36 protein-coding genes and 1 riboswitch are annotated in these 44364 nt (G+C 70.2%); of the genes, 22 read left to right on the plus strand and 14 right to left on the minus strand.

Features of this window, described 5'->3' with window-relative positions; translation table 11 throughout:
• The 3 genes from AB0B90_RS36405 to mgrA form a co-directional block, all read left to right on the plus strand.
• The coding region (locus tag AB0B90_RS36405; protein WP_362926525.1) for a hypothetical protein at positions 1-404 on the plus strand (404 nt) is incomplete at its 5' end.
• Between the two features lie 164 nt (positions 405-568).
• Entirely contained in the window at positions 569-2629 is a 2061-nt protein-coding gene (locus AB0B90_RS36410; protein WP_362926526.1) for a S9 family peptidase, read from the plus strand.
• On the plus strand, positions 2626-3654 hold the full coding sequence (gene mgrA / locus AB0B90_RS36415; RefSeq protein WP_350950169.1) for an L-glyceraldehyde 3-phosphate reductase: 1029 nt from the start codon (positions 2626-2628) through the stop codon (positions 3652-3654). The genes AB0B90_RS36410 and mgrA overlap by 4 nt, the downstream gene beginning before the upstream one ends.
• A gap of 111 nt (positions 3655-3765) precedes the next feature.
• Here mgrA and AB0B90_RS36420 read toward each other — a convergent pair whose 3' ends face one another.
• Positions 3766-6192, minus strand: a complete 2427-nt coding sequence (locus AB0B90_RS36420) for a lysylphosphatidylglycerol synthase transmembrane domain-containing protein (protein ID WP_350950168.1) — start codon at positions 6190-6192, stop codon at positions 3766-3768.
• Between the two features lie 73 nt (positions 6193-6265).
• Here AB0B90_RS36420 and AB0B90_RS36425 point away from each other — a divergent pair, with 73 nt between their 5' ends.
• From AB0B90_RS36425 to AB0B90_RS36435, 3 genes are all read left to right on the plus strand, one after another.
• Positions 6266-6703, plus strand: a complete 438-nt coding sequence (locus AB0B90_RS36425; protein ID WP_350950167.1) for an RpiB/LacA/LacB family sugar-phosphate isomerase — start codon at positions 6266-6268, stop codon at positions 6701-6703.
• A gap of 136 nt (positions 6704-6839) precedes the next feature.
• A complete protein-coding gene (locus tag AB0B90_RS36430) occupies positions 6840-8711 on the plus strand; it encodes a M20/M25/M40 family metallo-hydrolase (protein ID WP_362926527.1) in 1872 nt (623 codons plus the stop codon).
• Between the two features lie 171 nt (positions 8712-8882).
• On the plus strand, positions 8883-10901 hold the full coding sequence (locus tag AB0B90_RS36435; RefSeq protein WP_362926528.1) for a molybdopterin oxidoreductase family protein: 2019 nt from the start codon (positions 8883-8885) through the stop codon (positions 10899-10901).
• Between the two features lie 83 nt (positions 10902-10984).
• On the opposite strand, the gene AB0B90_RS36440 is transcribed toward AB0B90_RS36435, so the two are convergent.
• A complete protein-coding gene (locus AB0B90_RS36440; RefSeq protein ID WP_350950163.1) occupies positions 10985-11434 on the minus strand; it encodes a GNAT family N-acetyltransferase in 450 nt (149 codons plus the stop codon).
• Positions 11435-11577: 143 nt separating this feature from the next.
• Between AB0B90_RS36440 and AB0B90_RS36445 the strand changes: the two genes are divergently transcribed.
• Positions 11578-12045 carry a hypothetical protein gene (locus AB0B90_RS36445; RefSeq protein WP_350950162.1) on the plus strand — a complete coding sequence of 156 codons (468 nt, stop codon included), beginning with the start codon at positions 11578-11580 and terminating at the stop codon, positions 12043-12045.
• 210 nt (positions 12046-12255) lie between these two features.
• Here AB0B90_RS36445 and AB0B90_RS36450 read toward each other — a convergent pair whose 3' ends face one another.
• From AB0B90_RS36450 to AB0B90_RS36460, 3 genes are all read right to left on the minus strand, one after another.
• Positions 12256-12627, minus strand: a complete 372-nt coding sequence (locus AB0B90_RS36450; protein ID WP_350950161.1) for a VOC family protein — start codon at positions 12625-12627, stop codon at positions 12256-12258.
• A gap of 280 nt (positions 12628-12907) precedes the next feature.
• Positions 12908-13231 carry a multidrug efflux SMR transporter gene (locus AB0B90_RS36455; protein WP_350950160.1) on the minus strand — a complete coding sequence of 108 codons (324 nt, stop codon included), beginning with the start codon at positions 13229-13231 and terminating at the stop codon, positions 12908-12910.
• 19 nt (positions 13232-13250) lie between these two features.
• A riboswitch (guanidine-III (ykkC-III) riboswitch) is annotated at positions 13251-13316 on the minus strand.
• A gap of 21 nt (positions 13317-13337) precedes the next feature.
• Positions 13338-14123, minus strand: coding sequence for a class I SAM-dependent methyltransferase (locus tag AB0B90_RS36460; protein WP_350950159.1), 786 nt, complete (start codon positions 14121-14123; stop codon positions 13338-13340).
• 191 nt (positions 14124-14314) lie between these two features.
• Here AB0B90_RS36460 and AB0B90_RS36465 point away from each other — a divergent pair, with 191 nt between their 5' ends.
• The 6 genes from AB0B90_RS36465 (at position 14315) to AB0B90_RS36490 (ending at position 21019) form a co-directional block, all read left to right on the plus strand.
• Positions 14315-16144, plus strand: a complete 1830-nt coding sequence (locus tag AB0B90_RS36465) for an acyl-CoA dehydrogenase (protein ID WP_350950158.1) — start codon at positions 14315-14317, stop codon at positions 16142-16144.
• 221 nt (positions 16145-16365) lie between these two features.
• Positions 16366-17118: an NUDIX domain-containing protein gene (locus tag AB0B90_RS36470; protein ID WP_350950157.1), complete on the plus strand. Its 753-nt coding sequence runs from the start codon at positions 16366-16368 to the stop codon at positions 17116-17118.
• Positions 17115-18092, plus strand: a complete 978-nt coding sequence (locus AB0B90_RS36475) for a lipopolysaccharide kinase InaA family protein (RefSeq protein ID WP_362926529.1) — start codon at positions 17115-17117, stop codon at positions 18090-18092. The genes AB0B90_RS36470 and AB0B90_RS36475 overlap by 4 nt, the downstream gene beginning before the upstream one ends.
• Before the next feature lie 139 nt (positions 18093-18231).
• A complete protein-coding gene (locus AB0B90_RS36480; RefSeq protein ID WP_350950155.1) occupies positions 18232-19188 on the plus strand; it encodes a hypothetical protein in 957 nt (318 codons plus the stop codon).
• A gap of 326 nt (positions 19189-19514) precedes the next feature.
• Complete coding sequence (locus tag AB0B90_RS36485; RefSeq protein WP_350950154.1) at positions 19515-20741, plus strand: adenylosuccinate synthetase; 1227 nt, start codon at positions 19515-19517, stop codon at positions 20739-20741.
• Between the two features lie 53 nt (positions 20742-20794).
• Positions 20795-21019 carry a DUF6458 family protein gene (locus AB0B90_RS36490; protein ID WP_350950153.1) on the plus strand — a complete coding sequence of 75 codons (225 nt, stop codon included), beginning with the start codon at positions 20795-20797 and terminating at the stop codon, positions 21017-21019.
• Positions 21020-21060: 41 nt separating this feature from the next.
• Here the strand turns inward: AB0B90_RS36490 and AB0B90_RS36495 are convergent, their stop codons facing one another.
• The 5 genes from AB0B90_RS36495 to pdhA all read right to left on the minus strand — a co-directional run bounded on the left by AB0B90_RS36495 (position 21061) and on the right by pdhA (position 27731).
• Positions 21061-21354 (minus strand): Dabb family protein, encoded by a 294-nt coding sequence (locus AB0B90_RS36495; RefSeq protein ID WP_350950152.1) that lies wholly within the window; start codon positions 21352-21354, stop codon positions 21061-21063.
• Between the two features lie 103 nt (positions 21355-21457).
• Positions 21458-23188, minus strand: a complete 1731-nt coding sequence (locus AB0B90_RS36500; protein WP_362926530.1) for an ABC transporter ATP-binding protein — start codon at positions 23186-23188, stop codon at positions 21458-21460.
• A gap of 894 nt (positions 23189-24082) precedes the next feature.
• Positions 24083-25651 carry a dihydrolipoamide acetyltransferase family protein gene (locus AB0B90_RS36505; protein WP_362926531.1) on the minus strand — a complete coding sequence of 523 codons (1569 nt, stop codon included), beginning with the start codon at positions 25649-25651 and terminating at the stop codon, positions 24083-24085.
• Positions 25652-25665: 14 nt separating this feature from the next.
• Positions 25666-26643, minus strand: a complete 978-nt coding sequence (locus AB0B90_RS36510; protein ID WP_362926532.1) for an alpha-ketoacid dehydrogenase subunit beta — start codon at positions 26641-26643, stop codon at positions 25666-25668.
• The gene (gene pdhA / locus AB0B90_RS36515; RefSeq protein ID WP_350950148.1) at positions 26640-27731 is read right to left on the minus strand and encodes a pyruvate dehydrogenase (acetyl-transferring) E1 component subunit alpha; all 1092 of its coding nucleotides are present in this window, start codon (positions 27729-27731) and stop codon (positions 26640-26642) included. Before pdhA ends, AB0B90_RS36510 begins: the two co-directional genes overlap by 4 nt.
• Before the next feature lie 410 nt (positions 27732-28141).
• On the opposite strand from pdhA, the gene purS reads away from it, so the two are divergent.
• From purS to purL, 4 genes are all read left to right on the plus strand, one after another.
• Positions 28142-28387: a phosphoribosylformylglycinamidine synthase subunit PurS gene (gene purS, locus AB0B90_RS36520; RefSeq protein WP_350950147.1), complete on the plus strand. Its 246-nt coding sequence runs from the start codon at positions 28142-28144 to the stop codon at positions 28385-28387.
• 175 nt (positions 28388-28562) lie between these two features.
• Positions 28563-28997 (plus strand): ATP-binding protein, encoded by a 435-nt coding sequence (locus AB0B90_RS36525; RefSeq protein WP_362926533.1) that lies wholly within the window; start codon positions 28563-28565, stop codon positions 28995-28997.
• Between the two features lie 261 nt (positions 28998-29258).
• Positions 29259-29942: a phosphoribosylformylglycinamidine synthase subunit PurQ gene (gene purQ, locus AB0B90_RS36530; protein WP_350950145.1), complete on the plus strand. Its 684-nt coding sequence runs from the start codon at positions 29259-29261 to the stop codon at positions 29940-29942.
• A complete protein-coding gene (gene purL, locus AB0B90_RS36535; protein ID WP_350950144.1) occupies positions 29939-32194 on the plus strand; it encodes a phosphoribosylformylglycinamidine synthase subunit PurL in 2256 nt (751 codons plus the stop codon). Before purQ ends, purL begins: the two co-directional genes overlap by 4 nt.
• 399 nt (positions 32195-32593) lie before the next feature.
• On the opposite strand, the gene AB0B90_RS36540 is transcribed toward purL, so the two are convergent.
• Positions 32594-33661, minus strand: a complete 1068-nt coding sequence (locus tag AB0B90_RS36540; RefSeq protein ID WP_362926534.1) for a hypothetical protein — start codon at positions 33659-33661, stop codon at positions 32594-32596.
• 243 nt (positions 33662-33904) lie between these two features.
• Between AB0B90_RS36540 and AB0B90_RS36545 the strand changes: the two genes are divergently transcribed.
• From AB0B90_RS36545 to AB0B90_RS36555, 3 genes are read left to right on the plus strand one after another with little or no spacing between them, the layout of a single operon-like run.
• Positions 33905-35962, plus strand: coding sequence for an adenylate/guanylate cyclase domain-containing protein (locus AB0B90_RS36545; RefSeq protein ID WP_362926535.1), 2058 nt, complete (start codon positions 33905-33907; stop codon positions 35960-35962).
• A 57-nt stretch (positions 35963-36019) separates the two neighbouring features.
• Entirely contained in the window at positions 36020-36688 is a 669-nt protein-coding gene (locus AB0B90_RS36550; protein WP_350950141.1) for a Crp/Fnr family transcriptional regulator, read from the plus strand.
• Between the two features lie 42 nt (positions 36689-36730).
• Positions 36731-38215, plus strand: a complete 1485-nt coding sequence (locus tag AB0B90_RS36555) for an MFS transporter (RefSeq protein ID WP_362926536.1) — start codon at positions 36731-36733, stop codon at positions 38213-38215.
• Here the strand turns inward: AB0B90_RS36555 and AB0B90_RS36560 are convergent.
• On the minus strand, positions 38201-38866 hold the full coding sequence (locus AB0B90_RS36560; protein WP_350950172.1) for a TetR family transcriptional regulator: 666 nt from the start codon (positions 38864-38866) through the stop codon (positions 38201-38203). The genes AB0B90_RS36555 and AB0B90_RS36560 overlap by 15 nt on opposite strands.
• An 82-nt stretch (positions 38867-38948) precedes the next feature.
• Between AB0B90_RS36560 and AB0B90_RS36565 the strand changes: the two genes are divergently transcribed.
• Positions 38949-40385, plus strand: coding sequence for an MFS transporter (locus AB0B90_RS36565; protein ID WP_362926537.1), 1437 nt, complete (start codon positions 38949-38951; stop codon positions 40383-40385).
• 82 nt (positions 40386-40467) lie between these two features.
• Here AB0B90_RS36565 and AB0B90_RS36570 read toward each other — a convergent pair whose 3' ends face one another.
• Positions 40468-42567 carry a PhoX family phosphatase gene (locus AB0B90_RS36570; RefSeq protein WP_362926538.1) on the minus strand — a complete coding sequence of 700 codons (2100 nt, stop codon included), beginning with the start codon at positions 42565-42567 and terminating at the stop codon, positions 40468-40470.
• 240 nt (positions 42568-42807) lie between these two features.
• Here AB0B90_RS36570 and AB0B90_RS36575 point away from each other — a divergent pair, with 240 nt between their 5' ends.
• Complete coding sequence (locus tag AB0B90_RS36575) at positions 42808-43254, plus strand: sterol carrier family protein (RefSeq protein WP_362521879.1); 447 nt, start codon at positions 42808-42810, stop codon at positions 43252-43254.
• 52 nt (positions 43255-43306) lie between these two features.
• On the opposite strand, the gene AB0B90_RS36580 is transcribed toward AB0B90_RS36575, so the two are convergent.
• On the minus strand, positions 43307-44200 hold the full coding sequence (locus tag AB0B90_RS36580; RefSeq protein WP_362926539.1) for a hypothetical protein: 894 nt from the start codon (positions 44198-44200) through the stop codon (positions 43307-43309).
• Positions 44201-44364 lie beyond the last annotated feature (164 nt).

A 44364-nucleotide genomic window follows, 5' to 3' on the forward strand; every position in this document is an offset into this window, starting at 1 on the left:
GACCAACCGGTCCGGCAGAACTCCGGGGCGTTCGTTTTATTCTGTTCTTTCGTTGTGCCTTTATTCTTTCAGGCCCGCTTTTTCGTGTCAAACCGGCTCGTTTTAATCCGGTTGATTCGATCTGGCAGATCCTGATGGAATTCAGGCGGCTCCGTTTCCAGAGCAACCCCTCAAACTTACCAGCCTCTGAGCAGCTCTGCGAACCGAGCTCCGAGGCCGTTGGCTTCAAAGGGATTATCGGCGAACACGACGCAAGCCATACGGAAGTCACCGGAGTGATCAAAGTGGTTTGCGCCGGACCTCGCCGACATCGAAAGATTAGCAGCCCTCGCGGACCGCTCAGGACACAACGACGAACCTCGCGGCCGTATTCCCCGGACTCCCGCCGGCGAGCCGAGGGCTGAGAGCTCAAGTCCCCGAGGGCCTCGGCCGAGCGTGCCCGCGCGGAGGGACAGACCAAGCGCGACAGGCAGCGCCAAGGGGGACCCGGCGAAACCGGATGGGACGAAGCGCGACGACCGAGCGGGTACACCCGAACAGGCACCGGCGGAAACATAGACTCGGCCGAGTGAGCAGCCAGACGCCGCCGACGGCGAAGAAGGTTCCCAGCGAGCGCGTGCACCACGGGGACACCGTGGTCGATGACTACGCGTGGCTGACGGTCAAGGACGACCCGGAGGTGGTCGCCTACCTGGAGGCGGAGAACGCCTACACGCAGGAGGCGACCGCCCACCTCAAGCCCCTGCGGGAGACGCTCTTCCAGGAGATCAAGGCACGCACCCTGGAGACCGATCTCTCGGTTCCCACCCGCAAGGGCGGCTGGTGGTACTACTCGCGGACGGAGGAGGGCAAGCAGTACGGCATCCAGTGCCGGGTGGCCGCGGACGGCGAGACACCGCCCGAGCTGAAGGCCGGGGAGTCGCTTCCCGGCGAGGAGGTCATGCTCGACGGCAACGAGCTCGCCGGAGACTCCGACTTCTTCTCGATCGGCACCAGCTCGGTCAGCCCCGACGGCACCCTGCTGGCCTACTCGACCAACTTCACCGGTGACGAGCGCTTCACCCTGAAGGTGAAGAACCTCGCCACCGGCGAGACCCTCCCCGACGAGATTCCCGGCATCTTCTACGGCGGCGCCTGGTCCGCCGACGGCACGACGTTCTTCTACACGACGGTCGACGACGCGTGGCGCCCCAACCAGGTCCACCGGCACACGATCGGAAGCCCTGCCGAGGACGACGTGCTCGTCCACGAGGAGTCCGACGAGCGGTTCTGGGTCGGCATCGGGCTCAGCCGCAGCGAGCGCTACCTGGTCCTCTCCGCCGGAAGCAAGATCACCAGCGAGGTGCGCATCCTGGAGGCCGACAACCCCTCCGGTGAGTTCCGCGTCGTCAGGCCCCGGGAGACCGGTGTCGAGTACGGCGTCGACCACGCGGGCGACCACTTCCTGGTCCTGCACAACCGGAACGCGGAGAACTTCGAGCTGGCCACCGCGCCCCTCGACGCCCCCGGCGACTGGACGCCGCTCATCGAGCACCGCGCCGACACCCGGCTGCTCGACGTCGACGCCTTCGAGGGCCACACCGTCGTGCACTTCCGCAGGGACGGCCTCACCGGCATCCGCATCCTGCCCCGCGGCGGGGAGGCGTACGAGATCCCCTTCCCCGAGCCGATCTACGACGTCGCCCCTTCCGGCAACCCGGAGTTCGTCACGGGACGGCTGCGGCTCGGCTACACCAGCATGATCACCCCGCCGTCGGTCTACGACTACGACCTGGGCGCGGGCGAGCTGGTCCTGCTCAAGCAGAAGGTGGTGCTGGGCGGTTACGACCCGGCCGACTACGAGCAGTTCCGCGAGTGGGCGACCGCCTCGGACGGCACCCGCGTGCCGATCTCGATCGTGGTCAAAAAGGGTACGGAGCGGCCCGCTCCCACCGTGCTGTACGGCTACGGAAGCTACGAGATCTCGATCGACCCCTCGTTCTCCGTCGCGAGGCTCAGCCTGCTCGACCGGGGCTTCGTCTTCGCCGTCGCGCACGTGAGGGGCGGCGGTGAGATGGGCCGCCACTGGTACGAGAACGGTAAGTTCCAGCAGAAGAAGAACACGTTCACCGACTTCGTCGCCGCCGCCGAGCACCTCTCCGCCTCCGGCTGGTCGAGCGCGATCATCGCGAGGGGTGGCTCCGCGGGTGGGCTGCTGATGGGCGCGGTCGCCAACCTCGCACCGGAGACCTTCGCGGGCGTGGTGGCGGAGGTGCCGTTCGTGGACGCGCTGAACACGATTCTCGACCCGTCGCTGCCGCTGACCGTGATCGAGTGGGACGAGTGGGGCGACCCGCTGCACGACCCCGAGGTGTACGCGTACATGAAGTCGTACACGCCCTACGAGAACGTGGACGGCCGGGTGTATCCGCCGATCCTTGCGATCACCAGCCTCAACGACACCCGGGTCTTCTACCACGAGCCCGCCAAGTGGGTCGCGAGGCTCCGCGAGGTGGCGCGTGGCGGGCCGTTCCTGCTCAAGACGGAGATGGGCGCCGGACACGGCGGCCGCAGCGGCAGGTACGACTCCTGGCGCGAGGAGGCCTTCACCCTCTCCTGGATCCTCGACACGGCAAAGGTGGCCCAGTGACGTACATCGCGGCGAACGACAGGTACGACGACCGTCAGCCGTACAACAGGGTCGGCAAGAGCGGGCTCAAGCTGCCCGCCGTCTCCCTGGGGCTCTGGCACAACTTCGGCGACGACAAGTCCTTCGAGGTCCAGCGGGACATCCTCAGGAGGGCCTTCGACCTGGGGGTGACCCACTTCGATCTTGCCAACAACTACGGCCCGCCGCCCGGGAGCGCGGAGACCAACTTCGGGCGGCACTTCCGCGAGGACTTCGCCCCGTACCGGGACGAGCTGGTCATCTCCACCAAGGCGGGCTACGACATGTGGCCGGGCCCGTACGGCGAGTGGGGTTCGCGCAAGTATCTGCTGTCCAGCCTGGACCGGTCGCTGGAGCGGATGGGGATCGACTACGTCGACATCTTCTACAGCCACCGGTTCGACCCGGACACCCCGCTCGAGGAGACGATGGGCGCGCTGGACCACGCGGTCCGGTCGGGCAAGGCGCTGTACGCGGGCATCTCGTCCTACTCGCCCGAGCACACCAAGGAGGCGGCACGGATCCTGCGGGAGATGGGCACGCCGCTACTGATCCACCAGCCCTCGTACTCGATGTTGAACCGGTGGATCGAGGGCGGGCTGCTCGACGTCCTGGAGGAGGAGGGCGTGGGCTGCATCGCGTTCTCGCCGCTGGCGCAGGGCATGCTGACCGACCGCTACCTGAACGGGATCCCCGAGGGGTCGCGGGCCTCGCAGGGGCGCTTCCTCACCCCGGAGATGCTCACCGACGAGACGATGCGGCACATCCGCATCCTGAACGAGATCGCGAACCGGCGCGGTCAGTCGCTGGCGCAGATGGCGTTGGCGTGGGCGCTGCGCGACAGGCGCGTCACCTCGGTGCTGATCGGCGCGAGCAGCGTCGAGCAGCTGGAGAACAGCCTCTCCGCGGTGGAGAACCTGTCGTTCGACGACAGGGAGCTGGAGACGATCGACAAGGACGCGGTCGACGCGGGCATCAACATCTGGGCCAGGTCCAGCGAGGTCTGACCCGTCCCGCCCGTCCGCGCGTTTCCGAGGAGGCCGCCGGCCCAGGTGACCGGCGGCCTCCGCCTGTCGGAACCGTTCTCGAAAGCGGAAAGCCCAGGACGAACGCCGAGGTCAGAGCGCCTCGTTTCGCTGCAGGTACGTGAACGAGGCCCAGCCGGGCAGGACCGGCAGCCAGAAGGTGAGCAACCGGAACAGCAGCACGGCCGGGGCCGCCACCTCGCGCGGCACACCCGCCAGGGTGAGGCCGGCCGTGAGGGAGAACTCGACGGCTCCGAGCCCGCCGGGAGTCGGGGCGGCCGAGCCGATGGCGTTGCCCGCGAGGAAGACGATGGCGACGGCGGCGAAGTTGATGGAACCCCCGAAGGCGCGGACACAGGCGTCCAGGCACATCACGAAGGACAGGGTGAGCATCAGGGTGCCGCCGAAGCCCTCGATGATCTTCTGAGGTGACTGGAGGATGTCGAGCAGACGCGGGACGACGCCGGAGAACAGTGAGCGGAGCCGTGCGGTGATCAGGCGGCGCAGGCGCGGGACGCTCAACACGACCAGGGTCAGTACGGCCACGGCGAGCAGCGTGATCACGAGCGTGCGCGACGGGGTGAACGACGAGGCGGTGTTGGAACCGGTGACGTAGGCGAAAAGCAGCAGCAGGCCGACGTGGAAGGCGAGCCCGATGAGCTGGGAGGCCCCTACGCTGGCCACCGCCTGCCCCGGAGGGATACCCCGTTTTTGCAGGTAGCGGGTGTTGACCGCGACCCCGCTCACCGCGGCGGGCGCGACGAGCTTGACGAACGACCCGGCGAACTGGGCGAGAACGGTACGGCCGAGGGGCAGCTTCTCCGGGACGAACCCCCTCAGCATGAGGGCGGCGGCGACGTAGCTCAGCATCGCCGCGGCGAGCGCCACTCCGGTCCAGCTCCACTTCGCCGACGTGATCATGTTGAGGTTGATCTGGGTCAGGTAGTAGACCAGGAAGTACGCGGCGAACGCGGTGCCGATGATGGTGATCAGGGTCCGGGGACGGAAGCGCTCCAGGCGCACCTCCTCGGCCTCGACCTTCGGCTTGAGCTCGACGATCCGGTCGCGGATCTCGGTGAGCAGCTCCTTGTTCCTGGTGAGCGCGGCCCTGGTCTCGCGGGTCAGCGCGATCCGCTGGAGCAGGGGGAGCGCGTCGGCGAGCACGCCGGACCCGGCCACGGCCGCGGCGGCGGCGACCGCCCGCTGGGCGCCGACGCGCAGGCTGAGGTAGGTGAGCAGCTGGGCGACGTCGAGACGGAGCAGCAGGTCACCGGCGGCGATCTCGCCGCTTCGGGCGTCCATCAGGACGACCCGGCCGTCGCCGTCGACGTGGATGCTGTCGCCGGTCAGTCGCCGGTGGGCGAGCCGCTGGACCTGCAGCAGCAGGACCTGCTCCCAGATCTGGGCGAGCAGGTTGTCGTCGATCTCGTTGTCGGGGATGTCGTCGAGCGCGCGGGTGGGAACGTGCTCGTAGGCGAGCAGTGCGGCCTCGCTGCCGATCTCGCTGGTGGCGACGAGCCTGGGGGTGCTCGCTCCGGCCGCCTGCGCGGCGTACGCCATGAGGGCCTCGCGCTCCAGCTCGGCGCGGAGCGAGCGGATGGCCTTGCGGCGGGTCTCGGTGTTGAGGCGCATGCGCCGCCAGAGGCGGTAGAGCACACCGGCGACCTGGCGGTCACGGTCGAGGACGGTGACGTCGAGACGGCTGCCGTCCCTGAGGTCGACGGCGTAGCGGCGGCTGCTCTGGTGGTCGTCGTCGAGCCTGCGGGCCTTGACGGGGACGAAACCCAGCTTGCGGAGCGCCGCGACGACCGTGCTGCCCGGGGGGCGGGTGTTGGGGCTGCCCACGCCGTACAGGGTGGCGTAGCCGACGGCCAGCCCGATCAGGATGGAGACGACGATGCCGAGGATCGTCGCGGCGAGCCCCGCGAACAGGGCGACGGCGTTGAGCGCGACCGCGCTCCACAGGGCCGCCCGCCAGGTGGGGCGGCGGGATATCCGCACCGCGGTGACGTAGGCGATGATCGGGGTGAGCAGGGTGTTGATCGGCTCGACCCCGGCCCGCCCGCCGGTCAGCAGGACCCGCAGGTCCTCGGGACCGGCCTTGAGGATCCACTCGCCGAGCGCGAAGGAGAACACCATCGCGGCGATCGCCGCGAAGAGCCCCTCGGCCACCCTGAGTCCGTCGCGGTGCAGCACTCTCTCGATGGCGAAGGCGACGGGCACGCCGAGCATCGCCGACGCGCTCAGCACCCCGGCCAGACCGCTGAGCAGGAACGGTGCCCGGCTGGTGCCGTCGGCGACGTCGCCCTCCAGGCCGTTCAGGGTCTTCTTGGCGACGAGGGCGAGCAGGACCACGGCCGTGAGCACGAGCAGGGTCGCCAGGAACCGCAGCAGGTCGGAGGGACGGCGGATCCGCTGCGGGAGCAGCGGCTCGACGACGTGCACGGCGAGATCGTCGTCTGCCGGCGGCCGTGTACCGTCGACGGACGCCGTTTCGTCCAGTTCCTTGATTTCCGTCACCGCCTGCGATTCTGCATGTTCCGCATTACAGGTGCGTCACCGATCTTCTCGTTGAGTGTTCACAATCAGAGTCATGCGCATCTCGGTCGCCTCTGACAGTCTTGATGGTGTGGCCTCCATCTTGGTCTCCGAAATCGAAAAACGAGGCCACATGGTGATACCTCACGGCGCCCTGGCCGACGAGCGGGCCGACTGGGCGTGGTGCTGCGCGCGTGCCGCCGCAGATGTGGCCTCGGGGGTGGCCGATCAGGCGATCGTGTGCTGCTGGACCGGGACGGGCGCGTCGATCGCGGCGAACAAGGTGCCCGGCGTACGGGCCGCGCTGTGCGCGGACGCGGCCACGGCGGACGGGGCACGTCGCTGGAACGACGCCAACGTGCTGGCGATCAGCCTCCGGTTGATCTCCGCCCCGCTGCTCGGGGAGATCCTGGACGCCTGGTTCGCGGGGAGTCCCAGCCTCGACGAGAAGGACCGGGCGAACACAGCGTACCTGTCGCAGATGGAGAATTGACCGTTCTACCTGCGAGAACAATCAATTCGATGGGTGAAGGGCTGGAAGGCTGAACACCATGTTCCGTCACCCGCTCGCGTCCCGCCGAGTCGCGTCCGAGGGGCGGGAAGCCCCTTCCGTCGTCCCCAGGAAGTTGATGACCGCGATCACCGCGGTCTCGGTCCTGTCCCTGGCCACCGTGTCCGCCGAGGTGTCGGCCGCGACCCCCGCCCCGGCCGACGCGGCACCCGTCGCGGGAGGCCCGGGACCCGTCACATCCGCAGCCGTCACGGGAGGCTCGGGACCCGTCGTGGCCGACGCGGCATCCCTCGCGGGAGACGTGACACCCGTCACGAAGGGCTCCGCACCCCTCGCGGGAGGCGACGACTCCGAGAGGGCCGCCGGGGCCGTCATCCCGGCCGGCGCGGCACCTGTTTCCGGGGGCGGCGACTCCGCGCCGCCGGCCGGGAGCCCTCTGCCGCCGGAGGCGAAGGCGTTCGGGGCGTCGATCAAACTCGCCGCCCTCAGGGGGCACCTGGAGAGGCTCCAGAGCATCGCCGACGCCAACGGCGGCAACCGGGCGGCGGCCACACCCGGCTACGCCGCCTCGCTCGCCTACGTCGCGGACAGGCTCCGCGAGGCCGGATACAAGCTCACCTCGCAGGAGTTCAAGATCTCCTTCTTCCGCGAGGTCGCGACACCCGTGCTCAAGCGGACACGGCCCCTGGCCAAGAGGTACGTGCCCGGGACCGACTTCAGGACCATGACGTACTCCGGTTCGGGGGAGGTGACGGCCCCGGTTCAGGCGGTCGACCTGGTCCTGCCGCCGAAGAAGGGGCATGAATCCACCTCGGGGTGCGAGGCGAGCGACTTCTCCAGATTCGTCCGGGGCAACATCGCGCTGATCCAGCGCGGCACCTGCAGCTTCCAGGCCAAGGCGGAGCGGGCCGAGGCCGCCGGCGCGTCCGGCGTGATCATCTTCAACGACGGCCGGGCCGAGGGAGCCGACACCCACAAGGGCCTGTTCGGCGGCTCGATCAACACCTCCACCGTGCGCATCCCGGTCGTCAGCGCCGACTTCGCGACCGGTGAGCAACTGGCCGCCCGGGGAACGACGGCGGCGCTCGTCGTGCGGACCGAGATCGCCCCCGACCGCAGGACACGCAACCTCATCGCCGAGAGCACCTGGGGTGACCCCGACAGGGTCGTCATGCTCGGCGCCCACCTGGACAGCGTCATGATGGGCCCCGGCATCAACGACAACGGCTCGGGCACCGCCGGCGTCCTGGAGACGGCGCTGGCGGCGAAGTCGCTGCGGACGAAGAACAGGCTGCGCTTCGCCTTCTGGGGCGCCGAGGAACTGGGCCTGCTCGGGTCGAAGTACTACGTGTCCGCCCTGCCCCCCGCGGAGCGGGCGAAGGTCAAGCTCTACCTGAACTTCGACATGATCGCCTCACCGAACCACGTTTTCGGGATCTACGACGGCGACTCGTCGGGCAACGTGATCAGCGCGACCCCTCCTCCCGGCTCCGGCCAGATCGAGAAGCTCCTCCAGGCGTACTTCGAGGCGGTGGGCGAGCCGTACCAGGACGCCGACTTCAGCGGCCGATCCGACTACGGCCCCTTCATCGGGATCGGCATCCCCGCCGGCGGGCTGTTCACCGGCGCGGAGGGCCTCAAGAGCACCGAGGAGGCCAAGAAGTTCGGCGGCACCGCCGGGGTCGCGTACGACAAGTGCTACCACCAGGCGTGCGACACCATCGCCAACATCAACGACAGGGCCCTGTTGGTGAACAGCGGCGCGATCGCGGCGGCGGCGTTCACCTACGGGTACGCCGACGACCTCCCCCACGCTCCCAACAGCCCGCCGAACGCCGGTGATTCCCCGGGTTCCAGGGGTTCCAAGGGCTCCGGAGTGCCCGGGGTGCCCGGCAAGGGGGCCGTCGTCCCCGGCAGGCCGGGCACCGGCGCGGGCGGCCTGGAATCCGGCCACGACCACGACCACGACCACGGCGGCCTCCTCAGGTAGCACGGGGGCCGCGTGGCGTACGGCCACGAGGGTGCGGGGTGCCGGACACGGGAAACGACGGGATATGGAGGGCCGGGCGGACCGCGGAACTCGGGACGCGGGGAGCGGGGAGCGGGGAGCGGAGGGGAACGCGCGTGCACCCCGCGCGGAGAGCGCGGCTACAGTCGGGACATGTCGTCAGGCGAATTGCGAGTGCTGGGGGCGTGCCCGCTGGACTGCCCGGACACCTGTTCCTGGGTGGTGACCGTCCAGGACGGCAGTGCCGTCAAGATGCGCGGCAACCCGGACCATCCCTACACCCGTGGCGCGCTCTGTGTGAAGGTGAACCGCTACCTGGAGCACACCGGGGCGGCCGACCGCATCCTGCACCCGATGCGGCGGGTCGGCCCCAAGGGGTCCGGCCGATTCCAGCGGATCAGCTGGGACGAGGCCCTGGAGGAGATCTCCGTACGGCTGCGCGGCATCGTCGACGAGCACGGCGGCGAGGCGATCTGGCCCTATGTGGGCACCGGAACGCTGGGATACGTCCAGGGTTCTGAGGGGATCGCCGGGAGGCGGTTCTGGAACGTCCTCGGCGCGTCGAGGCACTTCCTGAACATCTGCGCCTCGGCCGGAAACCACGGGCTGCAGCAGGTCTACGGCACGCCGGGCGGCATGGATCCGGAGACGTTCGCGCTGTCCAGGCTCATCCTGCTGTGGGGGACGAACACGCTGACGACCGGGCACCACCTGTGGAAGTTCATCCAGGACGCCCGCGCGGCCGGGGCGCACGTGGTGGCGATCGACCCGATCCGCACCCGCACCGCCGAGCAGGCCGACGAGCACCTGCCGATCCGGCCCGGCACCGACGCCGCCCTCGCCCTGGGGCTGATGAACGTCGTCCTCGCCGAGGGTGCCGAGGATCGCGACTACCTGGAGAACCACACGAACGGCTGGGAGAACCTCCGCGAGGAGATCCTGCGCCACCCTCCGGCGCGTGTGGCGGAGATCACCGGGCTGCCCGAGGCCGACATCCGGGCTTTGGGGACGCGTCTGGCGCGTACGCGGCCCACCGGCATCCGGGCCACCATGGGCATGCAGCGGCACGCGGGCGGCGGCACCGCGATGCGTACGATCGCCTCCATCCCCGGTGTGACGGGCGACTGGCGCCACCCGGGCGGCGGGATCGTGTACTCCACCAGCGGGCACGTCCACCTGAACATCGACACCCGCGACGACCTGCTCCCCGGGCCTGTCCGAACGCTCACGATGACGCGGCTCGCCGACGAGCTGGACGAGTCGGTCAAGTGCCTGTGGGTGTACGCGGCCAACCCGATGGGCTCCACCTCCGGCCAGAACCGGATCCGCGAGCGGCTGCTGCGCGAGGACCTGTTCACCGTCGTGATGGAGCAGTTCCCGACCGACACCGTCGACTACGCCGACATCGTCCTTCCCGCCACCATGCAGATCGAGCACGCCGACCTGCACGCGGGGTACGGGCACATGTACCTGATGTGGAACGAACCCGCCGTCGAGCCGCCCGGCGAGTGCCTGTCCACCACCGAGACGTTCCGCCGCCTGGCACGGCACATGGGGCTCACCGAGCCGTCCCTGTACGACTCCGACCTGGAGCTGGCCGAGGAGCTGCTCACCTCGGGGCACCCGTCCTTGGATGGGATCACCCTCGACCGGCTGCGCAAGGAGGGCTGGGTCCGCCTCAACGTCCCCCAGCCGTTCGTGCCGTTCACCGACGGTTTCCCGACGCCCTCCGGCCGGATGGAGTTCGGCTCGGGACCGGCCTACGTCCCCCCGCACACGGCCTCGGCCGCGTCGGGGCCGTACCCGCTCGCGCTCATCACGCCCGCCTCCCACACCTTCCTCAACACCACCTTCGGCAACAACCCCGAGCTGCTGAGGCGCTCGAAGGGCCCGCGCGTCCTGGTCAACCCCGAGGACGCCTCGCGGAGAGGGCTGAGCGAGGGGCAGCGGGCGCGGGTGTTCAACGACGAGGGCGAGTTCGAGGCCGTGGTCGAGATCACCGAGAGGGTACGTCCCGGCGTGGTCGCGTCCACCAAGGGCCACTGGCGCAAGCTCAGCCCTGGGGGCGCGACGGCGAACGCCGTGGTGGCCGCCCGCGACGCCGACATGGGCCGGGGCGCCGTCTACCACGACAACCTGGTCGAACTCGCCCCCTGCACCACCACGGAATGACCGGCGGCCCTGCACTCGTGGCCGATCGTCACGAACACCTCGACGGCCAGGTCAGCGTCATCCTGTGGCGATCCACCGGCTGATCAGGTCAGCGCGATCTTGTACCCCTCGTGGGACGCGACGAAGCCGAGGGAGTCATAGAAGCGGTGAGCGTCCTTGCGGGACTTGTCCGTGGTCAGCTGGACCATGGCGCATCCCCTGGTCCTGGCTCGGTCGAGTGCCCACTCCATCATCGTGCGTCCCAGCCCTCGCCCTCGCAGGCCGGAGGCGATCCGCACCGCCTCGATCTGCATCCGGAGCGCGCCACGACGGGAGATGCCGGGAATGTAGGTGAGCTGCATGGTGCCCACCACCTCGCCGTCCAGTTCCGCGACGATCAGCTCGTTGCCGGGGTCGGCGTCGATGGCCTCGAAGGCGGCGCGGTGCTCGTCGCCGAAGGCTCCCTGGCGCGCGGCCGCGACGGCGTCGTCGGCGAGCATGGCCACGATGAGCGGGACGTCCTCGGCACGGGCGATACGGAATTCCACCGGCATGACGGCCAACCTACCCGGAACCGTTGACCTCCCACGCTCTCCCACCAGCGGTGCGGACGGCCTCCTCCGATGCGTCGTCTCGGGGGACAATTCAGGGTTGCTCCCCGATGTGAGCAAGGGGAGGCGAGGGGCACCCTGGAGGCATGAACGACGAACTGACTCAACGTGACGAGATGTCCCTCGCCGGAGCGGCGCTGCGCGGTGCTCCCTGGAAGGCCGCGGCGGTGACCGGCGGTGCGGTGGCGGCGGCCAGCCTGGGGATGGACCTGCTCTTCGCCGGGGATCTGGATCTTACGTGGGCGATGGTGGTCGGTATCGGCCTGTTCTCGCTCATCGCGGCCATCGGCTCGGTCAGCAAGCCCGACGTCGGCGACCGGGTCACCCGGCAGGCCCGGCTCTGGGCGTTGCGCCATCCCTGGAAGTTCTCCCTCTATCCCGCACTCGGCTCCGCGATCCTGATGTATCCGGTGCAACTCGTCTTCGACGGCGAGGGCGTGTTCGGGGCGGCGCTGGACGCGCTCCAGGGTGGTGTCGTGGTCTATCTGATCACGGCGATCGTCGCCCTCACGCTCAAGGGACGCGGCCAGACCTCGCTCCCCGGTGGCCGCTGAACCCCACGACCCGGCTGTCCGGCTCCCGGGTGACCGTCCGGCTCCCGGGCGGGCGTTCAAGGTCCCGACGAGTGCTCAAGATCTCCGGTGGACGTTCAGGCTCCGATGGGTGTTCAGGGGCCACGGCGAGCGGCCGGGGCGTGCGTGTCGCCCGGTCTCGCGGCCCGGCCGGGCCTTCCCGCGTGACCGGGCCAAGGGCGTCCGGGGACGCTAGACCCTCTCGTGCTCGGCGCGGCAGACGCAGAACTCGTTGCCCTCGGGGTCGAGCATCGTGACCCAGCCGCCGCCTTCGGGGTCGCGGTGGTCCTCGGAGACCGTGGCGCCGAGTCCGGCCAGGCGCTCGACCTCCTCGTCACGGGTGGTGCCCGCGGAGCCGGTGAGGTCCAGGTGGACGCGGTTCTTGACCGCCTTGTCCTCGGGGACCTTGATGAACAGCAGGTCGATCTTGCCTCCCTGGAGAAGGACCTCGTCGTCGTTCTTCTCCGTATCCGGGTGAAGCTTTCCACCGGTGGCGTCGCGCCAGAAGGTCGCCAGCTCGTACGGCTGGGCGCAGTCGAAGGTCACGCAGTGAACGTCAATCATCGCTCCACCCAACCCGACACCACCAAAGCCGTCAAGCAGGTTTCCGGATAGCCCGGTTCGGTTCCGGCGGGTCACGCCGTCGAACCCACGCGTTTCGGTTCTCGCCGGTCACGTCGCCGGGTGCACGGGTCACGTCACCGGATGTACGCCTCTCGGTTCTCGCCGGTCGAATGACCGGACGTACCGGTCCGGTCGCCGAGCGCGCGGATCGGGTTGCCGAACGTGCGGATCGTGACGCCGGATGTACGCGTACAGCCCGCCGGGACGTCCGGGTGCGCGGTCAGTGGCCGCCGGCGGCGAGGTTGAGCCCGACGACGCCCGCGACGATGAGCAGGACCGAGGCGATTTTGAGGGCCGACGCGTCCTCGCCGAGGGCGACGATGCCGAGTGTGGCGGTGCCGACGGCTCCGATGCCCGTCCAGACGGCGTAGGCCGTACCGACCTCCAGGGTCTTCAGGCCCAGGGCGAGCAGACCGAAGCTGAACGCGCCGAAGACCAGGAAGCCGATGCTCGGCAGTGGCACGGAGAATCCGTTGCTCAACTTGAGTGAGTACGCCATCGCGACTTCGAAGAGACCGGCGACCACGATGAAGATCCAGGCCATGACAACTCCCCCTTGATCAGGAGCGTCGTCTTTGCCTACCGGGTACGGCGCGTCTCGTCCGGAAACGCTCCTTTTGAGCGTTGTGACAGTGGAACGTAGCAGAGCCTCACTTTGATTCCCACCAGATTGTGAACCACTGGTCGCGGGGCACCGGCCACATGTCCAGCTCGACCACCGCCGCGATGACCTCGTCCGCCCGCTCCCGTCCGAGGCAGAGCCTGCGGCAGGCGCTCTCGGCGAGGTCTTCCAGGCGGGTGAAGCGGGGCAGCGGGGCCACGCGCCGCTCGTGGCGAACCTCGTGGCCGAGGCCCTCCGCGATGGCGATCACGTCGTGGGCCGTGGGCCCGCTGGGGCGGGTGATGCCGTGGAAGTGCTGCCAGAGGGGGTTGAGCCAGCTCATCGGGTGCCGGCCGGTGAGCTCCAGGACGACCCGGGCGCGGGCGTGGCGAGTGAGTTCTGCAAGGAATCCCGCCAGTCCGGGCACGTTGTAGACGACGTGGGCACAGACCGCGACGTCCGCCACCGGTGTCCGCGCCGCCACGTCGGGCCAGCGGCCGTTGACGACGAGGGTGGGAACGCCGAGCGCCTCGGCCCTGACGGCCAGCTCGGCGAGCATCGCCTCCGAGGTGTCGACAGCGATCAGCCGCCCGAGGTCCCGGCCCAGCGGCAGGGAGGCGGCCCCGGTCCCCGCGCCGACGTCCAGCACGCTCCCGCCGGGTGGGAGCGCCTCGGCGATCCGCGCCAGGGTGGGTCCCTCGGGGGCCGCGAGGGCGAGGTCGGTGCGTTCGGCGAACCTCGCGGGAGAGTGGCCCCAGGGATCGGCCGGCGCCCTCGCCGCGATCTCCGCGGGAATGCCCCACATCCCGAGGTCGGCCCGCCACTGCTCGTCCATGGGAAGAGCCTAGAAGAGCCCTCCCCTCCCCGTCGATCGGCGTCACCCGGGCACCGTTCCAGCAGTACGGAGGCGTGATGAACGTCCCAGTCAGGGGTGTTTTCTAGGGGTTACCCGCGGGTAGCATTACCGGTAACGTTACTGACGAGTATGGAAAGTTCCGGATCCCCCGGTTTCAAGGAGCAGACCCCATGGGCCACTACAAGAGCAATGTCCGTGACCTGGAGTTCAACCTCTTCGAGGTCTTCGGACGCCGGGACATCCTGGGCAGCGGTCTTTACGCCGATCTGGACGAGGATGTCGTGCGGAGCCTGCTCGACGAGGTCAACCGCCTCGCCACGGGCGTGCTCGCCGACTCCTTCGAGGAGGGCGACCGCACCCCGCCGGTGTTCGACCCCGCCACCGGGACGGTGACGATGCCGGAGGGCTTCAAGAAGTCCTTCGCCGCCTACCGTGACGCCGGCTGGACCAACCTCAGTCTCCCCGCCGAGCTCGGCGGCCCCGGTCTGCCCAGCAGCGTGAGCTGGGCGCTGGCCGAGATGGTCCTCGGCTCCAACCCGGCCATCTGGATGTACTCCAGCGGCCCGGCCTTCGCCCACGTGCTCCACGTGATCGGCACCGAGGAGCAGAAGCGCTACGCCGAGCTCGCCATCGAGAAGCAGTGGGGCGCCACCATGGTCCTCACCGAGCCGGACGCCGGCTCCGACGTGGGCGCCGGCCGCGCGAAGGCCGTGCGTCAGGACGACGGCACCTGGCACATCGAGGGCGTGAAGCGCTTCATCACCAGCGCCGAGCACGACCTGTCCGACAACATCTTCCACCTCGTGCTCGCCCGTCCCGAGGGGCACGGCGTCGGCACCAAGGGCCTGTCGATGTTCCTGGTCTCGAAGTACCACGTGGACCTGGAGACCGGCGAGCTCGGCGAGCGCAACGGCGTGTACGTCACCAACGTCGAGAAGAAGATGGGCCTCAAGGTCTCCACGACCTGCGAGCTCACCTTCGGCGGCGAGCACCCGGCCGTGGGCACGCTCATCGGCGAGGTACACGAGGGCATCAAGCAGATGTTCATGATCATCGAGCACGCCCGGATGATGGTCGGCTCGAAGGCGATCGCCACGCTCTCCACCGGCTACCTCAACGCCCTCGAATACGCCAGGCAGCGGGTGCAGGGCGCCGACCTCACCCAGATGGCCGACAAGTCGGCCCCCCGCGTGACGATCACCCATCACCCGGACGTACGCCGGGAGCTGATGCTCCAGAAGTCGTACGCCGAGGGCATGCGCGCCCTGGTCATGTTCACCGCCACCTACCAGGACGACGTGCTGCTCGCCGAGCACGAGGGCCGCAGGAACGAGCACGCCGAGGCGATGAACGACCTGCTGCTCCCGCTGGTCAAGGGCGTCGGCTCCGAGCGCTCGTACGAGCTGCTCGCCCGCTCGCTGCAGACCCTGGGCGGGTCCGGCTACCTGCAGGACTACCCGATCGAGCAGTACATCAGGGACGCGAAGATCGACTCCCTCTACGAGGGCACCACCGCGATCCAGGGCCTGGACCTGTTCTTCCGCAAGGTCCTGCGCAACCAGGGGGCCGCCCTCGGCTCGCTGTACGCCGACGTGAAGGCCTTCGCCGCCTCCGAGGCGGGCAACGGGCGGCTGAAGGAGGGGCGCAAGCTCCTGGACGAGGCCGCCGACGAGGTCAAGGCGATGGCCGACACGATGGCGGGCTGGGCGATCGGCTCGCTGGAGACCCCGCAGGAGGTCTACAAGGTCGGTCTCAACACCACCCGGTTCCTGCTCGCCCTGGGCGACCTGGTGATCGGCTGGCTGCTGCTGCGCCAGGCCGAGGTGGCCCTGGCCGCGCTCGGCTCGACCGCCGAGAGGAGCGACCACGCCTTCTACAGCGGCAAGGTCTCCGCGGCCTCGTTCTTCGCGCAGACCGTCCTGCCCCGCATCGCCGCCGAGCGCCGCACGCTCGACGCCACGGACCAGGACCTGATGGAACTGCCGGAAGAGGCCTTCTGACCCGCCTCATCCCGGCCTGACACCGGCCTGATCCCCGTCGGTTCAGGCCGCATGATCACCTGCTCCCGCGGCAGGCACGACGAGGGACCGGCCCCGCTCTCCCGGGGCCGGTCCCTCGTCCGTTTTCCGCTTCTCCGCCAGGACGGATCACCGCGAAGTTCTTGACAGCGGCCCTCTGTTATTCTCATACTGAGTTTGTCTCAACTTGAGAAGGACATGGGATGGATGAATCGGAGTTCCTCGCCGGCTATGACCCTCGGGCATACCCGGCGGTCGCGGTGACGGTCGACGTGGTGGCGCTCACCATTCGCGGGGGCGGGTTGCGCGTTCTGCTGATCAGGCGGGCCGAGCAACCCCATGCGGGGCTGTGGGCGCTGCCCGGGGGGTTCATCCGGCCGGGAGAGGACCTGCCACAGGCCGCGGCGCGGGAGCTGGCCGAGGAGACGGGGCTGTCCGACCGGTCTGGGCCGTTGGGCCGAATCCACATCGAGCAGCTCGCCAGCTACGGGGCTCCCGAGCGTGACCCGCGGATGAGGGTCGTGTCGATCTCCTACCTCGCCTTCGCCCCCGACCTGCCCGATCCCCGGGCGGGCTCGGACGCGGCCGACGCCTCCTGGCACCCGGTCGACAAGCTTCCTGAGCTCGCGTTCGACCACGACCGCATCCTGGCGCACGGGCTGGAGCGGGCCCGCGGCAAGCTGGAGTACACCCCGCTCGCCACCGCGTTCGCCGGTGAGAGGTTCACGATCTCCGAGCTGCGCGGCGTCTACGAGACGGTCTGGGGGGTGCAGCTGCACGCGGGCAACTTCCACCGCAAGATCCTGTCGGTTCCCGGCTTCGTGGAGAGCACGGGCGAGACCACCGAGAGCGGCGGGGCCAGGGGCGGGCCGCGCGCCAAGCTCTATCGGGCCGGTGACGCCCGGCTCCTGCACCCCGCCCTGTTGCGACCGGCCAGGGAGGAGCAGATCCGATGACCACGGCCGAGGCGATCGCGCTGGTGACCGCCGCTCACACGCCCGAGGACCTGTTCGGCGGGGACTCCCCCCACCGGGCGTACCGGAGGCTCGCGAGGCTGCTCCACCCCGACCTCGCGCCGGGAGCGGAGGCCGCCGTGGCGTTCACCCGGCTGGCGGAGCTGTGGGCGGCCCGCGAGGGAGCCTCGGAGCGGGCTTCTGAGCGAGCCAAGGAGGTGGTGATCACCACCAGGCGGGGCACCTACCGGATCGGGGGCGTCTTCCGGCGGGGCGCGTCGGCCGTGCTCTACGAGAGCGGCACCGACACGCTGCTCAAGCTCCCGCGCAGCCACGCGGACAACGACCTCATACGCCGTGAGGCGGAGTCGCTGAGGACGATCGCGCACGACGGCGACCCGTTGCTCCTGCCGTACGTGCCTCGTCTGGTGGAGTCGTTCCGGCACCGTTCCGACGGGGTCGAGCGGCAGGCCAACGTGATCAGCCGGGTGCCGGACGGGTTCCTGAGCCTGGAGGAGGTCCGGCGGCGCCGGCCGGTGCTGGACGTGCGGGACGCGGCGTGGATCTGGCGGCGGCTGCTGGTGGCCGTCGGCGCGGCTCACCGGGCGGGGGTCGTGCACGGGGCGGTGTTCGGGCACCACGTCCTCGTCCACCCGCTCGACCACGGCCTGGTGCTCGTCGACTGGAGCCAGTCGGTCCCGCTCGGCACCCCGATCACCGCCCTGGTGGCCAGACACCGCGACGACTATCCGCCCTGGGTCCTGGACAGGAAGCCCGCGACCCCGGCCACCGACATCCACCTCGCCACCCGCTGTGTGGCCGCCCTCATGGGCGACCACGTCCCCACCCCGGTCAGGCACTTCGTCCGGGGCAGCCTGCTCAGCCCGCCGAACGACGCCTGGCGGCTCCTGGGAGAGCTCGACGAGCTGCTCGACGACCTGTACGGGCCGAGGAAATACCGGCCGCTCCATCTCTGACCCTCGAAATCTCCGCCTCTCGAAACCCTCGCCCCTTCGACCCTCGAAACCCTCGACTCCCAGAACGACCTTCGAAACGACCTTGACGACCTCAGGAACGACCTCATAGAACGTTCCACCTGATCCGAGGAGATCCCCCGTGGGAAGCGGAATCTGGTCCACCGACGTCTACTCCGCCGCCGCGAGCTACCGCGCGGCCAAGGGTTCGAGCGCCTTCGCCTACAGCGACAGCGGCGCCCGCTCCGCTCACCCCGACCTCGACCCGCACAAGGTCGCGCTCCGCGAGAGCCGCGACTCCGCCGAGCACCCCAACTCCCTCGCCGTGGCCGTCCTGTTCGACGTGACCGGCTCGATGCGCGGGGTGCCCCGCACCCTCCAGACCAAGCTGCCCGACCTGCTCGGACTGCTGCTCCGCAAGGGGTACGCCACCGACCCGCAGATCCTCTTCGGCGCGATCGGCGACGCCACCTGCGACCGCGCTCCCCTTCAGGTGGGCCAGTTCGAGTCCGACAACCGGATGGACGAGCACCTGGGCAAGATCCTGCTCGAAGGCGGGGGCGGCGGCCAGATGTCCGAGTCGTACGAGCTGGCGATGTACTTCATGGCCAGGCACACCTCGATCGACTGTTTCGAGAAGCGTGGCCGCCGGGGTTACCTGTTCATCATCGGCGACGAGCTGCCCTATCCGCAGGTCAAGCGGCGCGAGGTCGAGAAGGTGGTCGGCGAGCGGCTCCAGCGCGACATCCCGACCAAGGACCTCGTCGCCGAGCTGACCAGGATCTACGACGTCTACTACATCCTCCCCGCCGGATCGAGTTACGCCGGGGACGGCCGGGTGCTCGCCGCCTGGCGCGAACTGCTCGGCCAGAACGTGCTGGAGCTGGACGACCTGGACGCGGTCTGCGAGACCATCGCGCTCACCGTCGGCCTCGGCGAGGACGCCATCGACCTGCGAGAAGGGCTGGACGACCTCGACGAGATCGGCTCGAACGCCGGAAGCGCCGTGGGCAAGGCCCTCGCCAAGCTCGACCGGGGCGCCCTCGTGGTGTCCGACGGGCTCGACCTGGGCGGCGACAGCGGCGTGATGCGGCTCTGAGAACCTCCCCGCCGTGCGGCGGCCACCGCGAAAGCGGCGGGGAGTGCCACCACGAAGGGAGACGGTTCCTCCCCGGCGGGACGAAACCCGCCGGGGAGGGGCCTCGACAGGCCTCGACGGAGGAGACCGTCCTGGCGCCCCCCGCCGACGCGAACCTTCGAGGTCCCTCCGGCGAAAGATACCGACGGCTCCGACAGAGGGACCGGCAGGGGCTTCCGGCTGAAGAGACCGGCCGGAGAACGGCTCGTCCGGGAGAGAAATCCGGAAGAGAACCGGAAGAGAAACAGAGGAAGAGGAAGAGGAGACGAGGGTGAACGGGTGGCCGTATGCGTGAGCACGTGATCGTGACCGACCTCGGGTACGGCGACGCGGGGAAGGGCACCGTCGTCGACTGGCTCTGCGCCCGCGAGCCCGTCCAGGCGGTCGTCAGGTTCAACGGGGGCGCGCAGGCGGGGCACAACGTCGTCCTGCCCGACGGGAGACACCACACGTTCGCGCAGTTCGGGTCGGGCACGTTCAGAGGAGTGCCGACCCACCTGTCCAGGTTCATGGTCGTGGATCCGCTCTCGCTGGCCGGGGAGGCGGCCCATCTGGAGGCGCTGGGCGTTCCCGACCCGTTCCGCCTGCTCACCGTGGACCGGGACGCCCTGCTCGCCACGCCGTACCACGTGGCGGCGGGGCGGGCCAGGGAGCTGGCGCGCGGTGAGGACCGGCACGGGTCGTGCGGGATGGGCGTCGGGGAGACGATGGCCTACGCCCTGGAGCACCCCGATCTCGCGCCGGTCGCGGGCGACTGCGAGGAACCTGTCCGGCTCACCCGCAAGCTGCGCGCGCTCCGCGACGCCCTCGGCGGGAGCGGGCCGCCCGTGGCGGACTGCGTGGACGCCTACCGGGCGTTCGCCGAGCGGGTGATCCTGGTCGGCTCCTCGTTCACGGCGGCGCTGCTGCGCAGGCGGCCCGTGGTCTTCGAGGGGGCGCAGGGTGTGCTGCTCGACGAGTGGCACGGCTTCCATCCGTACACCACCTGGAGCACGACGACCTTCGCCAACGCGCTGGAACTGCTCGACGGGGTGCCCGCCACGCGGCTGGGCGTGCTGCGGACCTACACCCCGCGGCACGGCCCGGGACCGCTCGTCACCGAGGACGCGGACCTCGCGCTGCCCGAGGCCCACAACGGGACCGGCCCCTGGCAGGGCCCCTTCCGCGCCGGCCACTTCGACGCGGTGGCCCACCGCTACGCGCTCGCGGTCTGCGGCGGGGCAGACGCCCTCGCGCTCACCCACCTGGACGCGCCGGTGTCGCGGATGTGCGTCTCGTACGACATCGGCGAGCTTCCCGTGGGCGTGACGGGCGACCTCGACGGGCAGGCCCGGCTGACGGAACGGCTTCTGGAACCGCTGACGGGGGCCGGGCCGCGCTACGCCGACGGGATCGACGACTGGCCCGCGGCGGTGGCCGAGGCCCTCGGGGTGCCGGTGTGGCTGGGCTCGTCGGGACCCACCGCCGCAGACAAGGTCCTTCTCGGTGGTGTGATCACACCGGAAAGGGTATGACCAATCCCGGACTCTCTCTTTGCCTGGCGTACAGCCTTTACCCGGAGGAACTCATGGGTGTCGGGGTCAGTATCTTCTTTCTCACGCTCGGCGCCATCCTCCGCTTCGCCATCGATCCCGACGTCCTCGGCGAGGCGGTGCACATCGACGTGATCGGCCTGATCTTCATGATCGTCGGGGCTGTCGGGATCGTGCTGAGCATCGTGATGTCCCCCAAGCGCGGGCACACGTCCGAGGACCGCCTGATGCACCGCGAGAACCACCCGCCGGAGGTCTAGGACCTCCGGGGGCCTTTTTCGGCCGTGCCGGCCGTGTCGTTCTAGACCTCGAACTGCACCGCCGCCCGCGAGGCCACGATCGGCTTGATGTGCTCGACGACCACGGCCTGGTGCAGCGGGTGGTCGCGGTAGACGAGGAAGTCGTCGGCGCTGTCGAAGTCCGCGACGACGGCGAACTCGTGGTTGCCGGGGTTCACGCCCGCGTCGGAGCCGATGGTGTAGGAGCGGATCTCGGTGATGGCTCCGGGCAGCTTGGCGAGCTCCGTGGCGACCCTGGCCCTCTGCTCCTCGGTGGCCTCTTCCGTCCAGGTGAACAGCACGACATGCCGGAACATGATCTTCCCTTCCCTCGGGTATCCCAGGTGCCCTGAGCGCCCGGCCAGCGTACGGCCAGACGCGCCGGGACGCGGCGGCGCCCCCACGGCACGGGAGCCGATATCACGCGGGACGCGATGTGGACCCTCGACGGCGTCCGGCGGACTTGATCCTTATCCGGCCGGAGCGTCTCGGCACGGCTTCGAGCACGATCTTGTGGGCCGCCTCGGGGATGAACCTGAGGTCGTGGGTGATCAGGATGGTCGTGCGCCCGGCCATGAGCCTCTTGAGCGGTTCCATGATCCGCGCCGCCGTGGGCGCGTCGAGGCCCGTCATCGGCTCGTCGAGGACGAGGACGGGAGCGTCGCGCAGGATCGCCCTCGCGATGGCGATCCGCTGGCGCTGCCCGCCCGACACCAACCGGCCGCGCTGCCCGATCGGAGTGTCGTACCCGAGGGGGAGCGTGGTGACGAAGTCGTGGACGTCCGCCAGCACGGCGGCCCGCACGACGGCGTCCAGGTCGGCGCCGGGACTTCCGTAGGCGATGTTCTCGCGTACGGTCCCCGAGAAGAGCAGGCTCTCCTGCTGCAGGATGGTGATGTTGTCACGCAGCGACTCGCGCGACAGGTCCCGGAGGTCCACCCCGTCGAGGAGGACGCGTCCCGCGGTGGGGTCGTGGAAGCGCAGCAGCAGCTTCGCGAGCGTGGACTTGCCCACGCCGCTCGGCCCGGTGCACACGACCAGTTCTCCGGGTTCGACGGTGAAGGACAGGTCCCGCAGCGTGGGTCTTCTCCTGTTCGGATAGGTGAAGCCGACTTCCTGGAACTCGATGCGGCCCCGTCCGCGCCCCAGGTGAACGGCGTCGTCGCGATCGACGACGGTCGGCCGGGTCGCCAGGATCTCGATGACACGGTCGGAGCCCGCCGCCGCCTCGGAGACGGTGAGGGCGATCTGCCCCAGGCTCTGCACCGCCGGGTAGAGGTAGGCGAGGTAGGCGGCGAAGGCCAGGAGGCCACCGATGGTGAGGCGCTCCGAGGAGATCTCCCAGGCGCCGAACCCGAGGATGATGACGAGGCAGGCGGTCTCGATGACCTGGACGACGGGTCCGTACAGGGAGGAGAGCCACGCCTGCGCCACGTTCGCCCGCATCCAGGTGTGTCCCTCGGAGTGCAGCCGCTCGGCCTCGGCGCCCTGGCGGTTGTACGCCTGGACGAGCGACTGGTTGGACAGGCCCTCCTCGATGACGCTGTTCATGATCCCGTTGCTGAGCCGCTCGCGCGCCGACACGATCCTGAACCTGCTCGCGAAACCCTTGGCGACCAGCAGGAAGGCCGGGACCAGCAGGAACGTCAGCAGCGCCAGGTCCCACCTGATGTAGAAGGCGGCACCGGCGAAGAAGACGACGCTGACGAGCGTGGTGAAGAGTTTGACCAGGCCGGAGCCGACGAGCTCCTCGATCGCCTCGATGTCGTCGGTGAGCCTCGCCATCAGGTCCCCCAGGCGGCGGTTGTCGAAGAAGTCGGGCGTGAGCGTCTGGATGTGCTCGAACACCCTGTCGCGCAACCTCAGCAGGAAGCGTTCGCCGCCCAGGGCGGTGAGGTAGGCCCCCAGGAAGGAGACCAGACCCGCGACGGCCGCGAGGCCGAGCCAGGCGGCGGCGGGGAGCCAGAAGGCCCCCAGGTTCTGTCTGCTGAGCACCTCGTCCGTGATGTACCCGAACAGGCCGATCGCGGCGACCTCGCAGACGGCCGCGACGACGGCGAGTACGCCACCGGCTACGAGCAGATGACGGAGGCCGCGGGTGTACGGCCAGAACTCCCGGAAGGTCCTGCGGATGGAGACCGTGGGTGCCACCGGAGGACGGCGTACGGTGGCCCTCGCTCCGTGGGGCGAGAGCGACTCTGAGAATGAGAGCCGACGGTTGACCCGCCGGCTCTCATTTGTTTCCGCTAGCACCGGATCCGGCTCACCACCACCATCCGCCACCGCACCCTCCGCCGCAGCGGCATCCACAGCGGCGGCGGCGACGGCAGCACCCCCAGCCGCCTCCCCAGTCCAGATAACGGCCGGCCGGGAAGAGCTGCTTGAAAGACATGGCTTCCCCCTTCGCATTGAGCTTGTCGCGCTTACCAATCACGACACTAACTCTCATACCCGGACAAACCGTCACATTTATCACGCATTCAAGATGTTTCGCCAAGCGATTCGTAAAGGCCGCAAACGGATCGCGAGTAAAGACCGCCTCGGCTTCCCGGCATCGCTCCGCCGCCCCGCCGGAGCCGGGGACGCGCACCTTAAAGATCGATCCGCAGGAGAAAAAAGGGGTTTCCCATTACCGGCCGGGTGACGGCTCGTACCGCGTCCCGGCTGTTCGGTACGGACCCTCCCGAGGCGCCCCCTCGTTTTCCCACCGAGGTAATCGACTTGTGAAGCCGGGAAAGGGAAGGCGAGCACCGGGGGTATATCGCCCCTCTCTCCCACCCCACTTTCCCGACGGGCACGAAGGGAAAGGCGCCCTCACGGACATATGGGAAGGACCCCATCCCTCCTGACAGGCGGGAAAGAACCCTTACCCGCGCGGGGAAGAGACGCTCGCGGCCGCGGGAAATCCGCGCTCTCGGGCGCGGGAGGGAGTTCTCACCGCGGCGGGAGAGGACGCGCACGTGGTCTCCCCCTCCGTGGGAGGAGGGGGAGACCACGTCACGGGGTCACGACGTCGCCGAGTCACGACGTCACGGGGTCACGGGGTCAGGCCCAGGCGAGCATGCGGAGAGGGTCCTCAAGCATGGCGCCGACGTCGCGCAGGAAGAGCGAGCCGAGTTGCCCGTCCACCACCCGGTGGTCGAACGAGAGGGCGAGCGTGCAGACCCTGCGCGGCACGACCTGCCCGTCCACCACCCACGGCATCTCCCTCACCTGCCCGAAGGCCAGGATCGCCGACTCCCCCGGGTTGAGGATCGGGGTGCCCGCGTCCACCCCGAAGACACCCACGTTCGTGATCGTGATCGTCCCCCCCGCCATGTCGGCGGGCTGGGTACGGCCCGCCCTCGCGGTCTCGGCGAGGGCTCCGAGGGCGGCGGCCAGGTCGGGCAGCGACAGGCGGTGGGCGTCCTTGACGTTGGGAACGAGCAGGCCGCGCGGGGTGGCCGCGGCGATGCCCAGGTTGACGCGGTGCTTGACCACGATCTCCTGGCGGTCCTCGTCCCAGGCAGAGTTGATCATCGGGTGACGACGGGCGGCGACGAGCACCGCCTTCGCGACCATGAGCAGCGGGGAGACCTTGACCTCGGCGAAGTCGGGCAGCCCGCGAAGGCGCCGGACCGCGTCCATGGTCGCCGTCATGTCCACCTGGAGGAACTCCGTCACGTGTGGCGCGGTGAACGCGGAGGACACCATCGCCTGCGCGGTCGCCTTCCGCACCCCCTTGATCGGGATTCGCTCCTCGTCCTCGCCCTCCCAGGTCGCGGCCGGTACTCGTGCCCTGACGTCGTTCCCGGGAGGGAGCCCGGTCTCGACGGCGTCCCCGGAGGTGGGGGCGGCGTCGAGGGCGGCCTGGACGTCACCCCTGGTGATCGAGCCGTGCGGGCCCGTCCCCACCAGGGAGGCCAGGTCGACCCCCAGGTCCCTGGCGAGCTTCCGCACCGGGGGTTTCGCCAGAACCGCGATCTTCCCCGGTGACGAGGCCGGACCCGCGCCGGGACCGGCCACCCCGGGACCGGCCGGACCAGGACCGTTCACACCGGACGAGGCAGGACCGTTCACACCGGGACGAGCCGGACCGTTCACACCGGACGGCGCCGGCTCGGCGGCCCTCGTCGTGGACGCCGTCCCCGTGGACGCACCCGCCGTACCCTCACCGGGCCGCGTCGCCCCCACCGCGGGGGACGTGCCGGGCGAGACCGGTTTGCGGGGACGACGCTTGGCCGCGCCCGGCTTCACGCCGTACCCCACCAGCACCGGCTGCCGGACCTCGGCCGGCGGGGTCGGCACCATGTCGTCGGCGAGGGCCTCCGTCCGCACCGCCGCCCCGTCAGGGGCCGTGGCCTGAGCGGGGGCCTGGGCGGGGGCCGGAGAGGCGCCCGTACCGTCGTCCACCGAGATGATCGGCCTGCCGACGTCCACCACCTCGCCCTCGTCCGCCATCAGCGCGGCCACCACGCCCTCGAACGGGCAGGGAAGCTCGACGACGGCCTTGGCGGTCTCGATCTCCACGATGATCTGGTTGACCTTGACCGGTTCCCCGGCCTTCACGTGCCAGCGGACGATCTCCGCCTCGGTGAGGCCCTCCCCCACGTCGGGGAGCTTGAACTCCTTCATCTCTCCGCCCCTCCTCAGAACGCGAACGCGCGGTCGACGGCGTGCAGGACCCGGTCCAGGTCGGGCAGGTAGTGGTCCTCGAGCCGCGAGGGCGGGTAGGGGGTGGAGGGTCCGCCGACCCTCAGGACCGGCGCCTCCAGGTGGTAGAAGCACTCCTCGGTGACGCGGGCGGCGACCTCGGCGCCGAAGCCGTTGAAGACGGGCGCCTCGTGCACCACGACGCAGCGCCCGGTCGCGCGCACCGACTCGGTGACCTTCGCGATGTCGAGCGGGTTGAGCGAGCGCAGGTCGACGACCTCCAGGGAGCGGCCGTCCTCCTCGGCCGCCTTCGCGGCCTCCAGACAGGTCTTCACCATCGGCCCGTACGCGAGCAGGGTGAGGTCCGTCCCCGGCCGCGCCACCCTGGCCTCGTCGAAGGGCGGCCAGCCGGAGGAGTCGACGTCCACCTCGGCCTTCTCCCAGTAGCGCCGCTTGGGCTCGAAGAAGATCACCGGATCGTCGCAGCGGATCGCCTGCTGGATCATGGTGTAGGCGTCGGCCGGGTTGGAGCAGGCCACGACGCGCAGGCCCGCGGTGTGGGTGAAGTATGCCTCGGGCGACTCGCTGTGGTGCTCCACCGCGCCGATGCCCCCGCCGCACGGAATCCGTACGACGACCGGCAGCCTCAGCTTGCCCAGCGAGCGCAGCGGCATCTTGGCGAGCTGCGTGATGATCTGGTCGGCCGCGGGGAAGACGAACCCGTCGAACTGGATCTCGCAGACCGGGCGGTAGCCGCGCAGCGCCAGGCCGATGGCCGTCCCGACGATGCCCGACTCGGCCAGGGGGGTGTCGATGACCCGCTGCTCGCCGAAGTCCTTCTGCAGGCCGTCCGTCACCCGGAACACCCCGCCGAGCTTGCCCACGTCCTCCCCCATCACGAGGACCTTGTGGTCGTCCTCCATGGCCTTGCGCATCCCCTCGTTGAGCGCCTTGGCCATCGTGAGAATGCTCATGCCTCGAACCCCTCCAGGTAGGTGGCGAACTCGGCACGCTCGGCGTCGATCAGGGAGTGCCGCTCGGCGTAGACGTGGTCGAAGATGGCCGACGGTTCCGGGTCGGGCAGTTCGAGACAGCGTTTGCGGACGTCACGTCCCAGCTCGTCGGCCTCGGCGTCGACCGCGTCGAAGAACTCCTGGTCGGCGAGCTGGTTCTTGAACATGTAGGCCCTGACCCGCTCGATCGGGTCCTTGAGCTTCCACGCCTCCAGTTCGGCGGCCACCCGGTAGCGGGTCGGGTCGTCGGAGGTGGTGTGGGCGCCCATCCGGTAGGTGAAGGCCTCGATGAGCATGGGCCCCTGCCCGGACCTGGCGTCGGCGAGCGCCTTGCGGGTGACGGCGAGGCAGGCGAGGACGTCGTTGCCGTCGACACGGACGCCGGGGAACCCGAACCCGCTCGCCCTGCGGTACAGGGGGATGCGCGACTGCTTCTCCAGCGGTTCCGAGATCGCCCACTGGTTGTTCTGGCAGAAGAACACCACCGGCGCGTTGAACACCGACGCCCAGATGAACGACTCGTTCACGTCCCCCTGGGAGGTGGCGCCGTCGCCGAAGTAGACGATGCTCGCGGCCTCGGCGCCGTCGCGCTGGATGCCCATCGCGTAGCCGACCGCGTGCAGGGTCTGGCTGCCGATCACGATGGTGTAGAGGTGGAAGTTGTGCTCGGCGGGGTCCCAGCCTCCGTGGTTGACGCCGCGGAACAGGCCGAGCAGGTTGACCGGGTCGACCCCCCTGCACCAGGCCACCCCGTGCTCGCGGTAGGTCGGGAAGGCCATGTCGGCCTCGGTCAGCGCCCGGCCGGAGCCGATCTGCGCGGCCTCCTGCCCGAGCAACGAGGCCCAGAGCCCCAGCTCGCCCTGGCGTTGCAGTGCGACGGCCTCCAGGTCGACGCGGCGGACCAGGACCAGGTCCCGGTAGAGCCCGCGGATCTCCTCGGGTGTCAGATCTATGTCGTAGTCGGGATGCTCGACCCGTTCTCCCTCGGGGGTCAGCAGCTGGATGAGCTCCGGAGGTGCTTCCGCACCACGAGAGGCGTCGGCTGTCACGTGCCACTCCTGTGTGCTCGGGGCCGTCTGGATGGGTTCTCCACCGTCGTCCGGCCGATTCGCGACGCGTTCGACCCTTCTGGTGGTGGTTCGTCCGCGCTTGTGGCCATCGTGGCAGAGGTCACATACCTGTGCGCAAGACCTGCCTCGACGTCCATATGCTCCCCGTTCCCCGCGCGTCCCCTTTCACCCACCCGTACCTCCACGCGAGATCCGGCGTATCGCCTGCCACGTCGGGGATCCAGGGGTGTCACCCGCCGCCGGGTCCCTTCATCCGCGAGATCCGCGACCGTTCACCGTCCGTGACCTCTCGCGCGGGATCCCTGGGTCCGGCCCCCGCACCGGAGCGCGGCCGGAGCCCGTTACTCTTGAGGCGCCGGACCGTCCCCGTCTCAACCAGGAGGAACACCGTGGCGCGCGTCATCGTCGACGTCATGCTGAAGCCCGAGATTCTCGACGCGCAGGGGCAGGCGATCGCCCGTGCACTGCCGCGGCTCGGCTTCGCGGGTGTCTCAGCGGTACGGCAGGGCAAGCGATTCGAGGTGGAGCTCGAAGGGCCCGCCGACGAGGCGGCAATTGCGGACGTCCGAAAAATGGCCGAGACCCTCCTCGCCAACACGGTGATCGAGGACTACACCGTCACCGTCGAGTCCTAGGCCGTCACTCCACGCAGATCGACTGCACAAATCCGGTTATATCCGGCTTTAGGGGCTGAGCAATCCCACGGCTTGACCACCAGTCAATAACATTACGGTTATTTTGCGGTTAGCCCGGATTCTGCAGGGAAGCCTTCACAAGGTGACGTCTGACCCCGGGAGGAAACCGGTGGACATGGAGTTCTCGCTGGCTCTGCCACGACAGGCCGTCGGTATACCGATGGTCCGCAGGGCGCTCGGTGACTCCCTGCGCTCGCTCGGCGTCACCGAAGACTGCGTCTCCGACATCCTGCTGGCGGTGACCGAGGCGTGCGCCAACGCCGTGAGACACGGAGGTCCGGCCACCCGCTACGAGGTCGAGACCACCATCGGCCACGGCCGCTGCGACGTCCGCATCATCGACCGGGGCCAGGGCCTCGTCCGGGTGCCCGAGCACTACCCGCCGACCGACGCCGAGAACGGCAGGGGCCTGCTGATCATGCAGGCTGTGGTCGACGAGATCTCCTTCGACATCACTCCCGGCCGCGGGACCGTCGTGCACCTGTGCAAGCACCTCGACTGGGACCACGACGCCGCCTACCTCCGCGACCGGATGCTCGCCGCCGTCTGAAGGCCCGCCCGGCCGCGCACCCGAGGCCGTACAAGATCGTAGAAGGCCGTACGAACCCGGCCACCGCCCGCTGAGCTGTGCGATCGGACACTCCGCGGCTGAGCGCCCACCGGGAGCGGATAACCTGGGAGCACCGCCGCGGACCGACGTCCGAGTGTGTGAGACGCCGGCGCGGTGCTCGTTTGTGGAGGGGAACGCTGTCTTGACTTCTTCCCCCACGGCTGAAGCCGAAGGCAGGGTCTCCGCGCTGAAAGGAACACGATGAGTGCTGCCCGCGTGGGCGTGGTCACTTTTCCCGGAACTCTCGACGATCAGGACGCGGCTCGCGCCGTGCGCCACGCGGGCGGTGAGGCCGTCCCGCTGTGGCACGCCGACCCCGACCTCAAGGGAGTCGACGCGGTCTTCCTGCCCGGCGGATTCTCCTACGGAGACTACCTGCGCTGCGGGGCCATCTCCAGGTTCGCGCCGCTGATGGAGGAGCTGATCCCCGCCGCCAGGGCCGGGCTGCCGGTGCTCGGCACCTGCAACGGCTTCCAGATCCTCTGCGAGGCCCACCTGCTGCCCGGGGCGCTGATGCGCAACGCCGGGCTGCACTACGTCTGCCGCGACCAGGGCATCCGGGTCGAGAACACCGCCACCCCCTGGACCTCCGACTTCACCGAGGGTCAGGAGATCGTGCTGCCGATCAAGCACGGCGAGGGCCGCTACGTCGCCGACGAGGCGACCCTGAGCGCCTTGGAGGCGGGCGGACAGGTCGTCTTCAGGTACGCGGGCGGCAACCCCAACGGCTCCCTGAACGACATCGCGGGCATCCGCAACGAGGCCGGAAACATCGTCGGGCTCATGCCGCACCCCGAGCACGCCGTCGAGGACCTCACCGGCGCCCCGAGCGTCGACGGCCGCGGCTTCTTCTCCTCGATCCTGAAGAATCTGGTGAACGCATGAGTCTCGACACCGTCAAGCGGGCCGAGGACACCCCGGACGAGCGCCAGCCGTACGCCGAGCTGGGCATGAAGCTCGACGAGTACGAGCGGGTCCGCCAGATCCTCGGCCGCCGGCCCACCGGCTCCGAGCTCGCCATCTACAGCGTCATGTGGAGCGAGCACTGCTCCTACAAGTCGTCCAAGGTGCACCTGCGCCAGTTCGGCACCAAGGCTCCCAAATCGGAGGCGCTGCTCGTCGGGATGGGGGAGAACGCCGGGGTCGTGGACATCGGCGACGGCTGGGCCGCCACCTTCAAGATCGAGTCGCACAACCACCCGTCCTATGTCGAGCCTCACCAGGGCGCGGCGACCGGCGTCGGCGGCATCGTCCGCGACATCATGTCGATGGGCGCCCGGCCGATCGCGGTGATGGACGCGCTCCGTTTCGGCGCGGCCGACGCCCACGACACCCGCCGGGTGCTGCCCGGCGTGGTCGAGGGCATCAGCCACTACGGCAACTGCCTGGGCCTGCCCAACATCGGCGGCGAGGTCGTCTTCGACCCCTGCTACATCGGCAACCCGCTGGTCAACGCCCTGTGCGTCGGCCTGCTGCGCAAGGACCAGATCAAGCTCGCGGTGGCACCGGGGCCCGGCAACAAGGTCGTCCTGTTCGGCGCCCTCACCGGCCCCGACGGCATCGGCGGCGCGTCCGTGCTCGCCTCGGCCACGTTCGAGGACGAGTCGCAGGCCAAGCGTCCCAGCGTCCAGGTCGGCGACCCCTTCATGGAGAAGCTGCTGATCGAGTGCTGCCTGGAGCTGTACCAGGCGGACGTGGTCGTCGGCATCCAGGACCTCGGCGCCGCAGGCGTCTCCTGCGCGACCACCGAGCTCGCGGCCAAGGGCACCGGCGGCATGGACGTCAGGCTCGACCTCGTACCGCTGCGCGATCCCTCGCTGCGGCCCGAGGAGATCCTGATGAGCGAGTCGCAGGAGCGCATGATGGCGGTCGTCACCCCCGACGACATCGATGCCTTCATGGCGATCTGCGCGAAGTGGGACATCCCCGCGACCGTGATCGGCGAGGTCACCGACTCCAGCCGCCTCGTGATGACCTGGCACGGCGAGACCATCGTCGACATCCCGCCGGGCACCGCGGCCGACGAGGGCCCGGTCTACGAGCGGCCGTTCCACGAGCCCGCCGGCCAGGTCGCGCTGAACGGCGACGTCCCCGGCCGTCTCGCCCGCCCTGCCGACCTGCGCGCGGCGCTGCTCGAACTCCTCGGCTCGCCGAACCTCGCGTCCAAGGAGTGGGTCACCTCCCAGTACGACCGGTACGTCCGCGGCAACACCGTGCTGGCCCAGCCCGCCGACGCGGGCGTGTTGCGCATCAGCGAGGCGATGCCCGGCGCCGAGGAGACGACCAGGGGCATCGCGCTCGCCACCGACGGCAACGGCCGCTACACCCGCCTCGACCCGTACGCGGGTGCACAGCTCGCCCTCTCCGAGGCGTACCGGAACGTGGCCGTGACCGGCGCGACGCCGCTCGCGGTGACGAACTGCCTCAACTTCGGCTCCCCCGAGGACCCCGAGGTCATGTGGCAGTTCTCCGAGGCCGTGCGCGGTCTCGCCGACGCCTGCAAGACCCTCGGCGTCCCGGTGACCGGCGGCAACGTCTCGTTCTACAACCAGACGGGATCCGTGCCGATCCACCCGACGCCGGTCGTCGGCGTGCTGGGCGTCATCGACGACGTGGCCTCGCGGGTTCGCAGCGGCTTCACCGGCGACGGCGACAGGATCGTCCTGCTCGGCGAGACCGAGGAGGAGTTCGGCGGCTCGGAGTGGGCGCACGTGGCCCACGGCCACCTCGGCGGCCTGCCGCCCGTGGCGCGGCTGGAGTCGGAGCGCGACCTCGCCCTCGTCCTGACGGAGGCCGCCTCACAGGGGTTGCTCACCGGTTCTCACGACCTGTCGGACGGCGGGCTCGCCATCGCCCTCGCCGAGGCGTGCATCGCCCAGGGCGTGGGCTGCGAGGTCTCCTTGACGGGCGACGACGCGTTCGTCGACCTGTTCAGCGAGTCGTCGGCCCGCGCGCTGGTGACCGTCGCGCCGGAGTCGTTCGACGCCTTCGCGCAGCTGTGCGCGGCCCGCGACGTGCCCTGCTACGGCCTGGGCACCACCGGTGGCGACGCGCTGAAGGTGGAGGGCGTCCTGGAGATCCCGGTCGCCGAGCTCAGGGAGACCCACACGTCCACCCTGCCGGGCATCTTCGGCTGATCCTCGTACGAGATCCCTGGGATCCCTGGGATCTCGGAGGTTTTTGGGAGGTCGGGCCCCTCACCGTCGTGTGACGGTGAGGGGCCCGACCGATCTATATGGATCACACGGTCGGCGCGGGGAGACGGCGTGATGAGGACGGTGAGTCCGCATCGCGCCGCCCGCCCTTCGCGTTCCCGCGAAAACAGGTCGGACGGATCACGTGGGTCGCGCTCCCGTGAAAACGGGTCCGGCGACCGGACGGATCACGAGGACGGCGCCCGGGCACGAGGATTCCCCTCCCGTGACCGCCACCGGTGGCGTCACACGGTGGATCGCGCGGCCGTCCGCGTTCCACGGCAGGTGAGAGGCCCTGACAGCCGTCCGGGATCTCTCACTGCCGTGGAGTGCCGCCGGAGATCAGGAGGCGCTCATGCAGAGCGCGTAGGCGGTGCCGCTGGTGTTCTTGCCCGCCACGGTCCAGCCGCCGCCGCTGGGCAGGCTCGCGTAGATCTGACCCGAACCGCTGCCGCTGCTGTTGAAGCCGCCACCCGTGACGACCTTGCCGGAACCGCAGCTCACGGTCTTGCTTCCGCCCTGACCGCCGAAGCTGAAGGAGTCGGTGACGGTGGTGATGGTCGGGACGGCGCCCTTGCCGTCCTTACCGTCCTTGCCGTCCGCGCCGTCCTTACCCGCGGGACCGGCAGGACCGGCGGGACCCGCGGGACCGGCCGGACCCTGAGCGCCCTTGGCACCGTCCTTGCCGTCGGCACCGTCCTTGCCGGGAAGACCAGGCTTACCGTCCGCACCGTCCTTGCCGGGAAGACCAGGCTTACCGTCGGCACCGTCCTTGCCGGGAAGACCAGGCTTACCGTCCGCACCGGGCTTGCCGGGGAGACCGTCCTTACCGTCCTTGCCGTTGTAGCCGTTCCGGCCGTCCTTGCCGTCCTTGCCGGGGAGACCGGGCTTACCGTCCACACCGTTCTTGCCCGGAAGGCCGTCCTTGCCGTCGGCGCCCTTCGGGCCCTGGGCCCCGGCGTCGCCCTTCGGGCCCTGCGGACCGGTGGCGCCGTCCTTGCCGTCCTCACCCTTCGGGCCCTGGGCCCCGGCGTCGCCCTTCGGGCCCTGCGGGCCGGTGGCGCCGTTCTTGCCGGGGAGACCGCGCAGCCCCTGCGGACCCTGCGGACCCTGCGGTCCGGCGTCGCCCTTGAGGCCCTGCGGACCGCGCTCGCCCTGCGGGCCGGCGCTGGCGATGCCCTGCTGCTGGGCCTCGCCCTGCTGCCCCCACCTGATCCGGATCTCGGTCGTCCTGCACTTGGCCGTCGCGTTGACGATCCGGGTGTAGCGCGTCTGCTTGTGAACGCACGCGTGAATCTCCGCGCCCGCCGACGAGGCGACGGCACTGCCGCCCGCGGTGAACAGCGTTCCTACGAGCACGCCAACGGTGACGGCGGCGAGCGAGCGTCCGCCCGGCAACCTGATAGCCACTGGGCTTCCTTTCTGCGACACCAGAGCCTGGTGTGATTGAAGAGGTACACGTAGTACACGTTTCAAGCGTTCCAAGGGTTGGCACGCCAAACATCACGCTTAGGCCTCGAAACCCTGCCGTTCGACTCGCCTGCCGACACCTGCCGCATACGGGATAATCGGGCCGTTCGGGGGAACCCGCCCGCTGGGCGCGGACGAACAAAGACAGGGAACCGACAGGGTTCTCCAGACGCGGAGGCCACCGTGCCGACCATCAACCCGGCAGACGCGGTCGCGGAAGACGCGAAAAACCGCGCCCGGCGGGAACCGTACCTTCCACCGGCGACCCAGCCGATCCGCACCGTGGTGTGGGCACTGCACCTGGCGCTGCCGATGCTCGGGCTCTGGCTGCTGCTCGCCGAGCCCGACCTGAACATTGTGTTGCAGGACAATCCCAGTCATTTCTGGCTGATCATCACCATCGCCGGGATCAACCTGGTCCTTGGGCTCATGGTCGGCGAGGCGTCGGCCCGGCGCTCGGACGCCCGCCTGCTGCTGGTCTCCCTGGTCTTCCTGAGTGGCGCGGGATCGTTCCTGGTGCACGGGCTGACCACGCCGGGGATCATCCTGGAGGGCACGAGCTACGGCTTCGACCTCTCCCATCCGGTCGGTCTTCTCGTCGCCTCGGTGTTCGCGTTCGCGTCGGCGCTGCCCCTGGGCGGGCGGGCGGCCGAGGCCGTGCTGAGAAACCAGATGTGGCTGCGCGGAGGACTCGCCGCCCTGATCATCGGGTGGGGAGTGGCCTGCCTGGTGCCGGACCTCACCCCGCTCAGCGGCTCGCCTCCCATGGGGACGGGCCTGGGCGGGCTGGAGTGGGCCGGGGTGGCTCTGTTCGCGGCGGCGTCGGCGATGATGTTCCAGCTGCACCGCAGGCGCCCGGCGGTCGTGCTGATCAGCCTGGTCACCGCGTACGCGCTCCTCGCCGAGGCGCTGGTCGCGGGGTTGTCCCACCGCAACTGGCACCTGTCGTGGTGGCTGTGGCACGCGCTGCTGACCACCGCGTTCGTCTTCGTCGCCTACAGCGCCTACCTGCAGTTCCGGCGGGAGGGCACCAGCGCGGGGCTGTTCGACTCGGTGGCGCTGTCGGCGACGGTCCGCAGGATCAGGGCCGACTACGAGGCCGCCCTGGAGGAGCTCGTCGGCCACCTGCGGCGCGGGGAGGAGAGCAGGGTCCCGATCGCGGACCGGCTGGCGGGCAAGTTCGGGCTCACCGAGTCGCAGGCGGCGGTGCTCGACCGGGCGGGTGAGGCGCTCGCCAACGAGCGGGAGCTGAGCGACCGGCTCGCGGCGCTGGCCGACATCGGCAGGCAGGCCCGGGTGGGCCTGCCGGAGAAGGAGATGCTCGCCCAGGGTCTCGACCGCGTCCGGCAGGCGTACGGGGACGTGCGGATCAAGCTGGTCGACAACGGCCGGGTCACCGTGAACTCCACGGAGTACGGCCGGCGGGACTTCCCCGAGGACCGGCCGATCCGGCTGGAGGGGAGGGTCGTCCACCCGCTGATGGTGAAGGGCAGGCTCGCCGGGGCGATCGAGGTGCCGGTCGGCAGGACCCCGCAGGACGAGGCGCTCGCCGCCACGCTCGCCGGCCAGATGTCCATCTCCCTGGAGAACGCCCGGCTCTACAGCGAGCTGGAGACCCTCTTCCGGCAGTACATGTCACCGGACGTGGCCCAGTCGCTGCTCGCCGACCCCCAGACCGCGGCGCTCGGTGGCGAGCTGGTGGAGCTCACCGCGCTCTTCGCCGACCTGAAGGGCTTCACGAGCTTCTCCGAGCGGGTGGCGCCCGGCGAGATCGTCGAGATGCTGAACCGCTACCACACCGCGGCCGTGCCCATCGTGCTCGGCAACGGCGGCACGATCGTGCAGTTCGTGGGTGACGCGCTGCTCGCGCTGTTCAACGCCCCGGCCCGGCAGGAGGACCACGCCCTCGCCGCGGTGCGGGCGGGCCTCGCGATGCAGCGGGCCGCCGAGGAGATCGCGGAGGGAATGCCCGGATATCCTCGCTTCAGAATTGGGATCAACACCGGTGAGGCGCTCGTCGGAAACATCGGCAGCCCCGAGTTGCGCGGTTTCAACGCGATGGGCGACTGCGTCAACGTGGCCGCCCGGCTTGAGGGGATCGCCGAGCCGGGCAGCGTCGTGATCGGCCAGAGCACCCTCGACCTGATCGGCTCCCGGGCCGAGACCCGATCGCTGGGCCCGCTCAGCCTCAAGGGAAGGGCGCAACCCGTCCATGCCTACGTACTGTCCGATCTCAGGTAAAAGTACCTTTCGCCGCGAGAGCGGCGCGCACACAATCGAAGTCGCCAGGAGGTGGTCATGATTTCTTCCCCCGAACCGGGCGAATTCATCACGTTGCTCACGGAGGACGAGGTGAAGGCCCTGTACGCCGCCGGGAGGCCCCGGCGCTGGGACAGGGGTGACACGCTGTGCACCGAGGGCGACGAGAGCGACTGGGTGCTCGTCCTCACCTCCGGCCGCGTCAAGGTCTCCTCGCACACCGCGGTCGGCAGTGAGGTGGTCCTCGCGGTACGAGGACCCGGTGCGCTGCTCGGCGAGTTCGCGGCGATCGACGGGCTGCCCAGGTCCGCCACGGTCACCGCCCTCGAACCCGTGGAGGGGATCACGGTCCGCGACTTCTCCTCGTACCTGCGCGACCACGGGAGGGTCGCCGTGCTGCTGATGCGGATGGTGATCGGCAAGATGCGCGACTCCGACCGCAAGCGCATCGAGTACGGCGCGTTCGACACCACGGGCCGGGTGGCCACCCGGCTGGTGGAGCTGGCCGAGCGGTACGGCGAGCCGGACAACGGCGGGGTGCGGGTGGCGTTGCCGCTCTCCCAGGACGAGCTCGCCGGCTGGACCGGGGCCTCCCGCGAGGCGGTCAGCAAGGCGCTGCGCTCCCTGCGCGATCGCGGGCTGATCGAGACGGGCCGGCGCCGCGTGATCATCCACGACATGGAGGGCCTGCGCAAACGGGCCCGCTGAGGGTCCGAGGGGCGAGGTGCAACGTCCGGCAGACTGGTAGGTATGGTCGCAATCCCCCAAGACCTACCCGGATCCCCCGAATACGCATCCAAGCTCCGCTACGCATGGCGGGTCTGCTCGGTCACCAGCCTCGGCCTGGTCTTGATCGGCATCTCCGGCAGCACCCTGAACGTGGCGCTTCCCACCGTGGTCAGGCACTTCCACGCCGACGCGTTCTCCGCGGGCTGGGTGCTGCTCGCCTTCCTGCTCGTCAACACCGCGACGCTGGTGTTCTTCGGCAGGGTGGCCGACCTGCTCGGGCGCCGGGAGATCTACCTCGCGGGGTTCGTCCTGTTCACCGTGGGATCACTGCTGGCCGGGCTCTCGCCGGGAATCTGGTTCCTGATCGCGATGCGCGTCGTGCAGGCGATCGGCGCCGCGATGATCCTCGCCAACGGCACCGTGATCATCACCGACGCCTTCCCGCCCGACCGGCTCAGCCAGGGCATGGGCGTCTACATCGGCACCCTCTCGGTCGCCCAGCTCGCCGGTCCCACCCTGGGCGGCCTCATCGCCGACACCGCGGGCTGGCAGTGGGTCTTCTGGATGAACGTGCCCGCGGGACTGATCGCCCTCGTCTGGGGCGCGTTCACGCTCCGCCACGTCTCGCGGGGGGCGCGCCGGCCGGTGGACGCGCTCGGCAACCTGATCGTGTTCGCCGCCCTCTCCGCGGCCCTGATCGCGCTGTCCGAGGCGGGATCGCGCGGCCTGTCGAGCCCCGTGGTGATCGTCGGCGCGGCGATCGCGGCGGTACTGGTGCCGGCGCTGGTCGTGGTGGAGCGCCGGGCCTCGCATCCCGTACTCGACGTGGGGCTGTTCGGCGAGCGCGTGCTCGCCTTCGCCAACCTCGCCTCCTTCTGCAACGCGCTGGCGCGCTCCGCGCTGATCCTGCTGGTCGCCCTCTACTTCCAGGCCGCCAGGGGCCTCGACGCCGTCACCGCGGCCCTGGGCGTGCTTCCCGTCCCGATCGGCATGGCCCTCGCCTCCCCGATCACCGGCGCCCTCGGCCGCCGCATCAGGCCGTACGCGCTCTCGGTGGGCGGCGCCCTGCTGAGCGCGACCGGGCTGGGCGTCCTGCTGCTGAACACCGCCCCCGCCACGCCGTACTGGATCATCGCGGTGGGCCTGTTCCTGTGCGGCTGCGGCAGCGGCACCTTCATGACCGGCAACACGACCCAGGTCATGTCCGCCCTGCCCGCGGGGAGCCTGGGCGTGGTGAACGGCTTCCGACTCATGATCATGAACGTCGGGATCGTGCTGAGCGTCGCCCTCACGCTCAGCGTCCTGACCGGCTCGGTCAGTGCCGGGCTGCGCGGCCAGGTCTACGCGGGCACGCTGTCGCGCCTCTCCCCCGTCGCCGTCGAGCACCTGATGACCGGCTTCCAGCGGACCTACGCCGTCCTGTTCGCCGTCGCGCTCACCGGTGTCCTCACGGCCGCCCTCGCCCGTCCCCGCCGCACGGGACGCGCGAGGTCAGCGCCCTCCTGAACGGGCGGAAAGCAGCTCGATGCCGGAGACGAGGACGTCGACGCCGAAGGTGTCGTAGAGATCGGGATCCCCGCCCTCGGAGAGGGGGACGGCCATCTCCACGATGTGCGGGTAGACGTCCGGCGGCAACGACTGGAGCCTGAGCCGCTTGAGGCGCATCCGCTCGGCCGCCTCCTGCTCGGAGACCCCGGGAGGGGAATGCCGCCCCGGCCCCGCCGCCAGCGCGATCGCCCCGCTGAGCAGGTACTGGGAGATCATGCAGCTCTCCTCGGGGGAGAACCCGCCGCGCTTGGCGAGACCGAGGGTCGTGTCCCAGACCTCCAGGAAGGTGGGCACCTCCGTGTGGTCCACCGCGTCCAGCACGTCCGCCGCGCACGGGTGGCGCCGGAGCACCCTGACCAGGCCCGCGACGAGCTCGCGGAGCCCTTCCTGCCACGGGCCCGTGTAGCCCCCCTCGATCACGAAGTCCTCGATCAGGTGGTCCGCCATGCCGACGGTCAGCTGCTCCTTGTTCTTGAAGTGCCAGTAGAGCGCCATCGGGGTGACGCCCAGCTCCTGGGCGAGCCTCCGGATGGTCACCGCCGGCAGTCCCTCGGCGTCGCCGATCTCCAGCGCCTGCTCGACGACCGCTTCACGGGTCAGTTTCCCCATCACGCTTGACAACTATACGCCGTACGGGTTCCACTGTACGCCGTACATGTACGACGTATAAGTACAACGTAGAGGACGGGGAATGACGGACACCCGCAGGTGGTGGGCGCTGGGAGCGATCTCACTGGCCACTTTCATGACATATCTCGACAACAACGTGGTGAACGTGGCGCTGCCGACGATCCAGCGTGACCTCGGGCTGAGCATCTCCGGGCTGGAATGGATCGTGAGCGGCTACATCCTGGTGTTCGCCGGGCTGATGCTCGTCGGCGGGCGCCTGGCCGACGTCTTCGGGCGGCGGCGCGTCTTCCTGATCGGCCTCGTCGTGTTCACCGCGGCGTCGTTCGCAGCCGGGATGGCCACCGACGGCGGCGTGTTGATCGCCACCAGGGCGGTGCAGGGTGTGGGAGCGGCTCTCCTCACCCCCACGGCGCTGGCACTGCTCACCTCGACCTTCCCCGACGGCAGGGAACGCGCCACGGCGGTCGGCCTGTGGAGCGCGATCGGCGCGCTGGCCCTCGCCCTCGGCCCGCTGACCGGCGGGTTGATCAGCGAACGCTGGCACTGGGGCTGGATCTACCTGATCAACGTGCCGATCGGGGCCGTGACGCTCGGCCTCGCTCTCTGGGCGATCAGGACGGCCCCGCGGGAGACCGTACGGCGCGGCCTCGACGTCCCGGGCCTGGTGACATCGAGCCTGACGCTGTTCGCGCTGACGTACGCGCTCATCGAGGGCGCGGGTGCCGGATGGGCCTCGCCGGAGATCCTGGGCGCCTTCGGGATCGCCGCCGTGTCGGCGCTGGCCTTCGTGACGATCGAACTCAGGAGCCGGGAGCCGATGATCGACCTGTCGCTGTTCCGGTCGCGGGTGTTCAGCGGGGGCACGCTGTCGATGGGCCTGTGGTCCTTCGGGGTGTTCGGGATCTATTTCTTCACCGCGCTGTACCTGCAGAACGCGCTGGGCTTCTCGCCGATCGAGGCCGGGGCCGCGTTCGTGCCGATGGCGCTGGTGATGGCCGTCACCGCCACCCTCGCCCCGAGACTGGACAGGGCGCTGGGAACCGCGCGGACCGTGGCGGCCGGGCTCCTGCTGATGGCCGTGTCGGTGTTCGGGATCTCGTTCATCGGGGAGGACGGGTCGTTCGGCGACCTGCTGCCGTGGTTCCTGGTCTACGGGCTGGGCGGCGGCATGCTGGTGCCGCTCACCACGGCGATCCTCGGCGCGCTGCCCGCCGGCAGGACGGGAGTCGCCTCGGGGGTGCTGAACGTCTCGCGCGAGGTCTTCGGCCTGCTCGGGATCACGGTCCTGGGGGCGATCCTCAACGCGCGGCAGTCCTCGCTCCTGGCCGAGGGCGTGGGACAGCTGACCGCCTTCCTGGACGCGTACCGGTACACACTGGTCGTCGCCGCGGCCATCGTGCTGGTGGGCGTGCCGGTCAGCCTGCTCTCCCTGCGGGCCTCCCGGACCGCGAACCCGCCCATGGCCGCCGAGGAGCGTCCGGCCGTACCGGTGGGCTAGGGAGGCTCCCGCCTACCGAGACCGCACATCTGGAACGGCACCGGCCCGCGCCCCTCCCGAGGGGCGCGGGCCGGCGGCCTGGTCAGGAGCCGATCTTGTCGCCCTTCGCGTGCCAGGCGACCACGACCGACGGGCGGGGCTGGGAGGTGCCGCCGTCGGGCCAGCGGCTGCTGGGGGCCTCAGGGGTGGCGCCGTTGGTCTCACCGGGGTGCTGTACGGCGACGAAGACGCTGCGCTGGTCCTCGCTGATCAGCGGGCCGCAGGTCTCGGCGCCGACCGGCACGCTCAGGAACTGCTTCAGGTGGCCGCGCTCGGGACCGCGGACCGGCATGACGAACAGGCCGTCGTTGGCGCCGAGCTGGCTGCCGTCGGTGGCGATCCAGAGATTGCCGTCCGCGTCGAAGGCGACGTTGTCGGGGCAGGAGATCGCCGAGACCTTGGTCTTGTCGAACCCCGCGAAGTAGGTCGCCGGGTCGTTCGGGTCTCCGCAGACCAGGGGCAGGGACCAGGCGAAGGTGGTGGCCCCGGCGTCGTCGCGCCGTTCGACGATCTCCAGGACGTGGCCGTGCTTGTTGGCCGGACGCGGGTTCGCCTCGTCCACCTGGGCCGGGGTCCGGTTGGTGTTGTTCGTCAGGGCCACGTAGACGCCGCCGGTGACGGGGTTGCGCTCCACGTCCTCGGGACGGTCCATCTTCGTCGCGCCGACCTTGTCGGCCGCCGTACGCGTGTGGACGAGCACCTCCTCGGCCGTCATCCCGGGAACGTGCGAGACCTTGCCGGTGACGAGCGGGATCCACTCGCCCGAACCGTCGAACCGCCCGTCGGCGGGAAGCGTGCCGGTGCCGTCGATCTCGGCGGCCGGGCTGTCGCCGGTGAACCTCGCCACGTACAGCGTGCCGTCGTCCAGCAGGGTCCGGTTGTGCCGGTCGAAGCCCCGGATGTAGCGCTGCCGGGAGACGAACTTGTAGACGTACTCGAACCGGGAGTCGTCGCCCATGTAGGCGACCACCCGGCCGTCGGCGGCGAGGGAGGTGGTGGCGCCCTCGTGGGCCATCCTGCCCAGGGCGGTGCGCTTGATCGGGGTGGAGTCGGGGTCGAACGGGTCGATCTCCACGATCCAGCCGGTGCGGTTGATCTCGTTCGGGTGCTTGGCCAGGTCGAAGCGCTCCTCGACCCGGTCGAACCTGCGGTTGCCGCTCGGGATGCCCGCGGTGGTGCTCACCCCGTACCGGGCGAGGTACGGCTTCTGCGCCTCGGGCACGCCGTTGCCGTTGACGAAGTACTGGTTGAAGTTCTCCTCGCCGCTGAGCACCGTGCCCCACGGCGTGGTGCCGCCCGCGCAGTTGTTCAGCATGCCGATCGGCGTGGTGCCCCGGGGGTCGGCCGCGGTCTTCAGCAGGGCGCTTCCGGCCGCCGGGCCGGTGAACTTCATCGGGGTCTGCACGGTGATGCGGCGGTTGTAACGGCGAGCGCCGTTGGTGACCAGCTTCCACTGGCCGGAGTTCTTCACCCGCTCGATCTCGACCACCGAACCGCCGTGCGCCGCCAGCGCGATCCTGATCTGCTCCTCCGTCGCGGCGGTGCCGTCCGTGTAGCCGCGGAACATGAGGTTCTCGTCGGTGTACTCGTGGTTGACCCAGAGCAGCCCCCGGTGCTGCCCCATCGGGAAGAGGGTGACGTAGTCGCAGTTGTAGCCGAACTGCTTGGCCTGCGCGGCGGCCGTCTGTCTCTCGAAGTCGAACGCGGGGGCGCCGGGCAGAACCGGGTCGCCCCAGCGCACCACGGCCGCCGACAGGTAGCCCGAGGGGACCGTCACCTTGTCGTCGGTGTTCGGCGCGATGGCGGTGAAGCGGAGGCCGTCCTGCCGGCCGGGGCCGTGGCCCGGACCGTGGCCTCCGCCGAGGGTCTTCGCGTTCACATCCGTGTCCGGGTCGGCGAGGGCGGGGGCCGCCGTACCGAGCCCGACGCCGGCGACGACCGCGCCCAGGGCACCGGCGCGCAGCATGCCCCTGCGGGTCATCGCCTCGGCGACCACGTCGCCGAAGTAGGTGTTGTCGCTGGTGTTCACCACATCGTGGGCGCACTGGTCACCGCAGCGGAACCGGCAGGTGAGCGCGCTGCGGCCCCCCTTGTGCGGGCTCGTGAGCAGGGGGAGCAGTCGGCGCGGTGACGTGTTCGCCACGGGGTCCTCCAAAAAGGGGCGAGGTCTTCCGGCCCGGAGGCTACGTGCGCCGACCGAACCTGAGGTGAACGACGTTTGCCGGGATAATGAACCGTCTGTCCGAATGAGCTGTTCAGGTGAGCGTCACGCCCCGGACGAGTGGCCGGTACGGGCCGCTCCGACACCGTCCGGAAGGCGCGAGTGGGTCCGGAGTCGTCCGCGTCGTCCGCAGGCGCGGCTCGGGCGGGCATCATGGAGGGCGTGCCACCTCACAAACCCGACCCGGCCAAGGTCCGCGCCGCTCTCGACACCCAGCTGAGCGCCCTCGACGAACCACCCTACGACGGGCCGGGAGGGCTCGCGGCGCTGCTCGGCGCCTGCGTGAGCGTGGTGCTGCGAGCCTTCGCCCGGGAGGTCCGCCCGGAGCGGGACATCACCCGCTTCGCCGTACGGCACCTGCTGGACGAGCTCGCGACGGCGGCCCCCGGCAGGACCGTCGAGGTCCGGGTCCCGCCCTACGCGGCGGTGCAGTGCGTGGAGGGGCCTCGACACACCCGGGGCACCCCGCCCAACGTGGTGGAGACCGACGCGCGCACCTGGCTGGAACTCGCCACCGGCGGCCTGACCTGGTCGGAGGCGACGGCGGCGGGAAAGATCGCGGCGAGCGGCGCCCGCGCCGACCTGTCCGGCCACCTGCCCCTGCGGTAACCCCGGTCCGGCCGTCCGCCCCTGCGACAACCCCCGGTCCGGCCGTCCGCCGTTACGGGGCGGGCCGCACCTGGACGCCGAACCTGTCCTCGATGCAGCGCCGCTGGAGCTCGGGAGGCAGGTTCATGCAGTCGCCGACCTTGCTGTAGACCCAGCTCAGGAACACCGCCGCGATCACCAGGGTGAGCAGGCTCAGCACGATTCCCACCCAGGCCCTGCCGGGAGCCGACCGCTTGGCGAGCGCGACGATGCCGATGATCAGGCCGACGACCGCCACCAGTACGCCGAAGCCGCAGACGACGAGCGAGAGGATCGCGACGATCCCGAGCACGAGCGCGGCGGTGCCCAGCTTCCCGCTGGACCGGCGCTCCTCGTCCGGATACGCCGGATACGGCGTGGGGTACGGATAGGCGGGCGCACCCGGCGGCGCCGGATACGGGGTGCCGGCATGGGGCTGCTGGGAGGGGTCGATCCCGGATGGCGGCACTCCCGGACCACCGTAGGGCTGCCCGGCCTGCTGCGCCTCCCCGTATCTCGGCTGCTCGTAGCGCGAGGGCGGGGTAGGAGGCTCGGGGGCCTCGGGGTGATGCGTCTCGGGCCTGCCGGACTCGCCGGAGGTCTCCGAGGCGCTCTCCCAGCCGGGGTAGGCGGACGGCGTGGTGCCGGGCACCGTGTAGGGCTGCCCCTCGGGCTCCCCGGCTCCCTCCGTCCCCTCCCGTGCTCCTTCGGGTGTCCTCTCGGGCGCCCCCTCGGGCGACGGGCCGATCGGCGCTCCCTGCGCCCCGGGACTTCCCGGGGTCCCGGAGGAGCCCGGCGTGACGTGCCGGCCGCTCCCCTGGTCGGGCGGGGGTACCTCGGGCGCGGTCGGCGTGTCCGGGTGCGGCGGCAGCCGCGGCTCCGTGGGAATGGAGGACGGTTTCCAGGTCGGCTCGTTGGGATCGGGCACGGGTGTTTCCGGGTCCGGCTCCTCCCACGGCTCGGGAACCGACGGCGTCGGGGGGTTCGGGGGGGGGGGGGCCCCCCCCCCCCCCCCCCCCCCCCCCCCCCGGCCCCCCCCCCCCCGCCCGGCCCCCCCCCGGGGCCCGCCCCCCCCCCCCCCCCCCGCGCGGG

It is taken from the genome of Streptosporangium sp. NPDC049078 (genome assembly GCF_040648855.1).
GTDB lineage: Bacteria > Actinomycetota > Actinomycetes > Streptosporangiales > Streptosporangiaceae > Streptosporangium.

What these genes read in the sequence shown, in the direction of transcription:
- AB0B90_RS36440 (WP_350950163.1), bottom strand. Translation starts at nt 11,434, where the DNA reads ATGCCGGTGGAATTCCGTATCGCCCGTGCCGAGGACGTCCCGCTCATC.
- AB0B90_RS36430 (WP_362926527.1), top strand. Translation starts at nt 6,840, where the DNA reads ATGACCGCGATCACCGCGGTCTCGGTCCTGTCCCTGGCCACCGTGTCC.
- AB0B90_RS36465 (WP_350950158.1), top strand. Translation starts at nt 14,315, where the DNA reads ATGGGCCACTACAAGAGCAATGTCCGTGACCTGGAGTTCAACCTCTTC.
- AB0B90_RS36460 (WP_350950159.1), bottom strand. Translation starts at nt 14,123, where the DNA reads ATGGACGAGCAGTGGCGGGCCGACCTCGGGATGTGGGGCATTCCCGCG.
- AB0B90_RS36425 (WP_350950167.1), top strand. Translation starts at nt 6,266, where the DNA reads ATGCGCATCTCGGTCGCCTCTGACAGTCTTGATGGTGTGGCCTCCATC.
- AB0B90_RS36495 (WP_350950152.1), bottom strand. Translation starts at nt 21,354, where the DNA reads ATGTTCCGGCATGTCGTGCTGTTCACCTGGACGGAAGAGGCCACCGAG.
- AB0B90_RS36445 (WP_350950162.1), top strand. Translation starts at nt 11,578, where the DNA reads ATGAACGACGAACTGACTCAACGTGACGAGATGTCCCTCGCCGGAGCG.
- AB0B90_RS36475 (WP_362926529.1), top strand. Translation starts at nt 17,115, where the DNA reads ATGACCACGGCCGAGGCGATCGCGCTGGTGACCGCCGCTCACACGCCC.
- AB0B90_RS36560 (WP_350950172.1), bottom strand. Translation starts at nt 38,866, where the DNA reads ATGGGGAAACTGACCCGTGAAGCGGTCGTCGAGCAGGCGCTGGAGATC.
- AB0B90_RS36550 (WP_350950141.1), top strand. Translation starts at nt 36,020, where the DNA reads ATGATTTCTTCCCCCGAACCGGGCGAATTCATCACGTTGCTCACGGAG.
- AB0B90_RS36510 (WP_362926532.1), bottom strand. Translation starts at nt 26,643, where the DNA reads ATGAGCATTCTCACGATGGCCAAGGCGCTCAACGAGGGGATGCGCAAG.
- purL (WP_350950144.1), top strand. Translation starts at nt 29,939, where the DNA reads ATGAGTCTCGACACCGTCAAGCGGGCCGAGGACACCCCGGACGAGCGC.
- AB0B90_RS36505 (WP_362926531.1), bottom strand. Translation starts at nt 25,651, where the DNA reads ATGAAGGAGTTCAAGCTCCCCGACGTGGGGGAGGGCCTCACCGAGGCG.
- AB0B90_RS36450 (WP_350950161.1), bottom strand. Translation starts at nt 12,627, where the DNA reads ATGATTGACGTTCACTGCGTGACCTTCGACTGCGCCCAGCCGTACGAG.
- AB0B90_RS36455 (WP_350950160.1), bottom strand. Translation starts at nt 13,231, where the DNA reads ATGGCCTGGATCTTCATCGTGGTCGCCGGTCTCTTCGAAGTCGCGATG.
- AB0B90_RS36485 (WP_350950154.1), top strand. Translation starts at nt 19,515, where the DNA reads ATGCGTGAGCACGTGATCGTGACCGACCTCGGGTACGGCGACGCGGGG.
- AB0B90_RS36490 (WP_350950153.1), top strand. Translation starts at nt 20,795, where the DNA reads ATGGGTGTCGGGGTCAGTATCTTCTTTCTCACGCTCGGCGCCATCCTC.
- AB0B90_RS36435 (WP_362926528.1), top strand. Translation starts at nt 8,883, where the DNA reads ATGTCGTCAGGCGAATTGCGAGTGCTGGGGGCGTGCCCGCTGGACTGC.
- AB0B90_RS36555 (WP_362926536.1), top strand. Translation starts at nt 36,731, where the DNA reads ATGGTCGCAATCCCCCAAGACCTACCCGGATCCCCCGAATACGCATCC.
- purQ (WP_350950145.1), top strand. Translation starts at nt 29,259, where the DNA reads ATGAGTGCTGCCCGCGTGGGCGTGGTCACTTTTCCCGGAACTCTCGAC.
- AB0B90_RS36525 (WP_362926533.1), top strand. Translation starts at nt 28,563, where the DNA reads ATGGAGTTCTCGCTGGCTCTGCCACGACAGGCCGTCGGTATACCGATG.
- AB0B90_RS36470 (WP_350950157.1), top strand. Translation starts at nt 16,366, where the DNA reads ATGGATGAATCGGAGTTCCTCGCCGGCTATGACCCTCGGGCATACCCG.
- AB0B90_RS36565 (WP_362926537.1), top strand. Translation starts at nt 38,949, where the DNA reads ATGACGGACACCCGCAGGTGGTGGGCGCTGGGAGCGATCTCACTGGCC.